Origin of the sequence: Parabacteroides gordonii MS-1 = DSM 23371, assembly GCF_000969825.1 — a bacterium.
Classification (GTDB): Bacteria; Bacteroidota; Bacteroidia; order Bacteroidales; family Tannerellaceae; genus Parabacteroides; species Parabacteroides gordonii.
In genome coordinates this window covers 2,035,088-2,092,758 of sequence record NZ_KQ033919.1, presented here as the reverse complement: position 1 = coordinate 2,092,758, position 57,671 = coordinate 2,035,088, and the positions used below count along the sequence as shown (strand labels likewise).

At 46.9% G+C, this 57,671-nt stretch carries 48 protein-coding genes, 1 pseudogene and 1 riboswitch (1 of these 50 cut by a window edge); of the genes and pseudogenes, 20 read left to right on the top strand and 29 right to left on the bottom strand.

What is annotated here, in order from left to right; translation table 11 throughout:
* From HMPREF1536_RS08315 to HMPREF1536_RS08285, 7 genes are all read right to left on the bottom strand, one after another.
* Positions 1 to 267: the start of an AAA family ATPase gene (locus HMPREF1536_RS08315; protein WP_028726578.1), read on the bottom strand. 501 nt of this gene lie to the left of the window's left edge; 267 of the gene's 768 nt are visible here — the first part of the coding sequence; it begins with the start codon at positions 265 to 267; its stop codon lies off the left edge, out of view.
* 37 nt (positions 268 to 304) lie between these two features.
* Positions 305 to 1,030, bottom strand: a complete 726-nt coding sequence (locus tag HMPREF1536_RS08310) for a ComEA family DNA-binding protein (RefSeq protein ID WP_028726577.1) — start codon at positions 1,028 to 1,030, stop codon at positions 305 to 307.
* Positions 1,031 to 1,035: 5 nt separating this feature from the next.
* Positions 1,036 to 1,371 (bottom strand): type II toxin-antitoxin system RelE/ParE family toxin, encoded by a 336-nt coding sequence (locus HMPREF1536_RS08305; protein ID WP_028726576.1) that lies wholly within the window; start codon positions 1,369 to 1,371, stop codon positions 1,036 to 1,038.
* On the bottom strand, positions 1,344 to 1,643 hold the full coding sequence (locus tag HMPREF1536_RS08300; protein ID WP_028726575.1) for a hypothetical protein: 300 nt from the start codon (positions 1,641 to 1,643) through the stop codon (positions 1,344 to 1,346). Before HMPREF1536_RS08300 ends, HMPREF1536_RS08305 begins: the two co-directional genes overlap by 28 nt.
* An 84-nt stretch (positions 1,644 to 1,727) precedes the next feature.
* Positions 1,728 to 3,098, bottom strand: coding sequence for a sodium-dependent transporter (locus tag HMPREF1536_RS08295; RefSeq protein WP_028726574.1), 1,371 nt, complete (start codon positions 3,096 to 3,098; stop codon positions 1,728 to 1,730).
* 22 nt (positions 3,099 to 3,120) lie between these two features.
* Positions 3,121 to 3,774 carry an ABC transporter ATP-binding protein gene (locus tag HMPREF1536_RS08290; RefSeq protein ID WP_028726573.1) on the bottom strand — a complete coding sequence of 218 codons (654 nt, stop codon included), beginning with the start codon at positions 3,772 to 3,774 and terminating at the stop codon, positions 3,121 to 3,123.
* Between the two features lie 6 nt (positions 3,775 to 3,780).
* Positions 3,781 to 4,494 (bottom strand): tRNA threonylcarbamoyladenosine dehydratase, encoded by a 714-nt coding sequence (locus HMPREF1536_RS08285; RefSeq protein WP_028726572.1) that lies wholly within the window; start codon positions 4,492 to 4,494, stop codon positions 3,781 to 3,783.
* Positions 4,495 to 4,631: 137 nt separating this feature from the next.
* Between HMPREF1536_RS08285 and HMPREF1536_RS08280 the strand changes: the two genes are divergently transcribed.
* On the top strand, positions 4,632 to 6,596 hold the full coding sequence (locus HMPREF1536_RS08280; protein WP_028726571.1) for a family 20 glycosylhydrolase: 1,965 nt from the start codon (positions 4,632 to 4,634) through the stop codon (positions 6,594 to 6,596).
* A 697-nt stretch (positions 6,597 to 7,293) separates the two neighbouring features.
* Here the strand turns inward: HMPREF1536_RS08280 and HMPREF1536_RS08275 are convergent.
* Positions 7,294 to 9,564, bottom strand: coding sequence for a TonB-dependent receptor (locus tag HMPREF1536_RS08275; protein WP_028726570.1), 2,271 nt, complete (start codon positions 9,562 to 9,564; stop codon positions 7,294 to 7,296).
* Between the two features lie 52 nt (positions 9,565 to 9,616).
* A riboswitch (cobalamin riboswitch) is annotated at positions 9,617 to 9,817 on the bottom strand.
* Positions 9,818 to 9,869: 52 nt separating this feature from the next.
* Positions 9,870 to 11,000 (bottom strand): OprO/OprP family phosphate-selective porin, encoded by a 1,131-nt coding sequence (locus HMPREF1536_RS08265; protein ID WP_028726568.1) that lies wholly within the window; start codon positions 10,998 to 11,000, stop codon positions 9,870 to 9,872.
* Positions 11,001 to 11,628: 628 nt separating this feature from the next.
* On the opposite strand from HMPREF1536_RS08265, the gene HMPREF1536_RS08255 reads away from it, so the two are divergent.
* Positions 11,629 to 13,884 (top strand): inorganic phosphate transporter, encoded by a 2,256-nt coding sequence (locus HMPREF1536_RS08255; RefSeq protein WP_028726566.1) that lies wholly within the window; start codon positions 11,629 to 11,631, stop codon positions 13,882 to 13,884.
* Positions 13,885 to 14,037: 153 nt separating this feature from the next.
* Here HMPREF1536_RS08255 and HMPREF1536_RS08250 read toward each other — a convergent pair whose 3' ends face one another.
* Positions 14,038 to 14,919: a hypothetical protein gene (locus HMPREF1536_RS08250; protein WP_028726565.1), complete on the bottom strand. Its 882-nt coding sequence runs from the start codon at positions 14,917 to 14,919 to the stop codon at positions 14,038 to 14,040.
* Between the two features lie 197 nt (positions 14,920 to 15,116).
* Here HMPREF1536_RS08250 and HMPREF1536_RS08245 point away from each other — a divergent pair, with 197 nt between their 5' ends.
* Genes HMPREF1536_RS08245 through phnW form a run of 3 tightly spaced genes read left to right on the top strand, consistent with a single transcriptional unit; the run spans position 15,117 to position 18,438 of the window.
* Positions 15,117 to 16,457: a DUF5690 family protein gene (locus HMPREF1536_RS08245; RefSeq protein WP_028726564.1), complete on the top strand. Its 1,341-nt coding sequence runs from the start codon at positions 15,117 to 15,119 to the stop codon at positions 16,455 to 16,457.
* A 40-nt stretch (positions 16,458 to 16,497) separates the two neighbouring features.
* Entirely contained in the window at positions 16,498 to 17,280 is a 783-nt protein-coding gene (gene phnX, locus HMPREF1536_RS08240) for a phosphonoacetaldehyde hydrolase (protein WP_028726563.1), read from the top strand.
* Positions 17,281 to 17,325: 45 nt separating this feature from the next.
* Positions 17,326 to 18,438 carry a 2-aminoethylphosphonate--pyruvate transaminase gene (gene phnW, locus HMPREF1536_RS08235; RefSeq protein WP_028726562.1) on the top strand — a complete coding sequence of 371 codons (1,113 nt, stop codon included), beginning with the start codon at positions 17,326 to 17,328 and terminating at the stop codon, positions 18,436 to 18,438.
* Here the strand turns inward: phnW and HMPREF1536_RS08230 are convergent.
* From HMPREF1536_RS08230 to dapB, 4 genes are read right to left on the bottom strand one after another with little or no spacing between them, the layout of a single operon-like run.
* Entirely contained in the window at positions 18,419 to 19,048 is a 630-nt protein-coding gene (locus HMPREF1536_RS08230) for a WbqC family protein (RefSeq protein WP_028726561.1), read from the bottom strand. The two genes, phnW and HMPREF1536_RS08230, sit on opposite strands and share 20 nt — an antisense overlap.
* Before the next feature lie 2 nt (positions 19,049 to 19,050).
* Positions 19,051 to 19,908, bottom strand: coding sequence for a signal peptidase I (lepB, locus tag HMPREF1536_RS08225; RefSeq protein WP_028726560.1), 858 nt, complete (start codon positions 19,906 to 19,908; stop codon positions 19,051 to 19,053).
* Positions 19,909 to 19,914: 6 nt separating this feature from the next.
* Positions 19,915 to 21,312 carry a signal peptidase I gene (gene lepB, locus HMPREF1536_RS08220; protein WP_028726559.1) on the bottom strand — a complete coding sequence of 466 codons (1,398 nt, stop codon included), beginning with the start codon at positions 21,310 to 21,312 and terminating at the stop codon, positions 19,915 to 19,917.
* An 18-nt stretch (positions 21,313 to 21,330) separates the two neighbouring features.
* Positions 21,331 to 22,047 carry a 4-hydroxy-tetrahydrodipicolinate reductase gene (gene dapB, locus HMPREF1536_RS08215; RefSeq protein ID WP_028726558.1) on the bottom strand — a complete coding sequence of 239 codons (717 nt, stop codon included), beginning with the start codon at positions 22,045 to 22,047 and terminating at the stop codon, positions 21,331 to 21,333.
* A gap of 110 nt (positions 22,048 to 22,157) precedes the next feature.
* Between dapB and HMPREF1536_RS08210 the strand changes: the two genes are divergently transcribed.
* The 4 genes from HMPREF1536_RS08210 (at position 22,158) to HMPREF1536_RS08195 (ending at position 26,923) form a co-directional block, all read left to right on the top strand.
* Positions 22,158 to 23,420, top strand: a complete 1,263-nt coding sequence (locus tag HMPREF1536_RS08210) for a DUF2851 family protein (RefSeq protein WP_028726557.1) — start codon at positions 22,158 to 22,160, stop codon at positions 23,418 to 23,420.
* 164 nt (positions 23,421 to 23,584) lie between these two features.
* Positions 23,585 to 24,031 (top strand): hypothetical protein, encoded by a 447-nt coding sequence (locus HMPREF1536_RS08205; RefSeq protein ID WP_147337575.1) that lies wholly within the window; start codon positions 23,585 to 23,587, stop codon positions 24,029 to 24,031.
* Positions 24,032 to 24,168: 137 nt separating this feature from the next.
* On the top strand, positions 24,169 to 26,100 hold the full coding sequence (locus HMPREF1536_RS08200; protein ID WP_028726555.1) for an Ig-like domain-containing protein: 1,932 nt from the start codon (positions 24,169 to 24,171) through the stop codon (positions 26,098 to 26,100).
* Positions 26,021 to 26,923 carry a DUF3108 domain-containing protein gene (locus HMPREF1536_RS08195; protein WP_028726554.1) on the top strand — a complete coding sequence of 301 codons (903 nt, stop codon included), beginning with the start codon at positions 26,021 to 26,023 and terminating at the stop codon, positions 26,921 to 26,923. Before HMPREF1536_RS08200 ends, HMPREF1536_RS08195 begins: the two co-directional genes overlap by 80 nt.
* Here the strand turns inward: HMPREF1536_RS08195 and HMPREF1536_RS08190 are convergent.
* From HMPREF1536_RS08190 to HMPREF1536_RS08180, 3 genes are all read right to left on the bottom strand, one after another.
* Positions 26,897 to 27,964, bottom strand: coding sequence for a sensor histidine kinase (locus HMPREF1536_RS08190; RefSeq protein ID WP_028726553.1), 1,068 nt, complete (start codon positions 27,962 to 27,964; stop codon positions 26,897 to 26,899). The two genes, HMPREF1536_RS08195 and HMPREF1536_RS08190, sit on opposite strands and share 27 nt — an antisense overlap.
* 5 nt (positions 27,965 to 27,969) lie before the next feature.
* Positions 27,970 to 29,319, bottom strand: coding sequence for a sigma-54-dependent transcriptional regulator (locus HMPREF1536_RS08185; protein ID WP_028726552.1), 1,350 nt, complete (start codon positions 29,317 to 29,319; stop codon positions 27,970 to 27,972).
* A gap of 70 nt (positions 29,320 to 29,389) precedes the next feature.
* Positions 29,390 to 29,665 (bottom strand): HU family DNA-binding protein, encoded by a 276-nt coding sequence (locus HMPREF1536_RS08180; RefSeq protein ID WP_028726551.1) that lies wholly within the window; start codon positions 29,663 to 29,665, stop codon positions 29,390 to 29,392.
* Positions 29,666 to 31,035: 1,370 nt separating this feature from the next.
* On the opposite strand from HMPREF1536_RS08180, the gene HMPREF1536_RS08175 reads away from it, so the two are divergent.
* From HMPREF1536_RS08175 to HMPREF1536_RS08145, 7 genes are all read left to right on the top strand, one after another.
* On the top strand, positions 31,036 to 32,403 hold the full coding sequence (locus HMPREF1536_RS08175; protein WP_044191460.1) for a TolC family protein: 1,368 nt from the start codon (positions 31,036 to 31,038) through the stop codon (positions 32,401 to 32,403).
* 27 nt (positions 32,404 to 32,430) lie between these two features.
* Positions 32,431 to 33,678 (top strand): efflux RND transporter periplasmic adaptor subunit, encoded by a 1,248-nt coding sequence (locus HMPREF1536_RS08170; protein ID WP_028726548.1) that lies wholly within the window; start codon positions 32,431 to 32,433, stop codon positions 33,676 to 33,678.
* Between the two features lie 12 nt (positions 33,679 to 33,690).
* Positions 33,691 to 36,096: an ABC transporter permease gene (locus tag HMPREF1536_RS08165; RefSeq protein WP_028726547.1), complete on the top strand. Its 2,406-nt coding sequence runs from the start codon at positions 33,691 to 33,693 to the stop codon at positions 36,094 to 36,096.
* Positions 36,097 to 36,116: 20 nt separating this feature from the next.
* Positions 36,117 to 36,782: an ABC transporter ATP-binding protein gene (locus HMPREF1536_RS08160; RefSeq protein WP_028726546.1), complete on the top strand. Its 666-nt coding sequence runs from the start codon at positions 36,117 to 36,119 to the stop codon at positions 36,780 to 36,782.
* A gap of 20 nt (positions 36,783 to 36,802) precedes the next feature.
* The gene (locus tag HMPREF1536_RS08155; protein WP_044191458.1) at positions 36,803 to 39,226 is read left to right on the top strand and encodes an ABC transporter permease; all 2,424 of its coding nucleotides are present in this window, start codon (positions 36,803 to 36,805) and stop codon (positions 39,224 to 39,226) included.
* Positions 39,227 to 39,332: 106 nt separating this feature from the next.
* Entirely contained in the window at positions 39,333 to 39,599 is a 267-nt protein-coding gene (locus HMPREF1536_RS08150) for a hypothetical protein (RefSeq protein ID WP_028726544.1), read from the top strand.
* Positions 39,584 to 39,898, top strand: coding sequence for a type II toxin-antitoxin system RelE/ParE family toxin (locus tag HMPREF1536_RS08145; RefSeq protein WP_028726543.1), 315 nt, complete (start codon positions 39,584 to 39,586; stop codon positions 39,896 to 39,898). The genes HMPREF1536_RS08150 and HMPREF1536_RS08145 overlap by 16 nt, the downstream gene beginning before the upstream one ends.
* Before the next feature lie 46 nt (positions 39,899 to 39,944).
* On the opposite strand, the gene HMPREF1536_RS08140 is transcribed toward HMPREF1536_RS08145, so the two are convergent.
* Genes HMPREF1536_RS08140 through HMPREF1536_RS08125 form a run of 4 tightly spaced genes read right to left on the bottom strand, consistent with a single transcriptional unit; the run spans position 39,945 to position 44,266 of the window.
* Entirely contained in the window at positions 39,945 to 40,352 is a 408-nt protein-coding gene (locus HMPREF1536_RS08140) for a PaaI family thioesterase (RefSeq protein ID WP_009860656.1), read from the bottom strand.
* A gap of 4 nt (positions 40,353 to 40,356) precedes the next feature.
* The gene (gene cysS, locus HMPREF1536_RS08135; RefSeq protein WP_028726542.1) at positions 40,357 to 41,835 is read right to left on the bottom strand and encodes a cysteine--tRNA ligase; all 1,479 of its coding nucleotides are present in this window, start codon (positions 41,833 to 41,835) and stop codon (positions 40,357 to 40,359) included.
* A gap of 39 nt (positions 41,836 to 41,874) precedes the next feature.
* Positions 41,875 to 42,291, bottom strand: a complete 417-nt coding sequence (locus HMPREF1536_RS08130) for a Fur family transcriptional regulator (protein WP_028726541.1) — start codon at positions 42,289 to 42,291, stop codon at positions 41,875 to 41,877.
* Complete coding sequence (locus HMPREF1536_RS08125) at positions 42,287 to 44,266, bottom strand: heavy metal translocating P-type ATPase (RefSeq protein WP_028726540.1); 1,980 nt, start codon at positions 44,264 to 44,266, stop codon at positions 42,287 to 42,289. The genes HMPREF1536_RS08130 and HMPREF1536_RS08125 overlap by 5 nt, the downstream gene beginning before the upstream one ends.
* 110 nt (positions 44,267 to 44,376) lie before the next feature.
* Here HMPREF1536_RS08125 and HMPREF1536_RS08120 point away from each other — a divergent pair, with 110 nt between their 5' ends.
* Entirely contained in the window at positions 44,377 to 46,203 is a 1,827-nt protein-coding gene (locus HMPREF1536_RS08120) for a right-handed parallel beta-helix repeat-containing protein (protein ID WP_028726539.1), read from the top strand.
* Positions 46,204 to 46,272: 69 nt separating this feature from the next.
* On the opposite strand, the gene HMPREF1536_RS08115 is transcribed toward HMPREF1536_RS08120, so the two are convergent.
* Together HMPREF1536_RS08115 and HMPREF1536_RS08110 are read right to left on the bottom strand one after the other, a co-directional pair.
* On the bottom strand, positions 46,273 to 48,453 hold the full coding sequence (locus HMPREF1536_RS08115) for a PAS domain-containing sensor histidine kinase (RefSeq protein WP_028726538.1): 2,181 nt from the start codon (positions 48,451 to 48,453) through the stop codon (positions 46,273 to 46,275).
* A 96-nt stretch (positions 48,454 to 48,549) separates the two neighbouring features.
* Entirely contained in the window at positions 48,550 to 49,389 is an 840-nt protein-coding gene (locus HMPREF1536_RS08110; protein WP_028726537.1) for a copper resistance protein NlpE, read from the bottom strand.
* A gap of 116 nt (positions 49,390 to 49,505) precedes the next feature.
* Between HMPREF1536_RS08110 and HMPREF1536_RS08105 the strand changes: the two genes are divergently transcribed.
* Positions 49,506 to 50,267 (top strand): phosphatase PAP2 family protein, encoded by a 762-nt coding sequence (locus tag HMPREF1536_RS08105; RefSeq protein ID WP_028726536.1) that lies wholly within the window; start codon positions 49,506 to 49,508, stop codon positions 50,265 to 50,267.
* 46 nt (positions 50,268 to 50,313) lie between these two features.
* Here the strand turns inward: HMPREF1536_RS08105 and HMPREF1536_RS08100 are convergent, their stop codons facing one another.
* Positions 50,314 to 51,138 carry a hypothetical protein gene (locus HMPREF1536_RS08100; RefSeq protein ID WP_028726535.1) on the bottom strand — a complete coding sequence of 275 codons (825 nt, stop codon included), beginning with the start codon at positions 51,136 to 51,138 and terminating at the stop codon, positions 50,314 to 50,316.
* 182 nt (positions 51,139 to 51,320) lie between these two features.
* The gene (locus HMPREF1536_RS08095; protein WP_028726534.1) at positions 51,321 to 52,841 is read right to left on the bottom strand and encodes a GH3 auxin-responsive promoter family protein; all 1,521 of its coding nucleotides are present in this window, start codon (positions 52,839 to 52,841) and stop codon (positions 51,321 to 51,323) included.
* Positions 52,842 to 52,923: 82 nt separating this feature from the next.
* Between HMPREF1536_RS08095 and HMPREF1536_RS08090 the strand changes: the two genes are divergently transcribed.
* Entirely contained in the window at positions 52,924 to 53,937 is a 1,014-nt protein-coding gene (locus HMPREF1536_RS08090) for an ATP-dependent 6-phosphofructokinase (RefSeq protein WP_028726533.1), read from the top strand.
* Here the strand turns inward: HMPREF1536_RS08090 and rnc are convergent, their stop codons facing one another.
* The 3 genes from rnc to HMPREF1536_RS08075 are packed head-to-tail and all read right to left on the bottom strand — an operon-like array spanning position 53,938 to position 56,371.
* The gene (gene rnc, locus HMPREF1536_RS08085; protein WP_028726532.1) at positions 53,938 to 54,846 is read right to left on the bottom strand and encodes a ribonuclease III; all 909 of its coding nucleotides are present in this window, start codon (positions 54,844 to 54,846) and stop codon (positions 53,938 to 53,940) included.
* A gap of 1 nt (position 54,847) precedes the next feature.
* Positions 54,848 to 56,113: a beta-ketoacyl-ACP synthase II gene (fabF, locus tag HMPREF1536_RS08080; RefSeq protein ID WP_028726531.1), complete on the bottom strand. Its 1,266-nt coding sequence runs from the start codon at positions 56,111 to 56,113 to the stop codon at positions 54,848 to 54,850.
* Between the two features lie 21 nt (positions 56,114 to 56,134).
* Positions 56,135 to 56,371 (bottom strand): acyl carrier protein, encoded by a 237-nt coding sequence (locus HMPREF1536_RS08075; protein ID WP_009860668.1) that lies wholly within the window; start codon positions 56,369 to 56,371, stop codon positions 56,135 to 56,137.
* 154 nt (positions 56,372 to 56,525) lie between these two features.
* Here HMPREF1536_RS08075 and purN point away from each other — a divergent pair, with 154 nt between their 5' ends.
* Positions 56,526 to 57,095, top strand: a complete 570-nt coding sequence (gene purN, locus HMPREF1536_RS08070; protein WP_028726530.1) for a phosphoribosylglycinamide formyltransferase — start codon at positions 56,526 to 56,528, stop codon at positions 57,093 to 57,095.
* Positions 57,096 to 57,293: 198 nt separating this feature from the next.
* Here the strand turns inward: purN and HMPREF1536_RS08065 are convergent.
* Positions 57,294 to 57,671, bottom strand: a pseudogene (locus HMPREF1536_RS08065) (hypothetical protein); the annotation flags it as partial.

Below are 57,671 nucleotides of genomic sequence, written 5' to 3'. Positions count from 1 at the left end.
GACGTTTGAATAAGATTTCCATGCTTCCACGCCGTCGTAAAGCATACCTTGTTGGCCTTCATCCCGTTCTTCGTATTTGAACATGATCCCTTCCAGTAGGGTCGATTTGCCGGCTCCGTTTTCACCAACCAGGAAAGTAACGGGTTTACGGAATACGATCGAGTCTATATGTCGTACTGCTGCGGCCTTAAACGGATATTTAAGATCTTCCAGCGGCCCTTCCACTTCTTCAGGGTTGAGCAATTGAACTTGTTTGAGGTAAATCATAGCTTTCTTTTTTACAAATGTAGATAAACTTCCTGTTTTATTCAAATGACAGATAAGGAGTCAGTCTTTCTTTATCTGCTTCGGTGAATTCTTCCAGTAGTTGCAGGTTCTCCCAACCGGAGAGTTTTCCTTTCTGTTTACGTAATTGTTCGATAATATCTGCCTGTTGTTTGTTTATATAAGGGTGTCTGTACAGGCTTTTGATTGGCACCTGGTTCACAAATAATTCACAAATACTTTCCACATCTACCGAAAACCACGATTTCATCGCATTATACCGCTCTTCATCGATCCCATATACTTCACAAAGTTGGGAGACGGAGTAAAAGCCGCCCAGCAGATCCCGATACTTGATGATACGGCGGGCAAAAGTACTTCCTATTCCGGGAACTTTCTTCAAAATAGTCGTATCGGCGGTATTTAACTCGACCACTGTTCCGATTGGATATTTCTCTGTTTTTGGGAAAGTCTTTCTTCCGGGTATGTTTGGAGTTCCTCTCGGATGAAATTCCTTTTTCTCCCGGAAGGAATTGTTTTTTCTTTCGGATGCAGGTGTTTTGGCCTTCTCGGGCTCCGGCCTGTTTGAAACGATTGTTTGAGCCGGTTTAGCCGGTTCAATGATCAGAGCATTCTCTTTAGGGATCTGTTCTGGTTTGTTGTCTGTCAATAATAAAATGATCCAGGAAATAGAAATAAGACAGAGCAGGAGAGTCAAGGCTCTGCGTTCTCCTTGGGAGAAATAAAATAAATCACGCCAGTTCATAGTTATTATGGTTTAATGTTTCTGTTTTTTTTAACTTGAGTGATACTTACAGCTTGATGTAATATGTTCAGAACTTCTATCCGCTCTTTTGTTATTCGGTAAAGAATAAAATGAGCGGGAAGTATGGCTCTTCTATATCGCTTATCTTTTGTGGGAAGATAGGGATATTCTGCATTTAGCAAATAACTTGAAGTTAGTTGCCGAACAGTTCCATAAATAAGGTTTTCGTATTCGATAGCTTTCTTTTCTCCAAAGGTTATTTTTCCATATTCAAAGATTTGGTCGACAGAAGAAAAAAAGAGAAACGAAACGACTACCGGTTTCTTCTTTGCTCCCTCCATTGTCTTACCATTTCTTGTCCTTCTTCCAGTGTATAAAAAGGTCCTTCTTCGGCTTTCTTCACCATTGATTTAAATTCCTCAATAGTTAGCTCCCCGCCTTCAATAGCGGGGTTAAATTTTTGTGCCTTCCATTCCTGCATTTTTTGTTTGATTTCGTCCAATGTATAAAATGGCCCTTCTTCGGCTTTACGCACGCGGGCAACGAACTCTTCCTGAGTCATGTTTAATCCGGGGAGAAGTTTTCTTTTCTTTGAGACGGTTTTGATTTCCATATTGATAATTATTAAAGAGTGAATACTGTTTTGCAAAGATATAAGTTACCTGTAAATAAGCAAGTAACTTATACCTTTTATTTATCAAAACAAGGAGATGATCTTTTTGATCAGTCCCAGTTCGTTCAGGAAGATCAGGCCGATAGCGGCAGGGGCGATGTATTTTATGAAGAATGCGTATGCGTTGAAGAAATAGAAAGTGATGGTGCCTTTATTGGTTAGTTCGGCTTTTAGCACTTTCTTTTCAATGCGTACGCCAACGAAAACGCAGATCATCATCCCCCCGAGAGGCATCATAATCTTAGCGGTCAGATAATCCAATGCATCAAAAATGATCAGGCCGCCGATCGTGTATTCCTTCAGCAAGCCGAAAGAGAGCGAGCAAACCGCTCCGATGACAGCGACACCTGCTGAAACGATCCAGGCAGCTTTCTTTCTTGTCATGTGGTATTCTTCGTGTACATAAGCCGTAGCCACTTCATGCAGGGAGATAGTAGATGTCAGGGCGGCCAAAGCCAACAAGATAAAGAATATGAACGACCAGATATTGCCAAACGGCAGCTGTTCAAAGATATTCGGGAGTGTGATAAACACCAGCTCCGGGCCTGCCGTCGGTTCGATGCCGAAGCTGAATACGGCAGGAAACACCATGATACCGGCCAGTAATGCCACCAGCGTATTCAATACGGTGACTTGCACAGCCGTTAATTGCAGGTTCGTATCTTTCCCGAAATAAGAGGAGTAAGTAATCAGGCATCCCATACCGATACTTAATGAAAAGAACGTTTGCCCCATCGCACTTAATATGACGGAAGAAGTTATCTTGTCGAAATCAGGTTTGAACAGGAAAGAAAGCCCTTCCTGTACACCCGGGAGAGTGACGGAACGAATACATAATATGAGAAGTATGATAAAGAGCGCCGGCATCATAATTTTGGAAGCCCTTTCGATCCCTTTTTCTACTCCGGATACAATGATGATATGCGTTAATGCAATAAAAGCGATCGTCCAACCGATCGGGCGAAGGGCACTCGAAGAGAATGTCTCAAAGTCCGTTGTGAATTCAGCCGTTGTTTTTCCGGCCAGCGAACCGGTCATAGCCTGCCAGATATATTCTAAAGTCCAACCGGAAACTACGGAATAGAAGCCCAATATCAGGAAAGCCGCCAGCACACCGTTGTAACCGATCAAAGACCACTGGGTGCCCGGAGCCAGCTTTTTAAAAGCCCCGGCAGCATTACTGCGCGAATGGCGGCCGATGAAGAATTCTGTAATCATGATCGGAAGGCCGAGAAGGACAGTGCATATCATGAATACCAACAGAAAAGCTGCCCCTCCGTTGGCTCCCACCATATAAGGGAAACGCCAGATGCTACCTAAGCCTACGGCGCAACCTACTGTTGCCAATATCACTCCGATTTTACTACCAAAAGTTACTCTATCTTTGTTTGCCATAAATAATTCTACTTGTTTATACTTATCCTAAAACAACCCCGTCCTTTATATGGATCACACGATCCGTATTCGATGCCAGCTGTTCGTCGTGGGTAACGATAACGAAAGTCTGGTACATCTGGTCGCGCAATTCGAAAAAGAGGCTGTGTAATTCTTCTTTATTTTTGGTGTCCAGGCTGCCTGAAGGTTCGTCGGCCAGGATCACTGCCGGGTTGTTTATTAATGCGCGGGCAACAGCCACACGTTGTTTCTCTCCCCCCGAAAGCTCGGCCGGTTTATGCGTCATACGGTCGGACAGTTTCAGGAAATCGAGAATTTCCTTTGCCCTCTTCTCGGCGTCGGAAGCTTTCTCGCGGGCAATCAATGCCGGGATCATTACATTCTCCAATGCGGTGAATTCGGGCAACAGCTGGTGGAACTGGAATACAAAACCGATGTTCTTATTGCGGAAAGCGGCCAGTTCCTTTTCGGAAAGTTTACCGGTTTCAGTCTCGTTGATATACAGTTTACCGGCATCCGGAGTGTCTAATGTCCCGATGATCTGTAATAAAGTCGTTTTCCCTGCTCCGCTGGGGCCTACAATGGCTACCACTTCACCTTTATTGATCGTAAGGTCGATGCCTTTCAATACCTGTAAGTTGCCGAAACTCTTGGTAATTCCTTGTGTCTGTATCATTCCTCGTTATATATTTCTTATTACATACGATGCCAGGTAACAACCGAATATGGCGGGCATATAAGAAACTGTCCCGGTAGTTGTCCGTTTGCATTGTTCGTTTTCTACTTCCACTACGGCCTCCGGGTTGGCTATCTCTGTTGAGAAAACAACCGGAATACCTTTATTCAATCCCAGTCCCCTGAGCCGTTTGCGTACGGCTTTTGCCAGTGCGCAGTTGCAGGTTTTGGATATGTCGGCCAGTTTAACCTGCGACGGGTCGACCTTTGCACCTGCCCCCATAGAGGAGACGATAGGGATCTCGCGTCTGTTGGCATAGTATAAAAGATAGACTTTCGGGCTGAGTGAGTCGATTGCATCCACGATGAAATCGTATTTTGTTGCAGATAATACTTCCTCTGTCCGCTCGTCACGCAAAAATTCGTTCAGCACGGTCAGCTTTAAACGGGGATTGATGTCCAGCAGGCGTTGTCCTACTACTTCGGCTTTTTGCATTCCGATGGTGGAATGTAATGCCGGTAACTGTCTGTTTATATTGCTGGCATTTACGGTATCGGCGTCCACGATTGTCATATGTCCTATCCCGGCACGGCAAATCTGTTCGGCGGCATAAGCTCCCACGCCCCCTAATCCTACGACTAAAACATGGCAATGTGACAAATACTCCATCCGGTCGGCCCCCAATAATAACTCCGTCCGTGTGTTCCAATTGTAACTCATTAATATGTTTTTGAGCACAAAAGTAATAAATCATTCAGAAACCGCCTTTTAATTAGTTATCTTTTAACTATTCCTTCATTTTAAGCTTGTAAGGATGATTAAAAAGCTGTAATATTGTGCGCTTAATTTAAAATACAATGAATATAAAACGCTATTTAATGCTGATGGTGGCATGTACGCTCTTTGTGGGTAAAGGCTATGCCGCTAATAACGAAAAACCGTTTGTAATACCCGAATTGCAGGAATGGAGAGGGGGACAGGGAATGTTTACTCCTTCCGCGACCTCCCGTATTGTCTGTGTAGGTAAAGATCCGGCCATCGACAAGATTGCCAATCAGTTTGCCGAAGATTACGAAACGATGTTCGGACGTAAACTGACAGTCGTACAGGGTAGAGCTTCCGCCGGTGATTTCGTTTTCTCCTTATCCGGAGACAAACAATTGGGTGAAGAAGGTTATGCCGTGAAAATTGCCGACCGTGTAACCGTTTCGGCTCCTAAAGCAAAAGGTCTGTATTGGGCGACCCGCACTATTCTTCAAATGACGGAACAGGATGGCAACCAGGCTTTGCCGAAAGGTTCGATGCGTGATTATCCGGATTATGCCATCCGTGGTTTTATGATGGACTGCGGCCGTAAGTTTATCCCGATGGATTTCCTGCGCGATTATGTAAAGATGATGGCTTATTATAAGATGAATACGTTGCAGGTTCACCTGAATGATAACGCTTTCAAACAATACTTCGAACACGACTGGAACAAGACCTATGCCGCATTCCGTCTGGAAAGCGAATTCTTCCCGGGACTGACTGCCCGCGACGGTTATTATACGAAGAAGGAATTTATCGATTTCCAGTTGATGGCGGATAGCCTCGGCGTGGAGATCATCCCCGAAATAGACGTTCCCGCCCATTCGCTGGCATTGACACATTACCGTCCGGAGATCGGTAGCGCGGAATACGGCATGGATCACCTGGATCTGTTCAAACCGGAAACTTACCAGTTTGTCGACAGTCTTTTCCGTGAATATCTGGAAGGCCGTAATCCTGTCTTTATCGGAAAACGTGTACATATCGGAACAGACGAATATTCGAATAAGAAGCAGGATGTAGTAGAGAAATTCCGCGAATTCACCGATCATTACATCCGTTTTGTTGAAGGCTTCGGCAAGCAGGCCTGTGTTTGGGGAGCGTTGACCCATGCCAAAGGCGAGACACCCGTCAAATCGAAAAACGTTCTGATGAGTGCCTGGTATAACGGTTATGCCGATCCGAAGGAAATGATCAAACAGGGATACGACCTGGTGAGTGTGCCCGACGGCTATCTGTATATCGTCCCGGCTGCCGGTTATTATTACGATTATCTGAATACGGAAATGCTGTATAAGGAATGGACTCCGGCGCATATCGGTAAAGAGGTTTTCCCCGAGAAACATAAACAGATCAAAGGTGGAATGTTTGCCGTATGGAACGACCATGCTGGCAACGGCATCAGTACAAAAGATATCCATTACCGTGTTTTCCCTGCTTTGCAGACATTGGCTGTAAAGATGTGGACAGGCAAGGATTGTAAAGTCCCGTATGAAACTTTCAATACGCAACGTTTGGAACTGAGCGAAGGCCCGGGCGTAAACGTGGCTGGCCGTATGGGTAACAAGCCGCGTGCCATCTACAACCAGGATGTTTTGCCACCGAATACAAAGACCGGATTGAAAGAGATCGGTTACCATTACACGGTCTCGTTTGATGTTCAGTCGGTAAAGGAAACTCCCGGAACAGAATTGTTCCGTTCGCCGGATGCTGTTTTCTATCTGTCCGATCCGGTCAGCGGAAAGTTGGGTTTTGCCCGCGACGGTTACCTGAATACATTCAATTACCAGTTCTATCCCGAAGAGGAGACATCTGTTGCCATCAGTGGCGATGAAAAGTCTACCCGTTTATATATCAACGGTAAACTGCAAGAGGAACTGAACATCCAGAAACGCTTCTTCAACGGCGGAAAGGACTCGATGAGCTATGTCCGTACCTTGGTATTCCCGTTGGAAAAGACCGGAGATTTCAAGAGTACGGTAAAGAATGTGGAAGTGTTGAATTACTGCAAGTAAATATAGTTGTGATTAACTGAATTGAACCAGGAAAACTTGCTTCATAGGGACAGGTTTTCTTGGTTCATATTTTATTCATCGCAGTATCGCTAACAATATATTGATAGAGGTCTGAATACCCGTCTTGGCTTGTTTTATGCTTCTATATTGACGATGCTCATGTCTGAATGTCGAGGGTATTAATCTTCTGAAATTAAGCAAGGTTGATTTTTATATTGCTGAAAATGAGTAATTTAATTGTGTGAAAGGAATAATATATACCTAATTTCAGGACAAGACAAGGTGATAGTGTGATAGTAGTGGTGAGAGTTAAAAACAATAACTATCACTTCTGCAAGCCTTGATTATTTTGATGTTAATTGACGAGTGATAGTAGTGATAGTTGTTTTTAATATTTTATATAGAACAGGTGGCAGATACAATGAAGCAACTTTGTGTATAGGCAGAAACTATTGTTTGGCTTATCTATATTTAATGTGAAAATAGGGACTAAATAATTCAAAGCCTACCACTCCTTATTGCTACCCTGTACAGGTTGTTGGAACAAGGTGTACAGGTTGATTTGCTAAGGTGTACACCCTAGTCGGTTATCCTGTACACCCTGGCAATAACGGATAGTGAGCTTTGAATTACTTAGTCCCTACTTTGTGTCTAGTTGGAAAGGACGTTAAGCCTAGTAGCTATACAAACTGATGTCTTACTTTTTAAATTTAACAGCCAGGCTGACATACACAGCGCGTCCCGGATTAATGGTCGAGAAGTTACTGTTCCAGGGGCGGTCGTCCCGTTTGTTGAAGATATTCTCGATACCGATACCCGGTTCGAGGATAAAGGCATCCAGGTTGAACGTGTGGCGTGTATTCAGATCCCATTGCTGGTATTTGGGGGCGTAACCGTATGTGCTTGAATAACGTTCGCCCTGGATATGGCCGCTCAGGTTGACGTTGAGGTGGTAGTTGTTCCAGTCGTGATCCCAGCGGGCATGTACATTGGCGGCGTTCTTCACACTTTTGTCTACGGGGGTGATTACAACTACGTCCTTATTGGTCTTGCTGTCGTGTTCCAGTGTTTTGGCTTCGGTGTCGGTATAGATATAACCGCCACCGAGGGTGAGTCCGGCACCCAGATAGAAGTTGGCATTGACGCTGATCCCTTTGATCTTCGAACGGTCTACGTTGTCGCGCTGGCGGATGGTCGAGAACTGTTCATGCAGCTCACCCAATCCCATCTGTTGTATTTCTTCATCATTCAACACACGGTAATTGATCATGTCTTTGATATCGTTATAGAATCCGGTCGCTGCGATCGAGAAGCGTGAGCAGGTGTATTCTCCGTTCAGAGAGAAGAAATTGCTTTTCTCCGGCTTCAGGTTGGGGTTGCCGATGGTATAACGGCTCGCTGTTTTTGCCTCGTCTGTGGCATACAGCTGGGAGAGTGTCGGTGCGCGGTAGCCTGTTGCGTAAGAGGCACGGAAATTGAAGTGGTCGATCTTATACATCAGGGCGACATTCGGTGTCGCGTAATTCTTGAAATTCTCATTATAAAGGTAGCGTACACCGACTACGGCCTGCAAGTCCCTTAAGATGGTGATTTCATCCTGTGCGAATAGGGCGAATGTGTACATGTTCTTGAAACTGATATTGTCCGACTCGCTGCTGAAGTTCTCGTTGATATATTCGATACCGGTAGAAACCTTGTTCCAGCTGTTCGGTTTGAAGATCCCTTTAACGGTGGCATTATAATATCTTGTCTTCTTACGGGTTTCTTTGTCTCCACGTTCGAAATCACCGCTTTTCAGGAAATAATCGTATTTGGATGTATAGTTGTCGGCGAAGAAGTCGGCATCTATATAGGCTGATTTATTGATCATGTATTTGGCTCCGGCACCGTATGTATAGGTGTCGTGGAGCATGTTGTAAGTATAAGCTTGCGTCTCTTCGTAGATCGGTTTGCCGTCTTCATCCTTCTTTTTACCTTTTTTAAAATAAGTAGCCGTTTCCGGACGGCGTGTGTTGTAATTGTAGTAATTACCACGTACATAGAAGGAGAGGCGGTCGGTTGCGTTATAGGCAAAACGCTGGCTGATATTGTCGGATATGAAGCCTGTCGACATCGGGCGGCCGGTCTTGTATCCGTTCTCGTCGGTGTCGTTCACCTGCCAGTTGTCGGCTTCCCGGCGCTGGTAGGAGGTGTAGGAAGAGAATTTGCCAGAATTGATGTCTGCGTTGATGTTTTCGCTGAACCGTCCCTTGCTGGTATAATGGGTGTAGTTGGATACGTTGACCGTATTCTTGGCATCGTCGGTAATGATGTTGATAACACCGCCGATCGCGTCGCTACCATAAAGGGCGGAAGCGGCTCCGCTCAGGATCTCGATGCGTTTCACATTCCCGATGTTGATACGGGTATAACGGTCGTCGCCAGTCAGTCGTTTACCGTTTTCGAGCAGTAGCATATAATCTTCGTTCATCCCATTCAGGCTCAGGGTGGTTCCCATGCCGTTCGTCATGGTCGTGACGTTGGGAGTGAGTTTGACCAAGGCGTCTTCGAGGCTGGTCACGTTGGCATTACCGAGGTCTTTGGCGGTAATGACCTGGATGGGAACGGGCGAGTTGCTCATGCGGCGATGTGTTCCTGTTCCGGTTATTACTACCTGTCCGAGGTTGATGTAGCTTTCGGTCATTTTGATCAGGATATCTTTTTCACCGGTATTGGCAGTATATTTCTGGGGAAGGAAGCTGACATGTGTGACGCTTAGCAGATGTTCGCCTTCCGGCAGGTTGTTGATGGTGAATTCTCCTTTCCCGTTGGTCGTGCACCCGGCCAGGCTGTGGTCTATACGGATGTTGGCTCCTACCACCGGATCGTTTGTTTCGGCATTGACAACTTTACCGCTCAAAGATATCTGAGCGAACATAGATACTACCATACAGCATAATAATGCCGTAAGTGAAACTTTCTTTTTCATCGAAGTTCTTCTAAGAATTAATAAAGGCTTTCCTGACCCCGGGAAAACTTGATTATTTATGTCTGACCGGCAGGTTTCCTGGCTTCACCCTGAAAAGCGCCTTCCCGTTTCCTGCAAACGAAAACAGTGGCATGAAGAGATGCTTTTCTTCGGAATGGGTGTTACAGTAGCGGGCACTGCTCCGGAATTTAACCGGATTCCCTTTTATACAGGTACGGAATGTAGCTGTATCACCAAATCGGGCGCAAAGTTAGTTTTTTATTTTATGTAAGGCCTGTTTTGTCAATGAAAGATTGAAATTAGCTTTAGAACCGTACCTGTAACCGCACCTGCATCATGTTAATCCCGCATTTTCCTAATGCCGAGTATTTATCCATCCAAAGATGTGCATAGTTCAGGCGGGAAGATATGTATTTATTAAAATAGTAGTTGACACCGATCGATAAGTCGTGCTGGCTTCCTCCCATTGTATTGCTGCTGAAATCATTCAGATTGGTATAGTTATAACGGCAAGCCAGTAAAATAGAGTGAGGCTCTTCCGGCATGACCGGTATGGCATCCAATGCATCGTAAGCATATTTTTCACCTTTTAGCAGAAAGCCTCCCTGGATATATCCACCATGAGCCGAGTAAGACGGTTTATGGGCTTTCCGCTGTATATTGGTATATAAGAATTCTGTTTGAAGCAACCATTTGTGGCGGAAGAACAGGCATTCTACGTTCGATTGTACCTGGTTCTCGGCATCTTCGACGGTCAGGTCTAAGGTTCGCGGAGAAGGTATGTAAGTGACACCTTTCGTCTTTAACCGGATCTGTTGGTTGTTTGTTTCCGTATCTTCGTCGGGAACTCTGAATAAAGCACCGGTTCCGATATGGAATAATTGTCCGTCCGAATTAACCGGGCGCCATACGATACGGCCGGAGAAATTGTAACCTGGTTTGGTTGTTTCAGAGAAAGTCAATCCATCGCCGCAAAACGCTCCGACTGAAAAGTAATAAGAAGGAAGGGAGCGGGTGTAGGACAAACCTATCCGGCGATCCGGATAAAATGTTTCGGCAACATTGGCGGCTGTATTGAATACGAGATCGTTCGTGCTGGTCGACTGGTCTATGCTATAATAACCAAGCATATAACCGGCACGGAAATAATTGCCATCCTTGCCATATTCGGTGAAAGCATCTTTCATCGTCACCTTATTATTGGCAAAACCGATGTCGACCTTTGTGTACCAGTTTGAATAGATCCGCACTTTTGCCGCCAGCCGGACATCCGAAATGTGGGCACCTGCATGTAGTGACGAGGGGGAATTAATATAAACTCCGCCATCCAGGAATAAACGGCCGGATAATTTCCAGTCGATAGGCGACGAGTCCGGAGAAGCTAAAACAGGAAAAGTGTATAGTATCAGTAGAAGTAGGGTTGCTATGTGCTTCATGAAAAAAGTGTTCCTTTACAGTAATTGATACTGTAAAGGAACGAAAAAAATGGAAAAATCGAAGTGATATTGTAAAGATATTGGCTAAAAACTTGAATTCTATTTCTATTGATAAGACAGGAAATCCATAAATACCCCTACTGGATGAGAAGAAAAAATATCACTTTTACGGAAGAGATAAAAACAATGAAAGGGAAAGTTTGGATTTAACTCCAAGCCTTTCCCTCTCTAACTTAACCGACCCCCTTATTTCCCAATAAGTTTTCAAAAGCAAATGTAACCTATTTGCTAGTATGATTTGTTTCATAAACCAGCCATTTTTAGCTGATAACCAATCAAATTTCATTCCATATTTTAATAGGTGACTCTTTGATCGGTACAGAAGGTGTCTGGTATCAGCTGTAGTTGTGGAATGGGGGACAGGGTCGATGGAGATGTTTCGAAATAGGAGTTTATCAGTAAGATGTATGGTAAGTAAAGAAATAGTCCTTCGCCTTATAACTTTGTTCTCTCTCTTTTGTTTTAATAATAAGGGCGATTTAACAGATGTAACATGTTTGTAACATCCATGTAACACATGTGAAATATCTGTTTCAGACCTTTGTAGTCGAATACGTAACAATCAATTATGGAAACATTTTATCTGTTCCTCGTAATTTTTCTCTTTGTGCTGGCGGTGTTCGATCTGTCGGTGGGAGTCAGTAATGACGCAGTAAACTTTCTAAACTCTGCAATCGGTTCGAGGGCCGCATCTTTCAAAGTTATTATGGTCATCGCCGCGATAGGTATATTTGTCGGCGCTTCCTTGTCAAACGGTATGATGGATATTGCCCGGCACGGGATTTATCAGCCGCAACACTTCTTTTTCTCCGAGATCATGTGTATCCTGCTGGCCGTTATGCTGACGGACGTGGTATTGCTGGATATTTTTAACTCATTGGGGATGCCCACTTCCACTACAGTCTCTCTGGTCTTTGAATTGTTAGGCGGTACGGTAGCTATTGCATTGGTTAAGATTGCCCATTCCGACGGAGCTTTACAACTGGGAAACCTGCTGAATACGGATAAGGCCTTTACCGTAATCCTTGCGATCTTCCTTTCGGTGGCAATCGCTTTCTTTTTCGGAACGGTCGTGCAATACTTGTCGCGTCTTATCTTCACCTTTAATTATAAGAAACACACAAAATATTTTATAGCCTTGTTCGGTGGACTTGCAGCCACTTCAATCCTTTATTTTATGTTGATAAAAGGGTTGAAGGAAAGTGCATTCATGGACGGCGAACTGAAGACTCTGATATATAGTAATACGGATAAAGTCGTTTGGGGAGCATTTATCTTTTTCACCATCCTGATGCAGGTGCTTCACTGGCTGAAAGTAAATGTCTTTAAGGTAATTGTCCTGATGGGTACATTTGCCCTGGCGCTGGCCTTTGCCGGTAACGACCTTGTAAACTTTATCGGTGTGCCCCTCGTTGGATATTCCTCTTATATAGACCTGATGGCGCAGGGCGGAACGACCACTACGGATACATTCCTGATGGGATCGTTGCTCGCTCCGGCACAAACGCCCTGGTATTTCCTGACAGGTTCGGGATTAGTGATGGTCATCGCGCTGGCCACTTCCAAAAAGGCACACAGCGTGGTGAAGACTTCGCTCGACCTGGCCCGTCAGTCGGAAGGTAATGAGAGTTTCGGAACTTCGCCGGTTGCACGTATGCTGGTGCGTACCTGCAATAATGCATCGAGCACTCTTCTCAGTGTAGTTCCCCCCCGGGTAAAAGACTGGATCGACAGCCGTTTTAATAATGATGAAATCATTTTGGAAGACAGAGCCAGCTTCGACCTGGTTCGTGCCTCGGTAAACGTGGTGCTTTCGGGATTGTTGATCGCACTGGGTACTTCGTTGAAGTTGCCGCTCTCTACTACTTATGTGGCATTCATGGTCGCAATGGGTAGTTCGCTGGCAGACCGTGCCTGGGGACGTGAAAGTGCAGTTTACCGTATTACCGGCGTACTGTCCGTTATCGGTGGATGGTTTATTACGGCCGGTGCGGCATTCACGATCTGCTTCCTGGTAGCTCTCATTATTAATTTCGGAGGAATTGCGGCAATGGCGGCAATGGTCGGACTAGCAGTTTATATGCTGATCCGCAGCCAGGTGGCTTACAAGAAAAAACTGAAGAAAGAAGCCCTGAAAGAAGAAGTCAACACAACAGTAGCTAAACTGCGCGATACGACAGACAGCCACGAAGCGCTTTCTTTGTTCCGTGAACACAGCCGCGAGGAATTAAATTCTGTCTTATTGTTTGCCGCTGACGCACTCGACAGGTCGGTTCACGGTTTTATGAATGAAAATCTCCGTGAGTTACGTAAAGTATTGAATGAGGTGGAAGAGAAGAAGGTTCACCTGAAGCAGGTAAAACGTGTCGGAACATTGGGCGTTACCCATCTGGAACATGATATTGCCGTAGAAAAAGGATTATACTATTACCAGGGAAATGATTTTGCCAGCGAGATCATCTTCAGTATCCGCCGCCTCACAGAACCGAGCAAGGAGCATGTCGATAACAACTTCAGCCCGCTGAGTGAAGTGCAGAAAGGCGATTTCGGCAAGATGACGGAAAGTATCATTGCCTACCTCAAACGCAGTGCTTCTATGATTGAAAAGAATGATTACCACCGTCTGGACGATGTAGTGGCCGAATCCGTAACACTGACGAGTCAGCTTACAGCCTTAAAGAAAGGTGAGTTGAAACGTATCCAGGGACAAAGCGGCAGTACGAAAGTCAGCATGGTTTATCTGAATATGGTACAGGAAGCACAGAATGTGGTTTCATTTACTGCCAACCTGGTTAAGGTGAGCCGAAAATTCCAGAAGGAATAAACTCGCGGGAATTCCGCCGAATCGTTACACTAATGCAACAGGCTCGCGGAAGTTCCGCCGGGTAGTTGCAGGTATTGCAACAGGCTTGCTGCATTTGTTCCAGCCTGTTGTGACCCTTGCAACAGGTTTTCTGAATTTTCTCCAGCCTGTTGCTTACAGTGCCAGCATCTTCTTTTCTTTTATAAGGTCGCTTTCGTCCATGCGGAGGGAAGGCACGGTACACATTTTTATATAGTCGCCGGTCTGGCAGGTGTAGTCGTAATAAACCTGCTGTTCGGGTGTGAAATCTTCTTTGGCGACCAGGCCGCTTTTCATCGCCAGGAAGTCGTCGGTGGAAGTGCTTTCGGATTCCTTTATCAGGACGATTCGCCGGGCAACCGGATTACGGTTGTAATCCAGTCCCATATATAAACCTCTTAATTGCCTGGGCTGGTTGAAGAACGGTATTTGCAAGTATAGCGTGACGGGGATGAACTGCGAAGTCTGGCTTTCGCTGAACATGCAGTAGAAGTTTTGGGGATCTCCGCTGACGCCAATGCCCCATTGAGCTTCCCCGTAGGCATTCAGCCGGCCGATACGGACATGGTCGTTGTTTTCGGATAAAGCGATGATAAACGGCTCCATTTTCAGACAATCGGACGAAGAGGAGAGGCTGTAGCTGGTATATAATCCGCAGATACTCGATACCTTGCCGGTAGTCAGTTGCATTTCTTCCGTTAGCAGTTCCATAAAAGGGTTTTCTTTCCTGCCGGGTTGCTGCGACGGTTCGAGTTCTTCCAGCCGGGTAAGCATTTTCTCCATATCGGCCAGTAACCGTCTTTTGGAAACGTTGTTCACTTGTGCCAATGCGTGGTCGAGCGCCTCGTCGGGATGATTGGTCTTAATCGATTCGAAATAATCGGGCAATACGGTTGTATAAAGTGAAGAAAGAACACTCGGGGCAATGCTGATCCAGTCGGCTATTTCCTTCATTTTTACCCCACTGCTACGCAAATAACCGATGCGTTTATAAAACTCCTGGAAGTTGTTTGTCATGCGTTTGTTGTTTGTAATTATTATGCAAAATAACCGCCGTGATATTGCATTCCGGTTACATGAATGTTACATAAATATTTCTTTATAATTTATTGATAATGCATTATATATTAATAATATAGATTCATGCGTTCAGTAATATTCCTGTAATATCGCTGGAATACTTTTGCTGCCGGAAACAAAACGACAGCATGAATATGAATAACTTTTTGCAGATAAACGAAACAACCCGGAAGCGTCTTTCCGACTTTCTCTTCATCCTATGGGCCGGAGGCGCCGCTCTATTATCCTATTCTTTGGTTTATGCACTCCGTAAACCTTTTACCGCTGCTTCTTTCGAGAATGCAGAATTCTTCGATATGGATTATAAGGTGGTGGTAACGATCTCACAGATCCTAGGATATGTAGTTTCCAAATTTATCGGTATTAAACTTATATCCGAACTGCAGTCGGAAGAGCGGTTTAAGTTTATCCTGACTTCCGTATTGCTGGCTGAGGCTTCGCTGATCCTGTTCGGGTTGCTTTCCACTCCATTCAATGTGGCGGCCATGTTCCTGAATGGTTTGTCGCTGGGCTGTATGTGGGGAGTGATCTTCAGCTTTATCGAAGGACGGCGGGTGACTGATATCCTGGCAAGTCTACTGGGTGTCAGTATGGTGATCAGTTCAGGTACAGCCAAGTCTGTCGGACTGTATGTAATGAACCATCTTCATGTCAGCGAGTTCTGGATGCCGGCATTGATCGGGGCTGTGGCTCTCCCTCTTCTCTTGTTGCTCGGTTGGGCGTTGAACAAACTGCCAGAGCCGAACAAAGAAGATATCGCCATGAAGTCGGAACGCGAAACGCTGAATGGCAAGCAGCGCTGGGAACTCTTCAAAAGCTTTATGCCTTTCCTGAGTATGCTATTCATTGCTAATATTGCAATTGTCGTTTTGCGTGATATAAAAGAAGATTTTCTGGTGAATATTATCGATGTATCTGCCTATTCGCCCTGGCTCTTTGCCCAGATCGACAGTGTAGTTACATTGATCATCCTCGGCATATTCGGATTGATGGTACTGGTAAAGGATAATCTGAAAGCCCTTTCCGTTTTATTCGGGTTGATCATCGCGGGGATGATCGTTATGTCGGTCGTCTCTTTCGGACAGCAGCAACTCCGCCTTTCACCTGTTATATGGCTGTTTATCCAGAGCCTGTGCCTGTATATTGCTTACTTGACCTTCCAAACGATCTTTTTCGACCGTTTCATCGCTTGTTTCAGGATTCGCGGTAACGTCGGTTTCTTTATCGTAACGACCGACTTCCTAGGATATACCGGGACAGTGCTGGTGCTTGTTCTGAAAGAATTCTGTAACCCGGATATCGACTGGGCGGTATTTTATAACCAGTTTGCCGGATATGTAGGTATCTTTTGCTGTGTCACTTTCGTTTGTTCCTTCGTATATTTGCACCAGCGTTTCCGGAAGGAAACAGGTGTGACAGCCCCCCGTGAAGAGACGATCGAAGCCACTCCGCAGAATGCCATCACTGTTGCCTGACAGATAAACTAGTATAATAATATAAATATATAAGTTAGTTATGAAGAAGATTTCGTGTGTTATTATGGACTGGGCCGGAACGGCTGTCGATTTCGGTTGTTTCGCTCCGCTGAATGCTTTCCTGAAAGTGTTCTCTGAAGAAAAGGGAATAGATATTACCTACCGTCAGGCACGTGAGCCGATGGGACTGCTCAAGATCGACCATATCAAAGCCATCCTCAACATGCCGGAGGTGAACGAAAAATTCCGTGCACGTTATGGTCGTGACTGGAATATGGAAGATGTAAACGAAATGTACGTGAGCTTCGAAAAGCACCTGTTCGCTTCATTAAGCAACTTCACCACCCCGATCCCCGGCGTACTGGATACGATAAAGGAATTGCGCGAAAGCGGTATCAAGATCGGCTCGACTACAGGCTATACACAGGCCATGATGGATGTTGTGCGCCCCGGTGCCGCAGCTAAAGGCTATGTCGTAGACAATCTGGTTACTCCGGATAACTTGCCTGCCGGACGTCCTGCTCCTTATATGATCTATAAGAATATGATCGACCTCGCTATCCCTTCTGTCGATAACGTCGTGAAGGTGGGCGATACGATTGCCGATATCAAGGAAGGTGTTAACGCTAAAGTATGGAGTATCGGCATCATCACCGGTAGTAATGAAATGGGCATTACGGAAGAAGAATACAACCGCCGTACACCCGATGAGCTGGCTGCCCTGAAGCAGGAAGTCCGCGAACGTATGATGGTGGCCGGAGCACATTTCGTACTCGACAATATCACCGAACTTCCGGCTTGTATCGAAAAGATCAACCGTTAAGATCATTAATTAAGAATAAGACAAAAACATAACATATCCATCCAAATGAGAAATTATCTGTTGCTTACTCCCGGCCCCTTAAGTACTTCACAGACAGTACGCGAAGCCATGCTCCAGGATTGGTGTACCTGGGATAAAGATTATAACGAAGGTATCGTGACCCCGATCCGCAAAGGCCTGCTGGCCATTTCCGGACTCAGCGAAGACGAATATACGACTGTCTTGTTGCAAGGCAGCGGTACTTACTGTGTGGAAGCAACTATCGGCGCAACCGTAAAGTCTTCCGATAAACTGCTTATCCTCGCCAACGGTGCGTACGGTGAACGTATGGCCGAGATAGCCCGTTATTATCATATTGACCATGTCCTGGTGTCGCTCCATGAAACGGAACTGATCACCGGTGAAGTGGCCCGCCGTGCACTGGAAGCCAATCCCGGTATCACTCATCTTTCTATGGTGCATAGTGAAACGACTACCGGACTGCTGAACTCCATCGAAGAAGTGGCCGACGTGATCCGTGGCCGTGATATCACCTTTATCGTGGATGCGATGAGCAGCTTCGGCGGTGTGCCTATCGACATGAAAGCGCTTGGTATCGACTTTCTGGTGAGCAGTGCCAACAAATGTATCCAGGGCGTTCCCGGCTTCGGTTTCATCATTGCAAAGAGAGAGAAACTGATGGCCTGCAAAGGGATAGCCCGTTCACTCTCGCTCGATATCTATGCCCAGTGGGAAACGATGGAGAAGGGCGGAGGCAAATGGCGCTTTACCTCTCCGACGCATGTTGTCCGCGCTTTCTTCCAGGCCATGAAGGAGCTGAACGAAGAAGGAGGTATTGCCGCCCGCTACGAGCGTTACAAACAAAATCATCGTACGCTGGTTGACGGTATGCGTGCCCTCGGGTTTAAGACGCTGCTTCCTGACGCATCGCAAGGCCCGATCATCACCTCTTTCCTGTACCCTTCCGCCGATTTCAACTTTGTCGCATTCTACGAGGCACTGAAGCAGAAAGGATTTGTGATCTATCCGGGTAAGATCTCGGATGCCGACACCTTCCGTATCGGTAATATCGGGGATGTTTTTCCTAAAGACATGGAAAAGCTGTTGGAAAATATTGCCGGCCTGTCGCCTGATTTGATCAAGGGAGCCGGTGAATAGAATCGCGTAAGACCAGAATCCCTTCCGGCCCCATATTGAAAAGTAAGTCTACGATACTTAAGTTGGGGAGGAATCCGAATTTATCCCGGAATACCTGGTAATAGGGTTGCGGGATAAAGGCGGGATCTTCCCCTTCGTGCTTTGGACGGATGATCTCGCGGAAATCGTTCGGTACTTCCGGATGATACTCCTCGGTATATGTGACTTCCGCCGGCAGATCCAGCAGACGGCAAACCAATATTCTTAATTCCTCATTGAAGTCGAACAGGTATTCGAACTTCTTCTCATAGAACGGGGCAAAATCGTCCTCGTAATATTCAAAGAACGGGCTCATATTATAGGCTGAAACCAACGCATTCCAGTGTAGGTGGCGCCAGTTGCCGTGGTCGGAGATACGGATATCTTTCGTCAGGCATTTCAGGGTATCGGGCTTGACGATCGGTACGGACAAAGATAACGGGCCGTTGGCGGCTGCGATCGTACAACGGTTACGGTAGGTCTGCTTCAGATAGTTTTCTGCCGTCTCTATCCGTACTTCTTTGAATTGGAAAAGTTTACAATATTGTTGTACCGGGCCCAGATAAGCCGATGAAATATATACGGGTTGCATGTTTAGTTTACGGGTTTTAAAATTCGTTGCCGCTCTTTGCTGTACCAGCAGAGCCAGGCGTTTCCTATGATATGGTTGCGGGGGATAAATCCGAGGTGGCGTGAATCGACCGCTTCATTGGCATTGTCCGAAAGCATCCAGTAATAATCCTGATCGAAAAAGAAGAAAGCGGCTTCGCGTCCGTCGAGGAACAGTTTGCCATCGCGGAAAACGGCTTTGTCTCCGGCTTCCGTCTGGATCGCTTCACGACAAGCAGTGAGGGCAGCGGCATCCAGCCGGTAGGCTCTTCCTTTTTGGGGAACGATCAGTTCATAGCTCTCCATCGGGTTTTTAAGGAAACGGATATTGGCCTCTTCCGACAATTCTTCACGGAGTTGATATTCTTCGAAAGATGTCAGGCTGATGGAAATACCGAACGGTTCCTCTTTCAGGTTCCTGAGCGGGATGTTAAGTTTCTTCTGGGTACTCAACACCTCGTCCAGCGCATCCTGTGTCACGATATAAGTACTGAGCGACCGGGGAGAATGCGGTATCAGTTTGCCGTTTACCCGGTATCCGTCGTTACTGATCCGGATGGTATCGCCCGGCATACCGATACATCGGCTGAGGAATAAAGGATTCGATACGGTGTCTTTCAGCAGCGGACTGGTGAAGAGCACTACCCGGTTGCGCCCCGGATTATCTTTCAGGGGCAGTTTATTGACCAGGATATAATCCCCTTTATGCAAGGCCACTTCCATCGAGTCGGTGGAGACGTGGAAAGATTCCATACAAAAGTACCGGACTGCCATTACGATCCCCGCCAGCAACACAATAGTTGCCAGCCATCTCGTTACAGATATAAAGGAACGTTTTGCCATATTTTATTAATCCGGATGCACCATCCTGAACAGGCGGTTCCAGCGGATACCACCGTCAAACAGGCTGCGGTCTTTATCCAGCGATAGCCAGATCAGGATCGGTTTACCTACGATGTGATCTTCCGGAACAAATCCCCATGAACGGCTGTCGGCACTGTTGTGGCGGTTGTCGCCCATCATCCAGTAATAGTCGTATTTGAAGGTATAGCTTGTTTCCGGTTTACCGTTGATATAATACTGCCCGTCTTTTTCTTCCAACGTATTGTTTTCGTAATTCTTGATGCAACGGCCATATAAGGCGATGTTGCGTTCGTTCAGAGGAATTGTAGCACCTTTCTTCGGAATCCATAACGGGCCGAAGTTATCGCGTGTCCAACCTGTTTCATACCAGGCAGGATAAGTAGGCCCCCCTAAAGCATCCGGTTCGATAACGATCTTCTTTACGGAAGGCAACTTCTCTGCGATGGCGAGTGCCTTCGGTGTCAGAGGCATCCTGTAGATCGGGTTGAACTGGCCGGGAGCGATTGGTTTGAAGCCTAAGAAAGACATCGCATCCTGATAATATCCGTTGTTGGATGCCAACATCCGGTCGTCCTTGCTTACGTCCATCAGGCGGAACTGTTCTTCCGTGATCGGTGAACCGTCTGTTTCCACGTAGTAGTTGAATTGTATGTTTTCCGGATTTTTAGCGGCTTTCCCGTCGATATAAACCTGGTTGTTACGCAACTCGATGGTATCGCCCGGCATACCGATACAACGTTTTACATAGTTTTCGCGTTTGTCTACCGGACGGTAGATCACATCTCCGAAAGTGTTTTTATCCATCCAGATACGGTCGCGGCCGTACATAGCCACCAGCTCGTCGTAGCTTGGATTCTGCTGTTTCAGGGCAACCGTGTCGCCGGCAGGGAAGTTGAACACCACGATATCGTTGCGTTTCACATGGCCGAAGCCTTTCACACGCTTGTAGCCCCATTCCGGCCAATCCAGATACGATTTGCAGTTGAAGAACGGCAGTGTATTCTGTACCAACGGGAAAGACAGCGGCGTATTCGGCACGCGCGGCCCGTAGCTCAGTTTGCTTACAAACAAATAATCGCCTACAAGCAACGACTTCTCAAGCGAAGAACTCGGTATCTGGTAGTTCTGGAAAACGAACAGATTGATAAAATAAACTGCGATCAGAGCGAACAGGATATCGTCCACCCATTCCAACGCATTGCGTACGGCAGGATTCTTCGACCGTTTCCATGCTCCCCAGGGAATATAATGCGTCAGGAAAATATCCACCAGTACGATCAATCCCAGCAGCAGCCAAAGGTTCTGCATCCAGATTGAAAAGAGTATATACAATACGGCTGCGATGCCGAACTTGATCCATTGTTTCTTGGAAAACTTTTTCATTTGTAGACTTCTGTGGAATTAAAATTTAAGCATATCATCCATACCGAGGAACCCTTTTTTCCCGGCAGTAAATTCGGCAGCGACAACTGCCCCGAGAGCGAAACCGGCACGGCTCTTGGCATCATGCTTGATGCTGATATAGTCGACGTCTGATTCGTAAGTGACTTCATGTATACCCGGCACTTCTCCCTCGCGGATAGCATGGATAGGCAGGTCGGTGGGCTGTTCGGCTGTTTCCAGTGTCCAGTGTTCTTTCCGGTCTACGTTTTCGAGAATACCTTCTGCCAGCGTGATCGCTGTTCCGCTGGGAGCATCTAGCTTGTGGATATGGTGGGTCTCCGTCATGCTGACATTATATACGGGGAAATTATTCATTATTTTCGCCAGGTATTTATTCAATGCGAAAAAGATATTCACGCCGATGCTGAAGTTGGACGCATAGAAGAATGTTTTTCCTTCCTTGGCGCACTTCTCTTTTATCTCGCCGATACGGTCGAGCCATCCGGTGGTGCCGGAAACAACCGGGACACCTGCTGCGAAGCTTTTCATATAATTGTCGAAAGCCGTAGCCGGAGTCGTGAACTCGATGGCGACATCTGCGCTTTTGAAATTGTCTGACTGAAATTCTTCCGGGTTGTTTATATCTACGATAGAGACGATCTGGTGTCCTCTGTTCAATGCAATTTGTTCGATGGTTTTACCCATCTTGCCGTAGCCGATAAGTGCAATCTTCATATCTTTTCAGAATAAAATGAATAAATAGAGCTAATAACTTAGCCTTCAGGGGTGCAAATATAAAGAAAATGAATTAGATTTGTGGCATAAATCTTAACTCTGAAAATAATATGGAACGTTTATTACATTATGTTTGGAAATACAGGCTGTATCCAACTACTACGCTTCTTACTACCGACGGAAGTATAATCTCAGTGATCGACCCCGGAATACCCAATACCGATGCGGGCCCCGACTTCTTCAATGCCAAGGTGAAGATAGACGGTACGCTCTGGGCCGGATGTATTGAAATCCATACAAAAGCTTCCGACTGGCTGCTTCATCGCCATGATAAAGATAAGGCCTATGATGCGGTTATCCTTCATCTTGTGGAAGTTTCCGATTGTATCGTTTACCGGACGAATGGAGAGGTTATTCCACAAATGCAGTTGGCCGTGCCGGAGTCGGTCGCACAGAATATCGACTGGTTGTTATACCGTGATATCTCCTTTCCCTGTGCCGGTTATATTCCTCAGATAGAACTTGTTCATGTAACTTCCTGGCTGAGTGCCCTCTTAAGCGAACGGCTGGAACGGAAAACGGCTGATATATTCCGTCTCCTGGATCAGTATGGGAATGACTGGAATGAGGTCTTTTATATTACTTTAACCCGTAATTTCGGCTTTGGAGTGAATAATGATATCTTCGAGCGTCTGGCCAAAAGCCTGCCTTTGCGATATATTCAGAAGCAACGCAGCAGCCATTCGCAGGTTGAAGCCCTGCTATTCGGCCAGGCCGGCATGCTGGAAGAGCCGGGCGATTGCCATTATTACCGTTTGCTTCAACGTGAATACCAGTTCCTGCGGCATAAATTCGGGTTGACTCCTTTGGATGACTCGCAGTTCAGGAGCCTGCGCACCCGTCCGGTCAATTTCCCTTACCTGAAACTGGCACAACTGGCTTCCGTCTGGGTGCAGCACGATACGTTATTTTCCGTTATCCTGGAAGCGGGGAATGTCGGGCAGATCAAACAGTGTTTCCGGGTTCGTCCTTCTGATTATTGGGAAACACATTATCATTTTCGCAGTGTTTCGGAAAAGAAAGATAAGCCGATAGGAGAGAACTCTCTGTGTATCTTGCTGATCAACACGGTTGTCCCGGTAATGTTTGCCTATGGAGTGAGAAATAAACGTCCGGAATATTGCGAACGTGCCATCCGTATCCTCGAAACGCTTCCCCCGGAGAAGAATACGATTGTGACCGCTTTCACCCGGGCTGGGATCAACGTCTGCCATGCCGGAGACAGCCAGGCGCTTATCCAGTTGAAACGGGAATATTGCGAGAAGAAAAAGTGCCTGTATTGCCGGATCGGATTCAGGTATTTGAAACGTTGAGATACCCTGACGTTTCCCTTCTGGCAGGCATGCTATCCGGCCTCTGATTTTAATTAATAAAGAATGACTGTAATCGCTTGTGTATTAAGAATTATTTGCTATATTCGTCGCATATAATTCATGTGTTGGCGTGTTTATATCTTTGAAACTGTAAATATTGCATTATGAAACAGATCGCCGTATATTTAGTTTGCATCCTTGGCATGATAAGCTGTGATGATACCATAGACGCTCCGGGAAGATTATCAATGATTAATCTGGAACAAAATAATGTCACTGTCGGTTCTTCGGATAGCTGTGTGACTGTCGGAGTGGGAGCCGATAGGATCACTTGGTATGTTTTGCGTAGCCGGACTATGGCCAATGGCGAAAGTTCGACTCTGCATAATACGACCTACAAATACTCGGACGAACGGATGAAGGATATTATTCTCTATAGGGATACACTGGCCGGCGACTGGTTTAAAATCATTAAAAACAAGGCCGGAGATCTTCAGGTTGACATCGCACAGAACAAGTTTCCCTATGAACGGAAGCTTGTTATTGATGTCGCAGGCTTTTTAAGCTCGTCGGAGAGCGTGGTTATTACACAAAAGGAGTCGGTGAAATAAAAACAACGAGGAGAATCTTAACATGGAACAACCTCTTTCATCTTCTTAAGAATGCAAAGATTTCTTATTTAGCGTATATATCACTATTAGTCACGGGATTTTTCCCTATTTTTGCCCTCTGATTAAAAAGCATTTGAATGGGAAATAGATATATAAGAGATTTACTGCTGGCTGTCTGTGGGGTATTCCTGTTGGTCACGATGTATTCGTGTGCGAATATGGCTTCTCCGAACGGGGGGCCTTATGATGAGACGCCGCCTAAATACGTCAGCAGTACGCCGGCTCCGAACCAGACGAACTACAAAGGAAAAAGAGTCGAGATCTTGTTTGACGAACTGGTGCAACTCGATAAGCCGTCGGAGAATGTGATCGTCACGCCGCCGCAGTTGCAGTTGCCCATCATCCGTGCAGCCGGAAAGAAAGTTATTGTCGAGCTGAAAGATACACTGAAAGAGAATACAACCTATACGATCGACTTTACCAATTCGATCTCCGACAATAATGAAAAGAATGTATTCGAGAATTACTCTTTCGCCTTTTCTACGGGAGAGAATATCGATACGCTGGAAGTGTCGGGTATCTTGTTGAATGCGGAGAATCTGGAACCGATGCCCGGTATCACGATCGGTCTGCACCGCAACCTGGAGGACTCGGCCTTCGTGAAAATGCCGTTCGACCGTACTTCCCGTACGAACGATAAAGGCGAATTTACGATCCGCAATATCTCTCCGGGCAGCTACCGCATATTCGGTCTGAATGATGTGAACCGCGATTATAAGTTCGACCAGGCGGGCGAAGAGATCGCTTTCAACGACTCTATCATCATCCCTTCCTTCGAACTGACCAGCCGTCAGGATACGCTTTGGAAAGACAGCCTGACGATCGACACGATCAAGACGGTAGCCTTTACCCGCTATTTTCCCAATGATATCGAGCTACGTCTGTTCAAAGAAGATTTTGTACGCCAGTATCTGTTGAAGCCCGAGCGCCAGCAGGAAAACCTGTTGGTAGTCCGTTTCAACTCTCCGTTGGATACGATCCCGCTTCCCCGCCCGATTAATTTCACCCCGTCCGATTCATCCTGGTATTTTATGCAGGAGACGGAAGGCGGAACGGCCGTTAACTTCTGGCTGACCGACTCGGTTGTCTGGAAACAGGATACATTGCGGGTGGAATTGTCTTATCCGAAGAGCGATTCGCTGAATATACTTCGTCCGCAAACGGATACGCTTCAGTTTGTGATGCGCCGCCGTCCGGAGAAGAAGAAAAAGAAGAAAGATGATGAGCCCGAACCGATCGTCTTCCTCGGTATGCAGGTCGATGCTCCGGGGTCGATGGACTTGTTCGATACGGTGTCCGTTACATTCAACGAACCGGTGCTCGATTTGTCGAAAGAGCTGTTCTTCCTGGATCAGAAAGTCGATACGGTGTGGACTCCGGTTGATTTCGAGCTGTTCCCGGACTCGACGAACAGCTTGAATTACTTTATACGCCGTCCGTGGAAATATGGTGAGGAGTATCGCCTGGAAGTCGACTCGGCTACGATCTTCAGTATCTATGATAAATGGAACGAACCTTATTCCGGTGAGTTCAAGATCAAGAAAGAAGATGAATACGGCCATTTGTATATCAATATCGTAGGGGTCGATACGACTGCTTATGTCGAGCTACTGAACGGCAGCGATGCTCCGATACGAAAAGTGAAGGTGAAAGACGGGGGTGCCCTTTTCATGGACTTGAAACCGGATAAGTATTATCTTCGTCTGGTGGTCGACCTCAACGGCAACGGGAAATGGGATACCGGCAATTATGCTGCAAAGCGTCAGCCGGAAGAAGTGTTCTATTCGCCGGTAAAATACGATGTGATGCAGAACTGGCAGGTAGAAGAAACCTGGGATGTGAAGGCTACCCCGTGGGCTAAACAGAAGCCGCTCGAGATCACGAAGAATAAACCAAAAGAAGCAACCAAGAAGAAAAGAGACTATAAAAATGAAGGACAACAACAATCTTCTTCACGCAACAGCAGTGGTAGCACGAGCAACAGTGGCCGCAGCGGTATGCCGTTTTAGGTTGATTTGCCTGGGAGTGATGGCTTTATGGCTATTGCTTCCGACAATGGCAGAGGCACAGGCCATTCCGGTGAAAGATCGGTTCAGCGCCGGCGAGACGGTACAGTATGAGTTGTACTTCAAATGGGGGCTTCTGATGCCTCGTGCGGGACAAGCTTCTTTGTCTGTGCAGGACGCCCGGTATGAAAGCAAGCCAGCTTACCATTACCGCCTGTTGTTCCGTACGTCGGGCATGTTTGAGAAGATATTTGCGATGCGCGATACCATCGACTGTTATTTCTCTCCCGAGATGTTACTGCTCCGCAGTGAGAAACGGGTGAATGAGAATGATTATTACCTGATAGACGATTTGAAATTCTCGTATACCGACGGACACACCTCCGCACATTCCCACCGCTACACGCCGAGCCGGACGAAGATCGACACCCTGCTTGTCTCCGAACAATATATGTTCGATATGCTGGGTGCCACCATGTATCTCCGTTCGCTGGATTGGGAAAAGATGAAGCAGGGTGATGAGTTCCCGTTTCATGTGGCGATCGGGCGCGACCGGATCAATATAAGTTTCCGGTATACCGGCCAGCAGATCGTGGAACGTAGCGAGACGTTGAAATACCGTACCCGTCATTTCTTTATCGATATTTATGACGATGCCTTTACCCAAAGTAAGGCGGCAGCCGAGATCTGGATCGGTGACGATGCAAACCATATCCCCGTGAAGATACGGGCTAAGCTGAAGATCGGTGCGGCCGAAGTCTATTATAAATCATCCAAAGGATTACGTTATCCGCTTACTTCACGCGTAGAGATTCCCAGGCGCTAGCGGCAGGGAGATCGTGAATGATGTTTCGCTGTAAGGACGGGAGCTGACCTGCAATTCGCCGCCGTGCATGCGTATGATCTGCCGCGAGAGGCTGAGGCCGATGCCTGTACCTGTGTCTTTGGTGGTGAAGAAAGGGACGAAGATGTCTTCCAGTATATCGTGGGGAATGCCGGGGCCGTTGTCTTTCACCTCTATATAAGTGGTTGTCCGGACTTGTATTACTGTCAGTGATATCTTGCCGTTGTCCTGGCCTTCGAGAGCTTGCATGGCATTCTTCAACAGGTTGATCAGCACTTGCGAGAGCAGTTCTTCGTCTGCGTTTATTTCTATCTCTTCCCGGAAAAGATCTACCCGGAATTGTATATGCTGCCGGTGCAGGTCTGATTGAAACAGTATTTCGATATTCCTTATCAGGCGCGACAGGGAGAAAGGCTTGGGCTTGGGCGGTTGCAGCCGGGCCAGCTGACGGTAAGAGTCGGTGAAGTTCATTAGGCTTTGTCCCTGGCTCTTGATGGTGTCGAGTCCGCGGATGGTTTTGCGGATGGTCGTATCGGTGATCTCGTCGTTGCTCCGGGCATTTCCTTTGGTCTGGAAATAGGAGAGAAGCGTGCCGGAGAGGGAGACGATGGGAGCGATCGAGTTCATGATCTCGTGGGTCAGCACATGCATCAGTTTGTCGTACGACTCATATTCTTTCTGGTAGAGCTCGCGGTCGAATTCCCTTTGTTTACTTTCCGTCATTAATTTGTGGATACGGTTGAAGGCGGCATGGAGGCGGCGTTGTTCATCGGTGCCGGTGTTTTCCGGGAAATAAAGCATCGATTCATTGTCTTCGATCGCATCCAGGAAAAGCTGTATCCGCCGGTTGGAGGTGTTGAGATAGTAAACGAGCACTCCCGCCAGCCATAAGGCGATAAGTAGTGCTACCGACCCCAGAATAATCGCTTTGCCGCTTATGATACCGATAACGCCTGTCCCGGCCACCACGATGACGAGGGCGACGTGCAGGATAATGCGTATGTAGATGCGTAGGCTGAACATGCGCTTCACAGGTTGAACCGTTTCAGTTTGTTATACAGGGTTTGCCGGCTTACTCCCAGTTGTTCGGCGGCAGCAGTCAGGTTCCCGTCATTCTGTGTGATGGCGGCTTCGATAGCCTGGCGTTCCACATCGCTGAGGTTGGGTACTTCGGTGAAGGAGACAGCCTTTCCAGGGCGGATGAACAGGTCGCCGGCACGGATCATATTCTTCTCAGCCAGGATAACGGCCTTTTCGATGGTGTGCTGCAACTCACGGATATTTCCCGGCCAGTCGTATGCTTCGAGTTTGGCGGCAGCCTGCGGATGCAGGGTCAGCCCGGTTCGTTTGTAGAGCGCGATATATTTCTTCAGGAAATAGTCGATGAATAGCGGAATATCTTCCCGTCGGCTCCGGAGCGGCGGTATTTCTATTTGTATCGTGTTGATGCGGTAGAACAGGTCTTCGCGGAAAGAAGACCGGGCGACCATCTCCGGCAGGTTCCGGTTGGTGGCGGCAATGAGGCGTATGTCGACAGGTATTTTCCGGTTGCTTCCCAGGCGTGTGATCTCACGGTTCTGGAGGACTGCCAACAGTTTGGCCTGCAGGCCGACCGGCAGGTTGCCTATCTCGTCCAGGAACAGCGTGCTGCCGCTGGCGGCTTCGAATTTACCGGGGCGGCTTTCGCGGGCATCGGTAAAGGCTCCTTTCTCATGCCCGAACAGCTCGCTTTCAAACAACGACTCACTGACGGCGCCCATATCCACGTTGATCATTTCCCGTCGGCTGCGCAGGGAGAGACGGTGTATTTCGCGGGCCAGCATTTCTTTGCCTGTCCCGTTCTCGCCTGTGATCAAGACATTCGCGTCTGTTTTAGCCACTTTGGTGACCACCTTGATCAGCTTCATCATAACGGGCGAGTGCCCGATGATCATGGCCGGTTCGGTTGGCCGGGGGGCGGTGTTCTTTCCGATACCCTGTTTGTTGGGTTCTTCCCGGGCGGCTTGCAGTGCGGTATGTATCTTATCCAGCAACACGTCGTTGTCCCACGGTTTGAGTACGAAGTCTGCTGCTCCGCTTTTCAGGGCTTTCACGGCCAACTCCACATCCCCGTAAGCGGTCAGCATGATAACAGGCAGGCCAGGAACGATTTCCTGTATGCGGCGGAGCCAGAACAAGCCCTCGTTGCCGGTGTTGACGCCGGCAGAGAAGTTCATGTCGAGGATAACGAGATCGACGGGCATAGTGTCGAGTACTGAAAGTATCCTGTTCGGGTTGGAGGCTGTCTCCACCCGTTCGAATTCGTCTTCCAGCAATAACTCGAGCGATGTCAGTACGCTCTTGTTATCATCTACTATAAGAACTGTTCCTGCTTGCATACGATCTGTTTTTTCGTAAAGGTATTCGCTTCCGGAATACTTTGCAAGCAAGCGTCAAAATATTTGACACTTATTTATTCAGATCTTCCAGTAGCTTTACTCCTGCACGAAACTTGACGGATGTGCGTGGGGCGATTATGACCGGCTCGCCTGTTTTAGGATTTCTGGCCGGACGGCTGGTTTGTTTCCACGGGTGAAGGCTTCCGAAACCTATCATCGTTACCGGTTCGCCTTGCTGTAAAGCTTTTGTAGATGCATTAAGTATGGATTGAAGCACTGCTTTGACATCTTTTTTCTTTAATCCGGTGTCTTCCGTCACGTATTGGATCAACTCGTTCTTGTTCATGATTTTAAACCTTATTTTATATATATGCTTTACTACTGATTCTCATTCTGTTTTTACGGTAGAAGCAGGGTGCCATTCTGCACTGTAAAGAACCTAAAAATTGAATGAATCACGCCGGTTGCATTTCCTCTGCAATTTGAAAATATATGACCCTGCGTATCTCTGGGGCTTTTGGGCTTATGAACAATCAATTTAAAAGAGTTCGTTCAGAACTCTAGTAGTCTTATTGAATATTAAGCCATCGCCGGTTTCGATGTGTTTGGTTATCTGATAATTCGCCCTTTATCGGATCTGTTTTCTAAGGAATAGTTTCGGGAGGGTATACCGACACGGTACCCTTTCAGAGTACTAAATAATGCTTTTTTGAAGTGTTATTTTAGCTTATTCTTTGATATCTCCGATGTTGCATTGTTTTTAATTGCCAATATTTATTACCTTTACCGCCATAATTGACAAAGTTCTGAACGAACTCTGTCAATTTTTTAACTCTTTCTTCCCATTGACAGAATTAATTTGATTCCGTTCCTGATAGTTTTGAATGTTTCACTTACTGCCCGATTTGAGCTATCAGTGTTGCAATCTTTGCTCCGGAGCAACTATTCATGCAAAATCAGGCAATAAACCTTTCACCCTTCACCTTACACATAATAACTTATTGATTATATTTTGTTTAACAGCATATACACAGGGTGAATGGTTGGATAAAAAGGTGAATGGTTGGATCCAACCATTCACCTTCCTATATATAAGTATTTATCCGGCAACTTAAAAAGTATCTTTCCTCTTATTATCCATTACCATTAAACCTATTGCAAACTAACTCTTTAGTTATTACTTATAAATCCGGACACCGCCATCGTTAAGCTTTGCGACCTTAGTTGTTAAGCTTTGCGACGATGCTCAGCAAGCTTATCGACGTTAGTCGTTAAGTAAATAAGCTATAATATTGACCTTAATCAGTTCAGACCTTTTATTTACTGAGCAATAGTATAAGCTGTAAAAATAAGTAATCCGGATAAGACGAGGGTGAAAGGTTCGTATAAACCATTCACCTTTTTGAGTGACCATTCACCTGGGAAATAAGCGTCTTATCCATTGATTTGCATGCCGTCGCACTCTGCCAGGTGAACAGTGAACGGTTTTAATGCTTTTTTATCATGTAAAAAGGAAATGATATGAGTGTTTCACCTATTGCCAGATATGAGTCATCTTTGTTTACCTTTTTCTGGCTTCGACCGCAATGCGCACCGTCAAAATAGTTGACAATCGGGCGTCAAATATTTTGACACTTGACGGAGGTGCTGAAATGGCACGCCTTGATTATTGGGATGTCATTTTTGTGGCACGTGTTTTGCCTATTCATTTACAAGATGAATACACAAATAACAACAAAATATGGATTGCGGCTTGCCATCCTGCTACTTGCAGGCTGTATGCCGGGAATACATGCTCAGACTACTTCCTGGTCGGTCGACTCCTGTATGCAGTATGCCATAGAAAGGAATGTGAGCCTGAAAAACAGCCGGCTCGACACCCGTATCGCCGGTGAAGACTTTGCTGCTGCCATCGGCGATTTTCTGCCTTCGGTCAGTACATCCGGCGCTCTAGGGAAACGTTTGGGGCGTTCGGTCGATCCCAAGACGAATATGTACACTTCCTCTTCTTTCTTGGAAAGTACGATGGGACTGGATATTTCGTTGCCTGTGTTCGATGGCTTCACCCGTGTGAACCGTGCACAGTTTACCCGCTTGAACAAACAGATCGGCGGATTGACGGAGAAGGTGGAAGAAAACCGGATCGCCTTTGAAGTGATGGACGCCTATTATCTGCTTCTTTTTGATAAGAAAATGTATGAGCTGGCTTCCGAGCAACGGAAACTGAGCGAACGGTATCATGAGCAGATGCTCGAATTTGTTGACCTCGGATTGCGTGCACCATCCGACTTGCAGGAGGTAAAAGCCCGTTTACAGTCTGATATCTACCAGGAAACGGTGAAGGAGAACAGTTGCCGCCTTTCCCTGCTGGCTCTTAAAGAACTGTTGCAGATGAGGGGGACAGATACGTTGGTGATCGGTGGTGAGGATATAACCGGCCGGGAAATCCCCCTTCTACAGGATCTTTCGGCAGAAGATGTCTATTTGCAGTCGGAAGAGGCGTTGCCCCAGTTCCGTATCATGGAGCTACGCGAAAAGGCTTCGCGCAAGTCGCTGGCTATTGCTTCGGGGGCTTTCTCTCCCTCTATCCGTGCGGAGTTCAGCCTTTATTCCGGTTATTACGATACGGAGCGGGACGAACAGGGGAATATAACCTCTTTTAGCAACCAGATGAAGAATAATTTGAATAAATATATTGGCGTCAGGGTTTCTATCCCGATCTTTAGCGGGCTTTCGCGTATTACTTCAGTACGGAAAGAACGTTTCCGTCTTCGGAAGATCAGGAATGACAACGACCAGCAGCGTATCTCTTTATATAAGGAGATAGAAGAAGCCTGCCTGTCGTTGCAGGCCGCCGCGCAGGAACATTGGCAGGCTGAGTTACAACTTCGCACGGCAACGACTACGCTGAAAGAGAATGAACAGCGGTGGGAGGAAGGCATGATCTCCGTATTCGAGCTGATGGAAAAGCGGAATTTATATATCCTGGCAAAAGCCGAACTGATGCGCACGCAATTACAATATGACCTGAAAGAACGTATGGTGCGCTTCTATCAGTCAGGATCATTTTTAGGAATAAAATAAACACGATAATATACTATGAACAACAACATGGATACCCGGATCGAACGGAAATCCCGTTTGAAGAAGAAACATATTTATGCGATAGCGGGCGGGGGCTTCCTGATCGTCTGCATCCTCTATTTTATCTTTCGCGACACGACTTCTTCCATGAAGGTGGATAAGGAGCGGCTGACTATTTCGGCCGTCACCCAGGGAGAGTTTAACGACTATATCCGCGTGATCGGGCAGGTCATTCCCGACCGTATCATCTATCTGGATGCCATCGAAGGAGGGCGTGTGGAAGAACGTCTGATTGAGGAAGGGGCACAGGTGAAAGCCGGTGACGTGATCCTGCGTCTGAGCAACCCGCTCCTGAATATCGGTATCCTGCAAAGCGAAGCCGACCTGGCGTATCAGGAAAACGAACTTCGCAATACCCGCCTGAGCATGGAACAGGAACATCTTCGCCTGAAGCAGGATCGGATCGGCCTCAGCAAAGAACTGGTTCAGAAGGAACGCCGTTACCGGCAATACGAACGCCTTTATAACAAACAACTGCTGGCCCGCGAAGATTATCTGCAGGCGAAAGAAGACTACGATGCCGCCCGCGACCAACTGGATGTGGTAGACCAACGCATCAAGCAGGACGACCTCTTCCGCAGCAGCCAGTTGGAGAGCTTGGACGAGAACATCCGCAATATGAAACGAAGCCTCGCCCTTGTCCGCGAACGTCTGGAGAACCTGAAGGTGAAAGCGCCCGTAAGCGGCCAGCTGGGTAACCTGGAAGCCCAGATCGGCCAGTCTATCGCGCAAGGGGAACGTATCGGCCAGGTCATTACTCCGGAACTGAAGGTGGAAGCCAAGATAGACGAACATTATGTGGAGCGCGTCATGCCCGGCCTGCCCGCCAGCTTTGAGCGCGAAGGGAAACTGTTCAATATGGAAGTGACCAAAGTTTATCCCGAAGTGCGCGAAGGACAGTTCCGTACCGACCTTCATTTCACTTCCGATCGTCCGGAGAATATCCGTGCAGGGCAAACCTATCACCTCAACCTGCAACTGGGCGATCCGGTGCAGGCCATCCTGGTTCCCCGCGGTAGCTTCTACCAGGCAAGCGGCGGCCTGTATATGTATGTCGTGGATGAAGATGAAACGACCGCCCGCCGCCGCCCGGTGAAGATAGGCCGTCAGAACCCGCAGTATTATGAAGTGACCGAAGGATTGAAGCCGGGCGAGAAAGTGATCATTTCCGGGTATGAATTGTTCGGTGAGAACGAGCGTTTAATAATCAGATAATAAACTAATAATATGGATTACCTGTCGCAAGTCATAAAAAGCCAGCGGGCGCGGAAGTCGCTTTCGGTGATCAATATATTCGGCCTGTCCGTCTGTATCTCTGCCGCCCTGTTGATCCTGCTCTATGTCCGTTTCGAACTGAGCTATGATACTTTCCACGACGGCGATCGCGTCTACCGGGTGGAAAGCCGCCTCTATGAAGGGGAAACACTGACCGATAACTGGGCAACCACCTCTTTCGGGCATGCCCCGGCCATGAGCCGTGAGATTCCCGGCATCGAGAAGTATGTCCGGCTGACGGCGCAGGATCGTGAGCAGGTAGTTACATATCAAGATAAACAGTTTGCCGAAGAACGGTATTGCTATGCCGAGCCTTCTTTCTTCGAGCTGTTCAATTTCCCGATCCTGAAAGGGGAGAGGGAAGGTCAGTTGGTTCGACCTAACACTGTGGTGTTGACAGCGAGTGCCGCCCACCGTTATTTCGGCGGGGCGGAGCCGTTGGGAAAGATTCTGACTTTCCGCACCGCCACGGCAGAACAGCATTTTGAAGTGACCGGTGTGATTGCCGATATGCCGGTCAACTCGCACCTGCATTATGATTTCCTGCTTTCGTACGCCACCATTCCAAAGGAGCGGCAGGATATCTGGTATGTTCATGGCGTTTATACTTATGTCCGCCTGGAACCGGGGAAAGACCCTGCGGAGATCGCAAAGGCTTTCCGTGCTATCTCCGACAAATATAAGACAGCGGCACTGAAGCATAAGAACTGGCGGGTCGAACTGATCCCGTTGAAAGAGATCCATCTAACCCCGCAGAAATCGTACGAAAAAGAGACGAAGGGGAGCCGTACAGCAGTCTATATCCTTTCTGTGATGGCGATTGCCCTGCTTCTGATCGGTTGGGTGAATGCCCTGAACCTGATGGTTGCCCGCTTTCTGGAACGCGGGAAAGAGTTCGGTGTGCGGAAGGCATTCGGCGCTTCCCGCCGGCAGATGCTTTTCCAGGGATTGATGGAAGCAGGCATCGTCAACCTGCTGGCAGCCCTGATCGCTTTGGGATGGCTGGAGGTGTTGCTTCCTTTCGTCTATACCTGGGCCGGGCAGGACTTCGGAGCGGATTCGTTGCTGCAACCCGGCTTCTGGGGGCTGGTGTTGGCTATGATCGTGGCGGGGACGCTGTTTACCGGATTATATCCTTCCTATCTGCTGACCGGTATTCGTCCTTCAGCCATTATGCGCGGGCAATTGCTGCATAGCCGGAAAGGGAATACGATACGGAAAGCGCTGATTGTCGTGCAGTTCGTCGCTTCGTTTATCTTGATAACAGGAACGTTCGTTGTTGTCGGCCAGGTGCGGTATATGCAGAATGAGACGGCATCCGCTTCGTTCAAACAGATACTGGTGCTGAAATATCCCTCTTTCACCAGCGATATGTCTGTGAAGATGGAGAGCTTTAAAAAGCAGTTATTGCAGAAATCCTATATGCGGCAAGTTACAGTCTCCGGTGCCGTCCCGGGCGTGGAGGTCGCCAACTATTTCACCAACCGACTTTACGGAAGCGACCAGACGGAGAGCAAACTGATCCAGATGTTTGCCGTCGATTATGATTATCTGCCGACATATTCGCCCGAAATGGTGTGCGGCAGAGGTTTCTCCGAAGCATACGGGGATGAGTTGAATAAAGTCGTCCTGAATGAAGAAGCCGTCAGCCTGCTCGGTTTCCCTTCCGCCGAAGCCGCTTTAGGCAAGCAGTTGTCGATGGAAGTCGTGGAAGAACCTCTCCAGATAATCGGTGTGGCAAAGAATTATCATCAGCAGTCGCTGGCTGTCCCTTATAAACCGATCATCTTCTTTATCAAAGAACGCGTGCCGTTTATCGGGACACCTTATATATCCCTCCGCATGGACGGAACGATCGATGCTGCCCGCCTGGCGGAGATAGAACAGACCTACCGCGATTTCTTCCCGACTTCGCTGTTCTCTTACTTCTTCCTCGATGATTTTAATGATAACCAATATAAGGCGGACAGGAACTTCGGTTGGATGTTTGCCTGTTCCGCCCTGCTGGCCGTCTTCGTTGCCTGTCTGGGGCTGTGGGTGGTGACGCTCTTCTCTACCTTGGCACGGGTGAGAGAAATCGGCATCCGGAAGGTGCTCGGTGCAGGGAAAGCAAATCTTTTTGTAGTTTTGACGCGTGAATTATTACTCCTTACGGTGCTGGCTTCCGTGATCGGTATCCCCGTTTCCGCGTTTCTGATGAACAACTGGCTGGAAGGCTATGCTTTCCATATTTCGCAGCCCTGGTGGGTGTATGCCGTCGCTTTTGCCCTGCTGATGTTGATCGCCTTCCTTACGGTGGTTCGTCAGGTATGGCGTATCATCCGCCTGAAACCGATGCATATATTAAGGAGTGAATAATTTATAAAACAGAACATGATATGATTAAAACAGAGAACCTGTCTATGATCTTCACCACCGAAGACGTACAGACCAAAGCATTGAATGAAGTAAGCCTCGAGATAAAGAAAGGCGAATTTGTTGCCATCATGGGGCCTTCGGGTTGCGGTAAATCTACCCTGCTGAATATCCTCGGGACACTCGACTCGCCTACTTCCGGCAAATATTATTTTGACGATAAGGAGATCGATAAGATGAGCGAAAGCCAGCTCACCGCTTTCCGTAAAGGGAATATCGGCTTTGTCTTCCAGAATTTCAACCTGATAGACGAACTGACCGTCTACGAGAATGTGGAGTTGCCGCTTGTCTATCTGAACGGCAAGAAGAGCGAACGCAAAAAGAAGGTGATGGAAGTGCTGGAACGGATGAACATCGCCCATCGTGCTGGTCATTTCCCGCAGCAGTTGTCGGGTGGCCAGCAGCAACGTGTAGCCATTGCCCGTGCCGTAGTGACCGACTGTCCGCTGATCCTGGCTGATGAGCCGACCGGTAACCTGGACTCGACCAACGGCGTCGAAGTGATGGAGCTGTTGCGCGAACTGAATAACCAGGGAACAACGATCGTGATCGTGACGCACTCGCAGCGGGATGCCACCTACGCCCATCGTGTGATCCATCTGCTGGACGGACGGGTCGTATCTAAGTAACAAGCAATAAAACTAGTATCATGATTATATCAAACTATTGGAATAGCGCACTTCGCAGCCTGACGAAGAAGAAAGGCTTCAGCGCAATCAACATACTCGGCCTGGCAATCGGTATGGCCGCCGCCATGCTGATCCTGACCTACGTGGCCTTCGAGTACAGCTACGACGACATGCATAGCCGCGCCGACCGTATCTTCCGCGTGGAAGCCCGCTTCTATGAGAACGGGGAACTGACCGACAACTGGGCCAGCAGCTCCGCCGGATATGCCACAGCCATGAAACGCAACCTGGCCGGCATAGAGGATTACACCCGTGTAGGAAGCCAGTATTATCCGGAGCAGATCGTTAAATACAACGAGCTCCTGTATCGCGAAACAAACATCGGTTACGGCGAAAAGAATTACTTTAACTTCTTCGACTTCGATCTGTTGAAGGGAGATAAGAACACCTGTCTGGACGGCCCGAACAAAGTGGTCATTACCGAACGCATCGCCCGTAAATATTTCAAGGGAGCCGATCCGATCGGAAAGATACTGATCTTCCGCAGCAATATCGGTGAAGAAGCCTGTGAAGTGACCGGTGTGATGAAGGATATGCCTATCAATTCGCATGTGCGTTACAGCATGATGATTTCGTATGAAACCCTTCCGAAATGGATGGATGAATATTGGTATCGCCACGAAGTCTATTCATATGTCCTGCTGAAATCGCCCGCCCTGAAGAAACAGGTGGAAGATGCCTTCCCGGCGATGGCGGAGAAGTATAAGACGGAAGAAGCCCTGAAGAATAAGACCTGGGCTATCGAACTGACTAACCTGCGCGATATCCACCTGACGCCCCAGAAGGCTTACGAACCGGAGACGAAAGGCAACAGCTCCTCCATGCTGGTGCTGATCTGTACGGCGCTGGCTATCCTTTGTATCGCCTGGATCAACTATATCAATATGACGGTGGCCCGTTCGATGGAGCGGGCTAAGGAGATCGGCATACGCCGCGCTTCGGGAGCCGGACGGCGGCAGATCGTGGCACAGTTCCTGTTTGAGTCGTTGGTGACGAACGGGATCGCTTTTGTGCTCGCCATTGGATTGATGGAAGCGCTGATGCCTGCATTCAATAACCTGACCGGGCGCGACCTGGGTTTCTCTGTCTGGGTTACGACCTCGCTGGGATGGATGCTGCTATTGATCTTTGCTCTGGGCGTGTTCTTGTCCGGCTTCTATCCGGCAACGATCCTTTCCGGTATCAAGCCGATCCGGATGCTGAAAGGGAAGTTTACGCATACGAAGAATGCGACGATCACCCGCAAGGTGCTGGTGGTGTTGCAGTATACCGCGTCGCTGGCTTTGCTGTGCGGGACGTTGATCGTATATGCTCAGTTGCAATATATGCGGAGTGCTTCGCTGGGTGTCCGTACGGATCAGACGCTGGTGCTGAAATTCCCGGCTCATTGTGAGGAGCTGTCTACGAAGCTGGCCGCGATGAAGAGAGAGTTGAAGTCTTTGCCTTCCGTGAAGAATGTAACTGTTTCCGGAGCTGTTCCCGGGACGGAGGTTGCCGACTTCCTTTCCATCGTCCGCCTGAGCGATGCCACCAAGCAGACCCGTCTGCTGGAAATGCTTAGCTGCGACGTGTATTACCTGGATGCGTACGACCTGGAGTTTGTTGCCGGCCGTGGTTTTGCCGAGGATTTCGGTGGCGACGTTTACAATATCGTCCTGAATGAAGCGGCTGTCCGTATACTCGGTTTTGCTTCTGCCGACGCCGCGCTGGGGGAACGTCTTTCGGTGGAGACGGTCGATCAGCCTATGCAGATCATCGGGGTGGTGAAGGATTATCACCAGCAATCCCTGAACAAAGATTATACGCCTATCTTGTTTGCCTTGCATGATAAATTGAGTTGGATGAAACAGCGTTATATCTCCGTTGTGATGGAAAACGGTAATCCCCGCGAACTGGTACAACAGTCGGAAGCGGTCTGGAACCGTTATTTCCCCGACTCCAGCTACGACTACTTCTTCCTCGACCAGTTCTTCGACCAGCAATACCGCCAGGACGAAGTATTCGGGTTGATCGTTGCTCTCTTTGCCATACTGGCGATCTTTATTTCCTGCATGGGGCTTTGGGTGTTGGTGATGTTCTCCTGCTCGACCCGTGTACGTGAAATGGGTATCCGTAAAGTATTGGGGGCGTCGAAGCTACAATTGTTCTATGAATTAGGCCGCGAGTTTTTTATCCTGATCGGCATTGCGATAGTTATTGCCCTTCCGCTGTCAGGATGGATAATGGACGGCTGGCTGAGTCATTACTCTTTCCGCACCGACTGGAAAGCCTGGTTCTTCCTCGTTCCGGTGATTTTGTTGTGTGTGATCTCCCTGCTTACCATAGGCTGGCAGACTGCTAAAACAATCCTTAGCAAACCTGCCCGGTCGTTGCGGTATGAGTAAGGGAGGGCAGTTGAACCACCCTATAAAAAATGTACATCATTTGCTTTTTATGGAGCAAAGATGTACATTTGCTTCTGTTACAAATACTAAAGGAAGGGTATAGATTATGACACAACTAGAATTACAGGCTCGTAAACTGAACCTCATACAGGATATTATCAATACTGTCGATAATGACGAGCTATTATCTCGTTTGGAAGTTGCTTATAATAAGATAAAGAAGCATATCTTAGCAGAAAAGCAGCGGCCTTGCGTTTATACATTGGAAGAGGTGAATAAGCGATTGGATGAGGCGGAGAAGGCAGTTGCAGAAGGACGTGTTTTTACAACCGAACAGGTTCGTGAAAAACTGAAGTTATGGCAACAGAAGTAGTTTGGACAGAACCTGCTCTGGATGAGTTAAATGGAATATATACTTATTATAATGAGTATAAAAGTGAAGCAACGGCAGTTAAGTTGTTTAATGCAATTGTAGATGCATCAGAGCGTTTGGCTATATTTCCGGAAATGGGAGGGATAGAAGAGCTATTAAGAGATCGTCAGAAATGTTACCGTTCTATGATAGAAAGTAATTACAAGATTGTCTACTATATAGAAAAGAAGAATATTTATATTGCTTCGATTTGGGATTGCCGCCAAAATCCTCTGCGTCTACTGGATAGACTGAAATAAAGAAAGGCTTGTACATGTTGTATGTACAAGCCTTTTCATTATATAATTATTCTATCGGTGCAAACGGCAACTCCGTATCTTTCCGGTAGCCTGAGCCGCTGAATGTGGCAATCAATTCACCTGCTTCATTTGTGATATTCACTTCGCAGTTGGCAAGCCTTTTATGGCTGAATACCTCGCGTGCTTCGGCATAAAGAAACCCTTTGCTTTCGGCTTTGAAGAAGTTGATATTGGAAGTGATGGATAACGTAAGCCGTGCATGGCTGTTTGTGGCAGCTGCAAAGGCCAGGTCGGCCAGTGTAAAGATAGCACCACCCTGACAGACACCGCCGCCGTTCAGATGCATCGGTTTGATCTCCATACGGGCTTTAGCATAGCCGTTGCCCGTCTCTAACAATTCTACTCCGGCAAACAGGGCAAACTTGTCGCCCTGAAGAAATTCGTTGATTGTCATAACCTTATTTGCTTAACTTCCATTCAGCCCCGTCCTTGGTATCCTTTATCTCGAAGCCCATAGCGGTCAGTTCGTTACGGATCTTGTCGGAAGTGGCCCAGTCTTTGTTGGCTTTCGCCTGCTGGCGGATGGTGAGCAACAAGTCTACCGCCTTACCGAATGTCTCGTAGCTATTGCCTCCGGCGGAAGCCGCCTCGTCTTTCATGCCTAAGACATCGAACAGGAATGTATGGAACACTTCCTGCAGTTCCTTCAGATCTTCGGCAGAGATTGTCTCTTTACCATCTTTTACAGAGTTGATGGCGCGGGCGGCATCAAACAGATGGGAGATAACGATCGGAGAGTTCAGGTCGTCGTTCAATGCATCGTAGCACTTCTTGCGAAGGTCTTTCACATCCACTGTCGAAGCGTCCGAAGCGGTCAGCTTTTGCAGATGGTTGTAAGCGTCCATCAGACGGCTCAATCCCTTTTCGGCAGCTTGCAACGCTTCGTTGCTGAAGTCTACCGTGCTGCGATAATGAGCCTGCAGGATAAAGAAACGGATCGTCATGGGCGAATAAGCCTGGCTTAACGTTTTATTGTTTCCTGTGAAGAACTCGTCCAGCGTGATGAAGTTACCCAACGATTTACCCATCTTCTGACCATTGATGGTGATCATGTTATTGTGCATCCAGTAGTGAACCATATCGTCCCCCTGTGAAGCGACAGCCTGCGCGATCTCGCATTCGTGATGCGGGAAGATCAGGTCCATGCCACCCCCGTGGATGTCGAAATGCTGTCCGAGATATTTCTTACCCATCGCAGTACATTCGCAATGCCATCCAGGGAAACCGTCGCTCCATGGTGAAGGCCAGCGCATGATATGCTCCGGTTGCGCACATTTCCAGAGGGCGAAGTCAATCGGGTTACGCTTTTCATCCTGACCGTCCAGTGCACGGGTCGTGTTCAGCATATCTTCGATGTTACGGCCGGAAAGGACACCGTAGTTATGGTCTTTGTTGTACTTCTCCACGTCGAAGTAAACGGAACCTTCGCTTTCATAGGCATATCCGTTGTCGAGGATCTTCTTCACCAGTTCGATCTGCTCGATGATATGGCCGGACGCATGCGGTTCGATGCTGGGAGGAAGCACATTGAGGGCTTCCATCGCCTTATGGTAGCGGTTCACGTAGAACTGCACCACTTCCATCGGCTCCAACTGTTCTAGGCGGGCCTTTTTAGCCACTTTGTCTTCGCCGTCGTCGGCATCATGTTCCAGGTGGCCGACATCGGTTATGTTGCGTACATAGCGTACTTTATATCCTATATGGGTAAGATAACGGAACAAGAGGTCGAATGTAATCGCCGGACGGGCATGTCCCAGATGCGCATCGCCGTAAACCGTCGGTCCACAGACATACATGCCTACGTGTGGTTCATGCAACGGAATAAACTGTTCCTTCTTTCTTGTGAGCGTGTTGTAAATACTTAACGGATGTTCCATATCTTTTTATCATTTAAACCGCAAAGATAATGTCTTTGTCTATTTTGAGCAATCTTCGCAGCAACCTTTTAATACGTAGTTGATACTTTCCAGGGTGAAATTGCGTGGCAACTGCACGGTCGGGACGGGAATATTCCGCAGGCAGAAGGTCTTGTGACACTTCAGGCAATAAAAGTGTGCATGCAACTCCTCTATCGAACAACTGCAATCCTCGCCGCAGACCGAATACTTCAGTGAGCCCGACCCGTCGTCGATGCAATGGATCAGATGATGGTCGAGAAAGAGGTTGATCGTCCGTGATACAGTCGATTTATCCACCGTATCGAGATAGTTTTCCAGATCGAGCAGACTGAAAGCCCGTTCAAACTCCATCATCGCTTTTAGTACAAGCAAGCGGATGGCAGTCGGTTTGATCTTCCTTTTGTTGAGTATATCTAAATAAGCATCCATATCAATCCGGTTTATTCGTCTTTAATATTCTTACAGCGTTGAGGATAGCCAGCAGAGCGACACCCACATCGGCAAAAACGGCTTCCCACATGGTAGCGATACCTCCGGCTCCCAGGATCAGGACGATCAGCTTGACACCGAATGCCAGCGAAATGTTCTGCCACACGATGTTGCGTGTGAACTTCCCGATGCGGATCGCCGTAGCCACCTTGCTCGGCTGGTCGGTCTGTATCACGACATCCGCCGTTTCGATGGCCGCATCGCTGCCGAGTCCTCCCATAGCAATACCGATATCGCTAAGAGCCAGGACGGGAGCATCGTTGATACCGTCGCCTACAAAGGCGATCCGGTTCTCCGGATTACGTATCAGTTCTTCCAGATGAGCCACCTTTCCTTCCGGCAGCAGGTCGCCATAAGCCCGGGATATTCCCAAACGGGTAGCTAATTTAGAAACAATTATCTGTTTATCTCCCGATAATATCTCCAGGTTATTAATATTTAATTCTTTTAATTGTTTGATGGCTTTCACCGCATCCTCTTTGGGCGTATCGGCGAGCAGGATATGGCCGGCGTATTGCCGGTCGATCGCGCAGACAACCACGGTATCTGAATTTTGTTTCATCCTAGTGAAACAGTTGTTTCTTCCAGGTGAAACACTTGTTTCATTAGGATGAAACAAAACTCCTTCCGAGTCCAGCAGACGGGAGTTACCTACCAATATATCTTTCCCCTCGACTACTGCTTTTAGTCCATAGCCTGCCAGTTCGGTTGTATCGATGGTTGTGTCGATTTCCACCTGTTGTTCCCGGGCGTATGCCACGATCGCCTTGGCAATAGGATGATTGCTCCGGCTTTCGACGGAAGCGATGATATGGAGCAGTTCTTTTTCCGGTATATGATTTGCAGCAGACAGGCTTTGTACCTCAAAGATCCCTTTAGTCAGCGTCCCCGTCTTATCGAATACCACCGTGTTTATTTTAGTGATGGCATCCAGGTAATTTCCTCCTTTAAACAGGATACCTTGTCGTGAAGCCGCCCCGATCCCTCCAAAATATCCCAGCGGAATACTGATCACCAGTGCGCAAGGGCAGGAGATTACGAGAAATACCAGTGCCCGGTACAGCCAGTCGTTGAAGACAAACAGAAAATCCGGCTGTATCAACGAATAGATGAAAGGGATAAGCACGATCAGGAAAGCAAGCCCGGTTACGATCGGTGTATAAATACGCGCAAATTTGCGGATAAACAATTCTGCCGGAGCTTTTCGCTCCGATGCGTTTTGCACCAGTTCGAGGATACGGGCCAGCGCACTCTGGTTGTAGGGCTTTGTCACTTCTATCCGGATCACTTTGTCTGTGACGATCATTCCCGCCAGTACTTCCTCTTCCCGGTGGATATTACGCGGCGTACTTTCACCGGTGAGGGCGGCAGTATTGAAGGCTGCGACCTCGCTGAGTAATTTCCCGTCGAGTGGAACCCTTTCTCCGGCCTTTACCTCGATAATCTCTCCGGGAAGAACATCCGTGGGAGCGAACGTGACCGCTTCGTTATCATGGATCACCGTTGCCGTCTCCGGTCTTACATCGAGCAGGGCACTAATGTTCTTACGAGCTTTAGCCACCGCATTCTCCTGAAAGATCTCTCCGATGGAATAGAATAACATAACGGCAACCCCTTCCGGATATTCCCCGATGTAAAAGGCGCCGAGCGTAGCGATACACATCAGGGTAAACTCGCTGAAAACATCTTTCTCCCGGATACTTTCTATCGCTTCCCTGATCACCGGAAGCCCGACCGGCAGATAAGCCAGCAGATACCAGGCGAACCGTACAATCTCTTTACTGAATAGCTCTGCATCGGTATGCTGCATATAGAGCCCGGTCAACAACATGGCGAAAGAAACGGCCGGAAGTATATAAGGTGGAAAACGATGTTGTTCTTCGGAATGCCCCTGGCAATTGCAACTGCAAGAATGTCCCATATCTTTATCTGTTTTATTCGTTTACTGATACAAAGGTAGACAGAAAGAAATGCAACAGGGTTGCAAAGAATTCGTATATTTGTCCGGTTAATAACTAGATAATAAACAATATGAAGAAAACTCTCACTGCTATTCGGGCTTTGTTCTGTCTTGCCTTGTTGTGTTCCTGTACGCAGACAAAGAATCCGTATGACCTGTCGAATTTCGGTCTTGTTCCCGACAACAAGGAAAATGCCTCCCCGTTGATGGCAAAGGCATTGGAACAGATCGCCGCTTCTCACACTTCGGATGACACGATCACGATCGTCCTGCCCAAAGGACGTTATGATTTCTATCCTGAAGGAGCCGCACAGAAGGAATACTTTATCTCCAACCACGATCAGGACAACCCGAAACTGGTGGGACTTCCTTTTGAGAATATGAAGAACGTCGTTTTCGACGGACAAGGTTCGGAACTGATCTTCCACGGCCGTATGTTACCCGTTTCGTTGATCCGTTCTGAAAACTGTACACTGAAGAATTTCAGCATCGACTTCGAGAACCCGCATATCAGCCAGGTGAAAGTGCTGGAAAATGATACGGTAGCCGGAGCTATAACGTATGAGGTGGCTCCCTGGGTCGAGTATGAAATACGCGACAGTGCATTTGTTGCCAAAGGAGAAGGTTGGGAGCATATCCCTGCCTGGGGAATTGCTTTTGAAGGAGACACCAAACGCCTCGTCTATACGACCAGCGATATTGCTGTCGGTTCGAAAGGCGTATCGGAACTTTCTCCCCGTGTAATTAAGTCGACTAAATGGAATAATAAGAAACTAACCCCCGGAACAGTTGTTGCCATGCGTGGCTGGGGACGTCCGACACCGGGTATCTTTATCTCTTACGATACGAATACGACACTGGATAATATCCAGGTTCATTATGCCGAGGGCATGGGTTTACTGGCACAGATGAGCGAGAACATCACGCTTAATAAATTCTCCGTATGCCTTCGTGGTGAGAATGATCCGCGTTATTTTACAACGCAGGCGGATGCAACCCATTTCTCCGGTTGTAAAGGTAAGATCGTCTCTGTAGGCGGCCTGTATGAAGGGATGATGGATGACGCGATCAACGTACACGGCACCTATCTGAAAGTCCAGAAGCGTGTGGATGATAAGACGTTAGTAGGCGAGTATATGCATTCGCAGAGTTATGGCTTTGAATGGGGATTTCCGGGGGATGCCGTACAGTTCATCGACTCCAAGACAATGGAGATCATCGGCAATCTTAATAAAGTGGTTTCTATCAAAACGGTGGACAAACCGACTGCACATGGCGCAAAACAGTTTGAGATCGTTTTTGAAGAAAGTATCGACCCGGCAATCAGCGAAGCCGGAACATTCGGTATCGAGAATCTGGAATGGACACCGGAAGTTTATTTTGCCGACAATCTGATCCGCAACAACCGTGCCCGCGGTTCCTTGTTCAGCACGCCGAAAAAGACGGTGGTGGAAAACAACGTCTTCGACCATACTTCCGGTACGGCTATCCTGCTGTGCGGTGATTGTAACGGCTGGTTCGAAACAGGAGCCTGCCACGATGTGCTGATCCGCAACAACAAGTTCATCAATGCATTGACCAATATGTTCCAGTTTACGAATGCAGTTATCTCGATCTATCCCGAAATACCCGACCTGAAAGACCAGAAAAAGTATTTCCATAGCAATATCGTGATCGAGAATAATGAGTTCGAAACATTCGATGCTCCGATCCTGTATGCGAAATCGGTGGACGGACTGATCTTCCGCAACAATACGGTCAAACAGAATAACCAGTATCCTGCTTTCCACTGGAATAATCACCGTTTCTTCTTCCAGCGTGTAGTTAATTCCGAAATCAAGGACAATACCTTCGATGGCGGGTTCGATGAGAAGAGGGATGTGAAGGTTGAGAATTGATCTGAGACCTGAAGAAATCTAATAAAAGCCATTTGTCTCGTGCAAAGCATGGGGACAAGTGGCTTTTGTTTATTTTGCTTGTGTAGTCGATTCACAAGCGATCGTAAAGCGGAAAGTCGTTCCGACTCCCAACTCCGATTCAACGGATATTTTACCTCCTAATTTTGTTACGATCATCTGGCAGATAGACAAGCCCAGCCCCGTGCCGGGAACAAAGCTGTCGAACTTGGCAAAACGCTCGAATACACGCTTCAGGTTTTCCGGATCGATCCCTTTCCCCGTATCGGTTACATAAAAAGCCAATCCACCGGGGATGACCTCATAGCCTATCGTAATCGATCCTTCCGAAGTAAACTTAACGGCATTATTCAATAAATTCGTGATAACTTGCGTCAGTCTGTTCTTTTCAGAGTTGATCACATATTTCTTATGAGGTAAATGGCAGATAAGCTTTACTTCCGGTGATAAATGCGATTCATAGACCTGTTTCAAATCGACGATAACTTCCGTTATATCGAAGTCGGTGTAATTGAATACCATTTTCCCGGCATCTATTTTGGATATGTCGAGTATATCGTTAATAATCTGTAGGAGCAGATCATTGTTTTCTTCGATAATACGGACAAATTCTCCTTTCTCCCCGTGATTGTCCGTTTCGGCCAGTAGCTGGGAGAATCCTACTATGGCATTCAACGGCGTACGTATTTCATGGCTCATATTTGCCAGGAAAGTCATCTTCATCCGGTTGGCTTCTTCTACTTTTTCGATGTGGGTAATATCTATTAGCAACCCCGTAACGCTTTTCAGATTCCCGTTAAGGTGGAACTCCATAGGGACGGAAAAGGCATTTACCCAACGGTAGTTTGTATCGCCTTCTAGCATAATGCGCAAATGTAGATTGCTATATCCTTTGTTTTCCAATGCGCGTCTTTCCTGCTCCCGCTTCAGTATCAAGCGATCATCCGGATGGATAGTGAAAATCAATTCTTTTCGGATAAACTCTCCGGGATCGATCGGGTCGGGATAGAGGCGGGTATATTCCTGCGTATCGACGTCGAAATCCCATTGGATGATGTTGGCTGCCTGAATAGCCAGTTCGCTTCGCTGGATATAGTTTTTGAAACGTTGTTCGCGTTCTACCTCTTCTGTAATATCTTCGCGGGTTCCGATCAGTTTGGCCACATTACCTTCTTTATCATAGTTCGATACCTTTGCAATGAGCCGAACCCATCGGTAGGAATTATCGAGCGTCTTGACACGGAATTTTATGTTCATCTGGTCAGAACGCTTATTCAGGATATTGTCGAATGCTTTTTGATACATTAACCGATGTTCGGGGGCGATGATTTTATAGCTATCCTTCAATTTGATATCCTTATCGAAAAACATTGACTCTCCGGCCGAAGTAGATATTCCTGTTTTATGGTCGTATTCCCAGATGATCATATTCGTGATCTGGAGCAGCAGGTCTCGTTGCTGTTTATTCTCTATTAACTCCTGCACCTTGTTTTTCTGGTCGGTAATATCTTTCTGGGTACCGATCAAACGGTCTATTTTTCCGTTTTCTCCGCGTATCCCCATCGAGTAGATCTCATACCAGCGGATTTGGCCGTCGGGAGTAACGAGACGGAATTGTTCGCAACTCTGTTCGTGTACCTCTTCGACAATATCGGTAACGAGTTTAACATGCCTTTTCCGGTCTTCCGGAACTAATTGGTTGGTGACATCCCGTAATCTCATGCCGGGCTGAGGCACTGTGTTTTCATCGGCCAGGTCGAATGAGTCGGTATTGGGGAGGTATGACCAGACTGATAGTCCACCTGCCTTCAGAGCCATCGCCAGTTTATTTTTCTGCTCGATCGTCTCATGCTGGGCCTGTATTCGTTCGGTCATATTACGGAAGATGCCGAATGTGTAATCCTCTTCAAAAGGGATTATATATCCTTCGGCATAGCCTGTGTGCCCTTCGTTCTCTACTTCGTAATGAATTATATTCGGTTTACGTGTTTTTATCGTATCCAGGAATGCATTCAGCAGTTCAGCCCCTGAGCCTCCTCTCAAATTCTTATAACGAAACAACTCCTGTATCGTCTGTCCCTTTTGCTGTTGAGGCGTAAGGGACAGAGATATTTCAGGCTGGTAATTGAGTGAATCCTCGATTACACCCTCTTTGTTTACTATTAAAACCGTATCGGGAAGCAGTTTCAGAAACTGCTTCATCCCTGTCAGAGCATTTTTGTCGTTTGCCATAGCCTATAAATTTCGGGAGGTCTATAACTGGCAAAATTAAATATATTCCTGGTTTTAATTGTATGAATAGAATAAATAAATCAAGGATAATGCTTATTATTGTTGATTTACTAACTTCAGGCTGTAGTTGAGATCCGACTCTGCTTTAGTAAAATCGTCTCCCAAAAGAGTCAGTGTAGAGTCATTTTCACAAAGAAAATTCATCACTTCGTCTCCATTATCGGATACCAGTTGCCATATAGTTGCATTGTCGTTTCCTGGCATCCCTTTGAGTGTGAGACGTTTCCCGTTAGTGACGAATGTAGCGTCTTTGCCGTCTTCCGCTTCCAGATATGTTTGTGAAAGAGAGAAAGTGCCGTCCCCGCTATGCTTCCGGCTACGGATAGTCAGGTCGTAACGGATACCCGGACAGTCGGCGCAGGGAAGCAGACCTTCATAAGTAAGCGTCTGCATAGCTCCCAAGGAGTTGTCTGCTTCCGCTTTATCCTGACGGTAGATTTCAGTTTGACGCTGGCTGATAGTCCATACGCCGTCTACCATACGTACGTTTTTGGTATCATCGTCTTCTATATTCCAGGCATAACCTCCGGCCGGCAGTGAACGGCGGTCGAGTACTTCACTTGGGGCGCCGGTAGAGAAGAATAATTCGGCTTTCAGCGAGTCCGGACTGAATACGAGGTAAGCAGACGATTTCCCGTCTGTTGCTTCCAGGCGTGTTCCCGACTCGAAAAGGCGTATGCAGTTTTGTTGTACTTCCGACCAGGTATAGCCGGCAGAGGCGATACAGCCGTGTTCGTCTTTATCGTTTCCAACCATTTCGGCAGATTCGTTTTCTGACTGTGGTTCTTGTTGTGCTTTCTTTTGTCCGCAGGCAGAAAGCAATCCTGCGCAAAGAATAAAGGCAGTCAGCATGTGCCTGTTGTTTGTTTTTTTCATCGGAATGAATGTCTTTAATTTGTTTATAAACGGAGATCTATACTAGTATATGAAACAAAGATAAGTTATTTTTTGTTCCTTTGTGGTTTGAATAAAAAAGATTAAGCCTGTAAGGAATGAGAATATCCGTACTTATCGTTGCACTCTTGACGATTATCTGTTTGTCGCCAGTGAAAGCTCAGCATGAGGTGTCTGTACCCGATAGCCTGAAACAAAAGATGCCGGTTATCGAATATAAATTTAATCCGAAACACCTGATTCTCCCGGCTTCTCTGATCACCGTCGGAGCAGTCGGAACAGCTATCGACGGGATGAATGATTTCCATCTTTTCTCCCGGAAAAGCGATGTGAAGAAGATCCGTGTGGACGATTATCTGGAATGGGGGATGCTGGGATGGGTTTTCGTCTGCGACCTGATGGGGAAGGAGAAGCATAACTGGGTAGACCAGCTCTTTCTGGTGACTATGGCGGAAGGTATGAATGCCGTTATGACCCGTACCCTGAAATATTCCATCAATGAGACCCGTCCTGACGGAGGGCCTTATTCGTTCCCTTCCGGTCATACGGCCAATGCTTTTTTGGGGGCTCACATGGCTTATAAAGAGTTTAAGGACAGTAGTCCGGTACTGGCTTATTCGGGATATGCGATCGCTTTGTTTGTCGCCGGTTCGCGGTTGTATAATAACCGCCATTGGGTGGCCGATGTCGTGGCGGGAGCCGGTTTCGGTATTCTTTCCGTCGAATTATCCTATCTGGCTTATTTCCCCCTCCGTAACGCCATAGCCCGCAAAATAAATCGTAAGTCAGCTAAAAATATGGTGATCGCCCCGACCTTCAACGAACAGGGGGGAGGAGTTTATTTTTCTTATTCGTTTTAATAATACCTAACCCCCTCCGCTTATTCGTTTTGTATTTATCTATAATTTATTTAGGATCTGTTTTATGACATTCTGCAGTGACAAGAACTTTATTTATTTGTTCTGTCGGATACTTGATCCGGAATATTTCGGTAAGATCCTGGCATATATAGTGTGAATAAATTAGAGAAGCAGGCTCATATTTTTCAAAAGTGAAATTGTATTTTAGATGATTATCGATATATATGCTTAAATCATTACCATTATCTTTGAATGTCCCGGTTATGGTGTCAACATCCGCTCTATTAGTATATTTGACAGACCCTACATTCATTGTTGTATATGTAAGTTCAAACTTGTCTAAAAGCCGAACGGCATACGAGGACTCTAACTCTTCCTGAATTGTGTTTCTCAGATTTCCATTTTCTATATCTATCTGGTATGTAGGAGGCTCTAATACCTGAATCTCGGAGTTGAGTGATTGGATATCTATATAGAATATGAAATTGAAAGAGTCAGACAGTATACCCGCTGTAACAAAATCGACTTGTTTAGTCGTAACCATATATCCGACATTACCTTTATCAGCTATATTAATAGCAGAGTTGTCTTCAGCTAATACATTCCACTCTATGGCAGATTTCATATATATTGCAATAGTATCACCTACCTTTAATTCTATTGTATCGTTTTCTTCAAGAGGATTTATAGTCGAGAACCTATAATTGGTATAATATATATCGGGTATATCATATATCTCCGTACCATCGTCCTCTTCTTTATCTCCACAGCTGACTGCTCCGTACAAAATGCACAGTAACAATACGATAATATTGCCTGGCTTATTTAGAATAAAAGAGAATAATGATAGATAAAAGGATTGTTTTTTCATGCTTGTATAATTTAAATTTTAGCGCAAGTTGCATTGTTTTTTCATGTTTGAAAAACAAAATCTTCGAGATGGGTATTATAATCTTTGAAAGCCTAAAATTCAACGGTAAACCAAATTTTATACTTTCAATGAATTCTGAATATATAGTTAATGGGGGTACATGTCAGATTTGGAGAATCTAATCAGGACAACCGCTTATTGATGTCCAGTAATTGTTCGATGTGTGTACGGTCGTTGCTGAGGCGGGGTATTTTGTGCTGTCCGCCTAGTTTACCCTTTTCTTTGAGCCATTCGTAAAAAGCTCCTTCATGAGCGATTGTGATCTCCAACGGTTGGAGAGATATTTCTTTGTAACGCTTGGCTTCATAATCGGAATTCAGTTCCTGCAGAGTCTTGTCCAGCAGGGATGCAAATTCGTCCAGTGAAGGCGGCATTGTTTCAAATTCGATGAACCATTGATGACGGCCTTTTGCCTTGTCCAGCATGAAGAGAGGGGCGGCTGTATATTCCTTCACTTTTGCTCCCGTCTGGATGCTTACCCGGCTGATCGCTTTATCGGCATTGTCTACCATTAGCTCTTCGCCGAAAGCGTTGATATAGTGTTTTGTTCTGCCCGAAATAATAAACTTATGAGGGAAAAGGGAGGTGAAACGAACCGTATCGCCGATCTGATAACGCCACAGTCCGCCGGATGTCGTTATTACCATCGCATAATTCTTTCCTGTCTCTACTGCTTCTAGGGGAAGAACCGTCGGGTTCTCCATACCCACTTCCGACATGGGGATAAATTCGTAGAAAACACCATAATCCTGCATCATCAGCAGACTCTGGTCTGCCGGATCATCCTGTATGCCGAAGAAACCTTCCGAGGCATTGTAAGTCTCCATATAATGCATCTTGTCCGAAGGAATCAGCGATTTATATTGTTCCCGGTAAGGCTCGAAACTGATACCGCCGTGAAAGAATACTTCCAGGTTGGGCCATACATCACTCAGGTATTCCCGTCCGGTCTTCTTCAGGATCGACTTGATAAGCACCAGCATCCAGGAAGGGACACCCGACAGGCTGTTCACATCCTTATTCCAGGTACAGTCTACAATTGCTTTTATCTTGCTTTCCCATTCGTCCATCAGGATGATCTTTTTAGCCGGAACACGCATCAGGTTGACCAACGGGTTCAGGTTCTGTAGAAGAACAGCCGAGAGGTCGCCGCAATGGGACTTTTGATTGATGGGGGAGGGGCTGTGGCTTCCTCCGAGTATCAGGCCTTTTTTCGAGAAGAAGTGGCTTTCGGGATTGTTTCGGAGGTATAGAGCCACTGTGTCGAAGCCACCTTGATAGTGGCAGCCGTGGAGCACCTCGCGGGTAACGGGTAGGAATTTGCTTTTATCGTTCGTGGTGCCGCTACTTTTAGCGTACCACTTGACGACCGAAGGCCACAGAATGTTCCTTTCTCCGTTTATCATCCGTGTCACATAAGGTTTGATATCGTCATAGAGCTGAAGCGGAACCCGCTCACAGAAGTCACTGTAATTACGGATACTTTTGTAATCGTATGTCAGACCCCATTCCGTATTACGTGCGGTCTTCAACAGAGTGCGCAATTGCTTACGCTGGAGCAGGTCGGTGTCCTGCCCGTATTTCTCTATGTCCTTCTGCCGGTGACGGAAGAGTAGTGATATCGTATTTGTTAAAATATCCATGCTCCTTTTACTTTGTATAGGCTGCAAATGTAGGCATTCTCTTTTTATTTATATCTTTGTTGCATACATAATTAACAAAACAATGAAAATAGGAATCCTTTCTTCCGGAGGTGATTGTCCCGGTATAAACGCTACGATTCGCGGTGTAGGTAAAACAGCCATCATGCATTATGGCATGGAAGTAATAGGTATCCATAGTGGTTTTGTAGGACTGCTGAACAAAGATATTCAATCGTTCGACGAACGAAGCCTTTCAGGTATCCTTAATCTGGGCGGAACGATTTTGGGGACATCCCGCGAGAAACCTTTCCGCAAACTACTCGCTTCGGGCGAAAGCGAAAAGCCTCAGATCATTATACAGAATTATGAAGAATTAGGATTAGACTGCCTTGTCTGTATCGGTGGAAACGGTACGCAGAAAACGGCGGGTATGCTCTCTGCCTTGGGACTGAACGTTATAGGTGTTCCCAAAACGATCGATAACGATGTGTGGGGTACCGATATCACTTTTGGTTTCGATACAGCTGTTAACATTGCTACAGAAGCGATCGACCGCCTGCACTCGACCGCCAGTTCGCATAAACGTGTAATGGTGGTGGAAGTGATGGGACATCATGCCGGATGGATTGCCTTATATGCCGGAATGGCCGGGGGAGCGGATGTTATCCTGTTGCCCGAACTCGGTTATGATATCGACCGGGTGAATGAAGCTATCCTCGACCGTGCCCGCCGTGGTAAGCCCTATTCAATTGTTGTCGTTGCCGAAGGAGTGGAGACACCCGATAAGAAACGCCCGTCCGATTATATCACCCGCACGATAGAAGCGGCTACCGGTATCGAATGCCGTGATACCGTATTAGGCTATATCCAGCGCGGTGGCAACCCTTCGCCGTTCGACCGTAACCTGGCCACCCGTTTGGGAGGACATGCCACGGAATTGATTGCAAACCGCCAATTCGGGCGTATGGTGTGTATGAAAGGGGATAAAGTGGAATCGATCGCCCTATCGGAAGTGGCAGGCAAATTGAAAGTGGTCACGCCGGAGCAGGATCTGATCGTTCAGGGAGAAAGAATGGGGATTTCGTTCGGTAAGTAATTACCGGACTTCTTCATTGATGGTGGCATCAATGCATGCTGTCTTGTTGATTGTTGTCGGTTCAGAAGATGTCTGTTCCGCAGAAGACTCTTCTTCCGGCAGATCCTCAAACTCATGTGCAGCGGTATTTTCTCCCGTCTGTTTCTTTTTCAGGTCGGAGATAAACTGCTGGAAAGTTTTGTCGGTACGCAGCTTTTTGATAGCCATCTTGGCGGCATTCTGCTGGGATTCTTTTTTGGAATAACCGATACCGACGCCGATCTGCATGTCGGCTAATGTTACGCCTGTCTGGAATACCGGATTACCGTCATTATCGGAAAACGACTCGATCAGGTCGAATGTTATTTCCAGCTTATTCTTCTGGCTCCATTCTATCAGGCTCGATTTGAAGTTGACCTCTTTGCGGGCAATATTATCCAGGTCGATATACCTCTTGATGATCACATCATTGATGAAACGGTAACAGGCACGATATCCCTGATCCAGGTAGATTGCCCCGATCAGCGCTTCCAATGCGTTTCCGTACATGTGATTATTGTGTGAACTCAGTTTAGCCGAGTAAACGACCATCTTGTCGAGACCGAGTTCGACCGCCACGCGGTTGAGTGTTTCGCGTTGTACGATCTTCGAACGGGTATTGGTCAGAAAACCTTCCCGTTTGTTTTGGAAATGTTTATACACAATGTCTGCTACGATAGCATCCAATACGGCATCACCCAAAAACTCCAACCGTTCGTTATTCAACCATTTACCATCACTATCTTCTACAGAGGAAGATTTATGAAGGAAGGCTTGTTCATAAACATGGATGTTGTCGGGGTAAAATCCCAGTATCTTATATAAAGAAGAATAAGGCTCCTTATTCTTATGTTTCAGGAGCCTTATCTTTTTGTATAGTTGTGTAAACACGTTACTTCACAAATTTTTTAACAATAGCACAAGCATTATGACCACCGAATCCAAAAGTATTGGATAGTGCTGCCTGTATTTCTCTTTTTTGAGCTTTATTGAATGTAAAATTCAGTTTGTAGTCTATTTCAGGATCATCGTCGCCATCTGCATGGTTGATTGTCGGAGGAATGATTCCATCTTTTATCGCCATGATGCACAACATTGCTTCGATAGCTCCGGCTGCACCTAACAAATGACCTGTCATTGACTTCGTTGAACTGATATTCAGCTTGTAAGCATGATCTCCGAAAACGTCTTTGATCGCTTTTACTTCTGAAACGTCTCCTACCGGAGTAGATGTTCCGTGAACGTTGATATAGTCGATATCTTCCGGAGCCATTTCTGCATCTTCCAGTGCATTACGCATCACTAACTTGGCACCTAATCCTTCAGGATGAGACGCTGTCAGATGGTATGCATCGGCAGACATTCCTGTTCCGGCAATCTCGGCATATATTTTAGCACCGCGAGCCAAAGCGTGTTCCATTTCTTCCAAAATCAAACAAGCTCCACCTTCTCCCATGACGAAACCGTCGCGACTTGCGCTGAATGGACGAGAAGCTGTCTCGGGCGAATCGTTACGGGTTGACAGCGCATTCATCGAGTTGAACCCACCGACACCTGAATCTGCAATAGCAGCTTCCGCACCACCTGTTACGATCACATTGGCTTTACCCAAACGGATATAGTTGAATGCATCAGCGATCGCGTTGGTAGAAGAGGCACAAGCCGACACTGTTGCAAAGTTAGGACCATGAAATCCATAAAGCATGGAGATATGTCCGGCTGCAATATCCGAGATCATCTTCGGGATGAAGAACGGATTGAATTTCGGGCCGATCGTATCTTTGGTTTTCGCATATCCTAAAACTTCTTCGTCAAATGTCTTGATACCGCCGATACCTGAAGCAAAAATAACACCGATACGGTTCTTGTCCTCATTGTCCAAGTCCATAGCAGCATCTTCGATTGCCTGTTTTGCGGCATTTATTGCAAATAAACTATAACGGTCACACTTGCGGGCTTCCTTGCGATCCATTACTGACAACGGATCGAAACCTTTAACTTCGCATGCAAATTGTGTCTTGAATTTGGATGCATCAAACTGTGTAATAGGGCCGGCTCCACTCTTCCCATTGATAATACCCTCCCATGTTTCTGCGAGGGTATTACCAAGAGGAGTAATGGCACCAAGACCTGTTACTACAACTCTTTTTAATTCCATACCTTTAATTAAAAGGATTGATTACTTCGCGTTAGCTTCGATATAAGCAACTGCGTCGCCTACTGTTGTAATCTTTTCTGCCTGATCATCAGGAATTGAGATACCGAATTCTTTTTCGAATTCCATAATCAATTCTACAGTGTCAAGAGAGTCTGCTCCTAAATCATTAGTAAAGCTTGCTTCGTTTGTAACTTCTGTTTCTTCAACACTTAACTTGTCAACGATGATAGCCTTTACTCTAGATGCAACTTCAGACATAACTTTTTCAATTTAGATTAATAAATACGAATATACTTTTTAAATTTGCAGTGCAAAGAAAAGAATTTTTTATGTTACAAAACAAATTTAATGCACTAAAAATGCGGAAAACTGCACATTTTTTCTTTTCGTGTGCACTAAAACATAGGAAAATATGAAAAACGTAGCAATTTTTGCCTCCGGCTCGGGTACAAACGCCGAGAATATCGCCCGATATTTCTCTAAAAGTGAAACCGTTAAAGTGGCGGTTGTTTTGTCGAATAACAAAAATGTAGGGGTTCATGCCCGTGTCAATAATCTGGGAATACCCTCCTTTGTATTCTCCCGTGAGGAGTTTGTGGAAGGTACGCCCGTTTTGGCGAAATTAGCGGAATATCAGGCTGACCTGATCGTTTTGGCTGGTTTTATGAATAAAATATCGGATGCATTGCTGAAGGCTTATCCGGGAAAGATCATTAATATCCATCCGGCCCTGTTGCCGAAACATGGCGGAAAGGGTATGTATGGCATGCATGTGCACGAAGCGGTGGTGGCTGCCGGCGACAAGGAGTCGGGTATAACCATACATTATATTAATGAGAATTACGATGAGGGGGATATTATTTTCCAGGCCAAATGTGAGGTGTTGCCTACCGACTCGCCCGATGCAGTAGCCACAAAGGTGCATAAACTCGAATATGCCCATTATCCGCATGTAATTGAAGAGGTATTAAAGAAGATTTAATAAAAAAGAGTGCACCCCGGACTGATGAAGATCCGGGCGGTGCACTCTTCTGGAAACCAGTATTAATTCCGCTTAGCGAATGATCATTTTAGCGGTATAATTACCGATGCGGACGATATAGAAACCGGCCTGCAACTGCACGGTCTTATCGCCTGCTACCTGCAACTGTTCTAGACTTGAATGTTTTCGATGTGTGGATTATAATGCCTTTATCTCCTCAACCGACAATCCTGTACATTTTGCAATGTCGGTAGTCTCTATACCCATACGTTTCATATTAACTGCCGTCTGACGTAAGGCTTCCGCTTTACCTTCTGCTTTTCCTTCTGCAAGGCCTTCGATCCGGCCTTCCCATTTGGCGGTGTCGAGGACATCGTTCTGGATCATGATTACATTCAGGTGCTCGTCATAAGCATGCCGCTCCTGCGAGGACATGGAGTAGTACTTTAGTTTCTCGCGGGCTTCACGAAGGCCGGGTGTTGTCGTATCGGGACGGATCGTGCCGTCTTTCAGGTATTTGATCCATTCGTCCAAAGGCGTTGTGGCTACTTTATCGAACTCGTTTACACGGATCAG

Bases quoted from the DNA above. Each gene is read 5' to 3' on its own strand.
- HMPREF1536_RS08310 (WP_028726577.1), bottom strand. From the start codon at position 1,030: ATGAACTGGCGTGATTTATTTTATTTCTCCCAAGGAGAACGCAGAGCC.
- HMPREF1536_RS08305 (WP_028726576.1), bottom strand. From the start codon at position 1,371: ATGGAGGGAGCAAAGAAGAAACCGGTAGTCGTTTCGTTTCTCTTTTTT.
- HMPREF1536_RS08300 (WP_028726575.1), bottom strand. From the start codon at position 1,643: ATGGAAATCAAAACCGTCTCAAAGAAAAGAAAACTTCTCCCCGGATTA.
- HMPREF1536_RS08295 (WP_028726574.1), bottom strand. From the start codon at position 3,098: ATGGCAAACAAAGATAGAGTAACTTTTGGTAGTAAAATCGGAGTGATA.
- HMPREF1536_RS08290 (WP_028726573.1), bottom strand. From the start codon at position 3,774: ATGATACAGACACAAGGAATTACCAAGAGTTTCGGCAACTTACAGGTA.
- HMPREF1536_RS08285 (WP_028726572.1), bottom strand. From the start codon at position 4,494: ATGAGTTACAATTGGAACACACGGACGGAGTTATTATTGGGGGCCGAC.
- HMPREF1536_RS08280 (WP_028726571.1), top strand. From the start codon at position 4,632: ATGAATATAAAACGCTATTTAATGCTGATGGTGGCATGTACGCTCTTT.
- HMPREF1536_RS08275 (WP_028726570.1), bottom strand. From the start codon at position 9,564: ATGAAAAAGAAAGTTTCACTTACGGCATTATTATGCTGTATGGTAGTA.
- HMPREF1536_RS08265 (WP_028726568.1), bottom strand. From the start codon at position 11,000: ATGAAGCACATAGCAACCCTACTTCTACTGATACTATACACTTTTCCT.
- HMPREF1536_RS08255 (WP_028726566.1), top strand. From the start codon at position 11,629: ATGGAAACATTTTATCTGTTCCTCGTAATTTTTCTCTTTGTGCTGGCG.
- HMPREF1536_RS08250 (WP_028726565.1), bottom strand. From the start codon at position 14,919: ATGACAAACAACTTCCAGGAGTTTTATAAACGCATCGGTTATTTGCGT.
- HMPREF1536_RS08245 (WP_028726564.1), top strand. From the start codon at position 15,117: ATGAATAACTTTTTGCAGATAAACGAAACAACCCGGAAGCGTCTTTCC.
- phnX (WP_028726563.1), top strand. From the start codon at position 16,498: ATGAAGAAGATTTCGTGTGTTATTATGGACTGGGCCGGAACGGCTGTC.
- phnW (WP_028726562.1), top strand. From the start codon at position 17,326: ATGAGAAATTATCTGTTGCTTACTCCCGGCCCCTTAAGTACTTCACAG.
- HMPREF1536_RS08230 (WP_028726561.1), bottom strand. From the start codon at position 19,048: ATGCAACCCGTATATATTTCATCGGCTTATCTGGGCCCGGTACAACAA.
- lepB (WP_028726560.1), bottom strand. From the start codon at position 19,908: ATGGCAAAACGTTCCTTTATATCTGTAACGAGATGGCTGGCAACTATT.
- lepB (WP_028726559.1), bottom strand. From the start codon at position 21,312: ATGAAAAAGTTTTCCAAGAAACAATGGATCAAGTTCGGCATCGCAGCC.
- dapB (WP_028726558.1), bottom strand. From the start codon at position 22,047: ATGAAGATTGCACTTATCGGCTACGGCAAGATGGGTAAAACCATCGAA.
- HMPREF1536_RS08210 (WP_028726557.1), top strand. From the start codon at position 22,158: ATGGAACGTTTATTACATTATGTTTGGAAATACAGGCTGTATCCAACT.
- HMPREF1536_RS08205 (WP_147337575.1), top strand. From the start codon at position 23,585: ATGAAACAGATCGCCGTATATTTAGTTTGCATCCTTGGCATGATAAGC.
- HMPREF1536_RS08200 (WP_028726555.1), top strand. From the start codon at position 24,169: ATGGGAAATAGATATATAAGAGATTTACTGCTGGCTGTCTGTGGGGTA.
- HMPREF1536_RS08195 (WP_028726554.1), top strand. From the start codon at position 26,021: ATGAAGGACAACAACAATCTTCTTCACGCAACAGCAGTGGTAGCACGA.
- HMPREF1536_RS08190 (WP_028726553.1), bottom strand. From the start codon at position 27,964: ATGTTCAGCCTACGCATCTACATACGCATTATCCTGCACGTCGCCCTC.
- HMPREF1536_RS08185 (WP_028726552.1), bottom strand. From the start codon at position 29,319: ATGCAAGCAGGAACAGTTCTTATAGTAGATGATAACAAGAGCGTACTG.
- HMPREF1536_RS08180 (WP_028726551.1), bottom strand. From the start codon at position 29,665: ATGAACAAGAACGAGTTGATCCAATACGTGACGGAAGACACCGGATTA.
- HMPREF1536_RS08175 (WP_044191460.1), top strand. From the start codon at position 31,036: ATGAATACACAAATAACAACAAAATATGGATTGCGGCTTGCCATCCTG.
- HMPREF1536_RS08170 (WP_028726548.1), top strand. From the start codon at position 32,431: ATGGATACCCGGATCGAACGGAAATCCCGTTTGAAGAAGAAACATATT.
- HMPREF1536_RS08165 (WP_028726547.1), top strand. From the start codon at position 33,691: ATGGATTACCTGTCGCAAGTCATAAAAAGCCAGCGGGCGCGGAAGTCG.
- HMPREF1536_RS08160 (WP_028726546.1), top strand. From the start codon at position 36,117: ATGATTAAAACAGAGAACCTGTCTATGATCTTCACCACCGAAGACGTA.
- HMPREF1536_RS08155 (WP_044191458.1), top strand. From the start codon at position 36,803: ATGATTATATCAAACTATTGGAATAGCGCACTTCGCAGCCTGACGAAG.
- HMPREF1536_RS08150 (WP_028726544.1), top strand. From the start codon at position 39,333: ATGACACAACTAGAATTACAGGCTCGTAAACTGAACCTCATACAGGAT.
- HMPREF1536_RS08145 (WP_028726543.1), top strand. From the start codon at position 39,584: ATGGCAACAGAAGTAGTTTGGACAGAACCTGCTCTGGATGAGTTAAAT.
- HMPREF1536_RS08140 (WP_009860656.1), bottom strand. From the start codon at position 40,352: ATGACAATCAACGAATTTCTTCAGGGCGACAAGTTTGCCCTGTTTGCC.
- cysS (WP_028726542.1), bottom strand. From the start codon at position 41,835: ATGGAACATCCGTTAAGTATTTACAACACGCTCACAAGAAAGAAGGAA.
- HMPREF1536_RS08125 (WP_028726540.1), bottom strand. From the start codon at position 44,266: ATGGGACATTCTTGCAGTTGCAATTGCCAGGGGCATTCCGAAGAACAA.
- HMPREF1536_RS08120 (WP_028726539.1), top strand. From the start codon at position 44,377: ATGAAGAAAACTCTCACTGCTATTCGGGCTTTGTTCTGTCTTGCCTTG.
- HMPREF1536_RS08115 (WP_028726538.1), bottom strand. From the start codon at position 48,453: ATGGCAAACGACAAAAATGCTCTGACAGGGATGAAGCAGTTTCTGAAA.
- HMPREF1536_RS08110 (WP_028726537.1), bottom strand. From the start codon at position 49,389: ATGAAAAAAACAAACAACAGGCACATGCTGACTGCCTTTATTCTTTGC.
- HMPREF1536_RS08105 (WP_028726536.1), top strand. From the start codon at position 49,506: ATGAGAATATCCGTACTTATCGTTGCACTCTTGACGATTATCTGTTTG.
- HMPREF1536_RS08100 (WP_028726535.1), bottom strand. From the start codon at position 51,138: ATGAAAAAACAATCCTTTTATCTATCATTATTCTCTTTTATTCTAAAT.
- HMPREF1536_RS08095 (WP_028726534.1), bottom strand. From the start codon at position 52,841: ATGGATATTTTAACAAATACGATATCACTACTCTTCCGTCACCGGCAG.
- HMPREF1536_RS08090 (WP_028726533.1), top strand. From the start codon at position 52,924: ATGAAAATAGGAATCCTTTCTTCCGGAGGTGATTGTCCCGGTATAAAC.
- fabF (WP_028726531.1), bottom strand. From the start codon at position 56,113: ATGGAATTAAAAAGAGTTGTAGTAACAGGTCTTGGTGCCATTACTCCT.
- HMPREF1536_RS08075 (WP_009860668.1), bottom strand. From the start codon at position 56,371: ATGTCTGAAGTTGCATCTAGAGTAAAGGCTATCATCGTTGACAAGTTA.
- purN (WP_028726530.1), top strand. From the start codon at position 56,526: ATGAAAAACGTAGCAATTTTTGCCTCCGGCTCGGGTACAAACGCCGAG.